Here is a 57,242-nt window from a genome sequence, read left to right as displayed (position 1 = left end):
CCACACCGCCTGCCACGGCAGCGATTTCTGCTCTTCCAGCAGCGCCAGACGTGCGGTGTAATCACCGCTCGCTTCCAGGCGACGCAGCTCGGCGGTTGGCTCCAGCAGGGCGCGCAGCAGGGCTTTTTTCATGTTGCGGGTGCCGATCACCCAGGCGGCGATGCGGTTGATAGACGCATCGAAGAAATCGAGGCCAATGTGTACGCGGTCAAACAGGTTATGACGGACGATCTCGCTGGCGATGGCCTGGGTTTCGTCGTCCAGCAGCACCACGTGGTCGCTGTCCCAGCGTACCGGGCGGCTGACGTGCAGCAGCAGGCGCGGTACGTAGAGCATGGCGGCGGAGATTTTGTCGGAGATCACTTCGGTCGGGTGGAAGTGACCGGCGTCCAGGCACAGCGCCGTCTGGCGGCTGGTGGCATAACCCATGTAAAACTCGTTAGAGCCGACGGTATAGCTCTCAGCACCGATGCCGAACAATTTGCTCTCCACTGCATCAATGTGATGCGTCAGGCTCAGCTTTTCGCTCAGCGCTTCATCCAGCGCGGCGACCAGACGCTGACGCGGCGCGAGGCGGTCAACGGTGACATCTTTCATGCCGTCCGGGATCCAGATGTTCATTACTGACGGCGTACCCAGTTGCTCGCCGAAATACGCCGATACGCGACGGCAGGCTTTCACGTGGTCGATCCAGAACTGGCGGATCTCGTCGTTAGCGTGGGACAGGGTAAAACCATCGGCTGACAGCGGATGCGAGAAACATGACGGGTTGAAATCCAGGCCCAGCTGGTTCTCTTTCGCCCAGCTCACCCAGTTTTTAAAGTGTTCAGGTTTGATGGCATCGCGCGCTACCGGCTCGTCGGATTCCAGATAAATGGCGTGCAGGTTCAGGCGCTTCGGCCCTGGAATGAGGCTCAGCGCCTGCTCCAGATCGGCCCGTAACTCTGTTGCGTTGCGCGCCTTGCCCGGATAGTTACCGGTCGCCTGAATGCCGCCCGTCAGGCCGCCCAGCGGGTTTTCAAACCCGGCGACGTCATCGCCCTGCCAGCAGTGCATGGACACCGGCAGGCGATCGAGCTGGCTCAGCGCCGCCTCGACATCAATGCCCACCGCGGCGAAGCGCTGTTTTGCCAGTTCCCAGGCCTGTTCAAGTTGAGTGGTCATGCGCAAAGCTCCTTTGTTGGTCGTTTTTGCTGAAACTGCGCAACATAGCGAGCAATTTCATTATCAGGATGAGGGGTGTAAGTGGTGAGGGCGTAACTGGACGCCACCACCTCACGGAAAGCGTCGACATTGCTCAGTTCGTCCAGCGTCATTAACTGCACGCCGATGTTGCCGAGCGTTGAGGCCTCAACGGGGCCAGCCACCACGGTGATGCCGCAGGCATCGGCGCACAGCTGGTTGAGCAACTGGTTCTGGCAGCCGCCGCCCACGATATGCAGCTGGCTGAAGGCTTTACCGCGAAGCTGCGCCAGTTCGTGCAGCACATCGGCATACAGCAGCGCCAGGCTGTCAAAAATGCAGCGCGCCAGTTCAGCGGCGGTGTGCGGTACGGGCTGGCCGTTTTCCCGGCAGGCGGCCTGCAATTCGCGGCTCATGTTTTCCGGATTAATAAAGCGCGCGTCGTTCGGGTTGATGACGAAACGGCAGGCGGGCAGGGCGGCGGTGCGGGCGATCAGATCCGCCAAATCCTGCACGTTCTGCTCTTTCAGCACCCGTTGCAGCAGCCACAGGCCCATGATGTTTTTCAGCACACGATAGCGGCCTTCCGCGCCCCCTTCGTTGGTGATGTTGGCGGCAAGCGCCTCATCGCTGGTGTAGGGCGTTTTGCTTTCAAAGCCCATCAGCGACCAGGTGCCGGAGGATAAATACGCGGCGTCTTTGCCGGCCAGCGGTGCGGCGATCACCGCGCTGGCGGTGTCATGGCTGGCGACGGCAACCACCGGCACGTCAGCCCAGTGACCGATCACATTGCCGGGATGGGTGGGGGTGCCAAGCCAGGAGGCGGGTACGCCCGCCCAGTCGAGCAGCGTCTCGTCCCAGCTGTCGGTGTGAATGTTCACCAGCTGCGTGGTGGTGGCGTTGGTGTATTCCCAGTTGAGCTGGCCGGTCAGCCGGAAGCTGAAATAGTCGGGGATGAGCAGCGCATGGGCGACGCGCGCCATCAGTTCCGGCTGCTGTTCGCTTAACGCTTTAAACTGGTAGAGCGTGTTGAAGGGTAAAAACTGAATGCCGCTGCGACGATAAATATCGGTTTTACCGGGCTGCGCTAATGCCCGCGCCATTACGCCATCGGTGCGGCTGTCGCGGTAGGAAACCGGCAGACCGACACGCTCGCCCTGCGCATCAATCAGCACGTAATCCACGCCCCAGGTATCTATGCCGATGCTGTCGATGGCGATGCCCTGCTGACGGACTTTATCCAGCCCGCAGCGGATTTCCGCTTCCAGGCTGTCGATATCCCAGCACTCGGTGCCGTCAATTTTTTGCAGACAGTTACTGAAGCGATGAATTTCGCGAAGCGTAAGGGTACGCGGCTCAACGTCGAAGCGGGCGAGCATTACGCGCCCGCTTGATGCGCCTAAATCGACTGCGACGCAATGGCGAAAAGTCATGGAGCGATCCTCTGGTGAGTCATTGCCGCCAGTCTAAAAAAGGGCCAGCAGGATCACCTTCTTGCCAGTGACAGGCCCAAACCGCCGCTGGCAAGAAACCAAAGATGAACGTGAGAGAGTTCACAGTTTCCGCTGATCAGCGGTTTTTCAGGCGCTGTGACCGCCGCCGCATTTCCTGAACTTTCCGACAGTTTCTTGAAAAATCGACAGGCTTTGCGCGCTTTGCTGTCAAAAATTCAAGGTGAGAACAGAGGGCGTTAATTACTATATTGAGAACGTTTCTCATCGACAGGGGTTGCTATGACCGTATTACACAGCGTGGACTTTTTTCCATCAGGTTATACGCCTGTTGCTATTGAACCCCGGCTGCCCCAGGCGGCATTCCCGGAACATCATCATGATTTTCATGAGATTGTGATCGTCGAGCACGGCACCGGTATTCACGTCTTCAATGGTCAGCCCTACACCATCAGCGGCGGTACCGTGTGCTTTGTACGCGATCATGACCGGCATCTCTATGAGCACACCGATAATCTCTGTCTGACCAATGTGCTGTACCGCTCCCCGGACGCGTTCCAGTTCTTATCCGGTTTAAACCAGCTGCTGCCGCAGGAGCAGGACGGGCACTATCCGTCTCACTGGCGCGTGAATCAGGGCGTATTGCAACAGATCCGCCAGATTGTCGGGCAGATGGAAACGGCGGATGAGGGCAAGGATACGGCGGCGCTGGCGAACCGTGAGATCCTCTTTATGCAGTTGCTGGTGCTGTTGCGTCGCAGCAGCCAGATGGAAGGGGCGGCGAATAACGATGCGCGCCTGAATCAGTTGATGTCATGGCTGGAAGATCATTTTGCGGAAGACGTGTGCTGGGAGTCGCTGGCGGATCAGTTCTCGCTGTCGCTGCGTACCCTGCACCGGCAGCTTAAGCAGTACACCGGCATGACGCCGCAACGTTATCTGAACCGTCTGCGGCTGATCAAAGCGCGTCATCTGTTGCGCCACAGCGACCATAGCGTCACTGACATCGCCTTTCGCTGCGGTTTTGGCGACAGTAACCACTTTTCGACGCTTTTTCGCCGGGAATTCGACTGGTCGCCGCGCGATATCCGCCAGGGACGCGACACCTTATTGCAGTAGCTGTGCGTAACGAGAGACCTGTCACCGTATTTTCGCCAGAAAACAGCTAATAATGAAAGGTTAATCGCTGTTGAGGTGACCCTGTGGCAGGCCAGTTAATTCTTCGCAAAGCCGATTTTTTTGCCCGTACCGGACAGGCGGTGGCGGTGGCGGATCGCTACCCGCAAAACGTCTTTGCGGAACATTCCCACGAGTTTAATGAACTGGTGCTGGTGTGGCGCGGCAACGGGCTGCACATTCTGAATGACCGGCCTTACCGCATCACCCGCGGCGATCTGTTCTATATTCGCGCCGAAGACCGCCATTCTTACGCCTCGGTTAACGACCTGGTGCTGCAAAATATCATCTACTGCCCGGAACGCCTGACGCTGGCGCTGGACTGGGCGGCGCATATTCCGGGGCTACAGGGCCGGGAGCCGTCGCCCCACTGGAGGCTTGGCAGTACCGGCATGACGCAGGCGCGGCAGGTGATTACCCAGCTGGAGCAGGAGAGCGCCAGAACGGACGAGCTGGCGAACCCGCTGGCGGAGGCGCTGTTCGCGCAGCTGATCCTGACGCTTAAACGGCATCGCTACGCCACGGATAACCTGTCGGCTACCGCCAGCGAGGCGCTGCTCGACAGGCTCATCACGGCGCTGGCAGGCAGCCTGAACCGGGCCTTTGCGCTGGAGGTGTTCTGCGAGCAAAACCAGTGCAGCGAACGCGCGCTGCGCCAGCAGTTCCGCACCCAGACCGGCATGACCATCAACAACTATCTGCGCCAGCTGCGCATCTGCCACGCGCAGTATTTGCTGCAACATACGGAACTGTTAATCGGCGAAATCGCCATGTGCTGCGGCTTCGAAGACAGCAACTATTTCTCGGTGGTGTTTACCCGTGAAACGGGCGCGACGCCAAGCCAGTGGCGGCAACGCTTAGCGCCAAAATTGACAGTGTCATAACGAAAAGTTATAACCACACAGAAACTACGGCATTGATAAACATTTTCAATACCAGTTAATTAACTATAATGAACCAACTGCTTACGCGGCGTTAACACTTCAGCCGCCCGACAATAATGGAGATGAATATGAGTTATACACTGCCATCCCTGCCATACGCATACGACGCTTTAGAACCGCATTTCGATAAGCAGACGATGGAAATCCATCACACCAAACACCACCAGACCTACGTAAACAACGCTAACGCAGCGCTGGAAAGTCTGCCTGAATTCGCTAACCTGCCGGTTGAAGAGCTGATCACCAAACTGGATCAGTTGCCGGCAGACAAAAAAACCGTACTGCGTAACAACGCGGGCGGTCACGCTAACCACAGCCTGTTCTGGAAAGGCCTGAAAACCGGTACCACCCTGCAGGGCGATCTGAAAGCGGCTATCGAACGTGATTTCGGCTCTGTTGAGAAATTCAAAGAAGAGTTCGAGAAAGCGGCTGCCACCCGTTTCGGCTCCGGCTGGGCGTGGCTGGTACTGAAAGGCGACAAACTGGCTGTAGTCTCTACTGCAAACCAGGACAGCCCGCTGATGGGTGAAGCAATTTCTGGCGCATCCGGCTTCCCGATCCTGGGTCTGGACGTGTGGGAACACGCTTACTACCTGAAATATCAGAACAAACGCCCGGATTACATCAAGGCGTTCTGGGAAGTGGTTAACTGGGACGAAGCAGCGGCACGTTTCGCGGCTAAAAAATAAGTCCTGATCACCTTCTGGTGAATCTGTCCAGCCCCTGTCGGTAAGCCGACAGGGGCTTTTTTTTACCCGTTACAGCCCGAAAACCTCGTCGATGGCACGCGTCTGCGCGTCGTTCAGCGTGCCGCCCGCGTTACGTGATGTCGTGCCGCAATAACCAAATTTGCGCGCCACCACGGTTTTAATGGTGATGACAAAATCATCGCCGATGGCGTAAATCGCCGACAGTTTGCCAATCTCCTGCTGAACCTGCTGTAAAGTTTGCAGATCGCCCCGGGCGAAGGCCTCACGCGCACGGACGAACAGCTCCGGCACAATGTTATTCAGCCCGGAAATCACCCCGGCGCCGCCCGCCAGCTTATTGGGAATAAAATACTCGTCGTAGCCGGAGAGTACGGTGAAATCATCCCGTACCGCCTGAGTGGCGAGGATCATATTGCGGGTGTGCGACTGGCAATCCACGGTGTCTTTAATCCCGGCAAAGTGGGGGAATTCAGCCGCCAGCGTGGCGATAAGCTCCGGCGTCAGATCACAGCCGGTACGCGCCGGAAAATTATAGGCGAACCATTTGCCGGTCAGCTGTTGACCGAGGGCGCGGTAGTAGCTGAGCAGCTGCGCAGATGTCTGTCCGTAGTAGTAGGGCGGCAGGATCATCACCGCGTCGTAGCCCGCGTCAAAGGATGCCTGCGCCATACGCAGTATATCGCTCACGCAGGTGGAGGAGACGTTCGCCACCATCGGCAGCGACGACATGGCCCGCGCTTCGCGGATCAGCGACAGCCGCTCTTCCAGCGTAAAGGAAGCGAATTCGCCGATGCTGCCCATCAGCAGAATGACGTCGATTCTGGCGTCGGTCAGGCGGGCGAGATGCTGGCGCAGGCCGTTAAAATCTATCTTGCCGTCGGTTTCCATTGGCGTAATGGACGGGCACCAGACGCCCGTAAAGCGTGCATCACTGGACATGTCGTTGACTCCTTGAATGTGAAATGGCGTTTCAGAAGTTAGCTAAGTGATAGCACGGCTTGCGGCATTTCACGCCAGTGGTGTACTTTTTTTGCGCGCTGACGCCGCAAAAATATTGTATTTGGCGGCGTTTCCGGCCAGCCTGAAGCGCAGTGGAATTATGACAAAGGGAGACGATATGCAATATCCGATGGAGGTATTTTCCGGCAAGGTGCGCGATTATCCGGGCAGCCGCCCGAGCGCCATTGCGAAAGTGCAGGTGGATGGCGAACTGACGCTTACGGAACGCGGCCTGAAAGATGACCAGCAGGCGGAGAAAAAGATCCACGGCGGACCCGACCGTGCGTTATGCCACTATCCGCGGGAACATTACGCCCAATGGGCGCGGGATTTCCCGGACCAGGCGGCGCTCTTTGTCGCCCCGGCCTTTGGCGAGAATCTGTCGACCGTCGGGCTGACGGAGAAGAACGTGTATATCGGCGATATTTTCCGCTGGGGCGAGGCGCTGATCCAGGTGACGCAGCCGCGCTCGCCGTGCTTTAAGCTCAATTTCCACTTCGGCATTCCCAATATGGCGACGCTGATGCAGGATCGCGGTCACACCGGCTGGCTGTACCGCATCGTGGCGGGCGGGAAGGTGTTCAGCGATGCGCCGCTGGAGCTGGTATCCCGTTGCAGCGAGATCAGCGTCCATGAGGCGGGTGTCATTGCCTGGCATACGCCGTTCGACGATGAGCAGTATCATCGCCTGCTATCAGCGGCAGGGCTGTCGGTGAGCTGGGCAAGAACCATGCAGAAACGGCGGATTAGCGGCAAAATCGAAGACAGTTCGCGGCGGTTGCGCGGGTAACCGGCGTTGCCCTCTCCCGGTGAAGGAGAGGGCGCTACATCAGGCGCGCTTGCTATACAACGGCAGCCAGAGGGTCAGGCGCAGGCCGCCTAACGGGCTGTCGTCGGCTTTCACCCAGCCGCGGTGCTGCTGGATGGCGGTTTCGACAATCGCCAGCCCCAGCCCTGTGCCGCCGGACTCGCGATCGCGGGCCTCGTCGGTACGGTAGAACGGCCGGAAAATCTGCTCGCGATCTGCCGGGCTGACGCCCGGACCGTCATCATCCACGTGAATGGTGATGCCGTCTTTATCCACCGCAAATCCCACTTCAATCTGCGTGTGTGAATAACGCAGCGCATTACGCACGATGTTTTCCAGCGCGCTTTCCAGCGCGTTCGGGTTGCCGTACAACGGCCATGGCCCTGGCGGGAAGGTCACCGTCAACGTCTTGCCCATTTGTTCGGCTTCAAAGGCGGCGTTGTCCAGTACCTCGCTCCACAGCTGATTCGCTTTCATGGTTTCGCTGACCAGCGCGTTTTTCTGCTGATTACGCGACATTACCAGCAGGTCGTTGATCATGCTGTCGAGCCGCTGCGCTTCGGTTTCGATGCGCTCCAGCTCTTTGCTTTCACCACTGCGACGGCGCAGCAGGGCGGTGCCCAGTTGCAGACGCGTCAGCGGGGTGCGCAGTTCATGCGAAATATCAGAAAGCAGGCGTTGCTGCGAGGTCATCATGCGTTCTAGGGCCGTCACCATCTGGTTAAAGCTGGCCCCGGCGGCGAGGAATTCCTGCGGCCCCGCTTCCAGTTCCGGATGCTGACGCAGGTTACCCTGCGCCACTTCATCGGCAGCATTTTTCAGCTTACGCGCCGGTTTGGCGAGACTCCACGCCAGCCATAACAGCAATGGCGAACTGACCAGCATGGTGACAATCAGCAGTAATAACGGGCGGTCAAAAAGCAGGTTGATAAAGTCTGACTGCGAGCTGCTGGCCGGACGAATGAGATAGAGCTGGTAATTATCTTCCCCATCCCTGATGGAAAATGGCCCTACCAGCTCTACCCGACCGTACTTTTTCTTCTGCGGATGGTCGGAGTTATCCGCCTGCCCGATGAAGTTACGAATGATCTGCATTTCGCTGCGTTCTGCGCCAATCACGCGCCCTTCGCTGGTCACCAGCAGCAGGCGTTGACCCGGCGGCGCCCATTTGTCGATCGCGCGGAATAATCTGCGCCACCACATCAGGTCGTTCGGCGGATCATTGGCCAGTTCCGCTTCGACATGCTGTTCGATCATCACGCCCTGGCGCTGTTCGCTGTCGAGCAACTCCGTCATCTGACGGGAGTCCAGCTTCGGCACCATCAGTACCAGCATCAGCACCAGTGCCAGCGTTAACCAGAAAATGGCAAAGATGCGCGCAGTCAAACTTCCAATCATGAAGCAGAAACCATCAGATAGCCGCGACCACGCAGGGTTTTAAACCACGGATGTCCGTCTTTGCGTTCCGGCAATTTACGGCGCAGGTTGGAAATGTGCATATCGATGGCGCGATCAAACGGCGTTAAGCGCTTACCCAGCACTTCCTGGCTCAGATGTTCACGGGAAACGACCTGGCCCAGATGCTGCGCCAGCAGATAAAGCAGCGTGAATTCGGTGCCGGTAAGTTCCAGCGACTGTCCATCAAAGCTGGCTTCCTGACGGCCTGGATTGAGGCTTAAGGCGTCGACTTCTAAAGTAGGGGAACCGTTATCGCTGTTTTGCTGCTGCTCGCTCCAGTGTGAACGGCGCAGGATGGCGCGGATGCGCGCAACCAGCTCACGGTCGTTGAAGGGTTTAGGCAGATAATCGTCCGCGCCCAGCTCAAGGCCGAGTACGCGATCCAGTTCGCTGCCGCGTGCAGTCAACATAATAACGGGCGTCTGGTGTGTCTGGCGAAGCTCTTTAAGTGTATCAATACCGTTTTTCTTCGGCATCATCACGTCGAGCAAAAGTAAATCGATACTGTCGTCAAGGAGGTCGAGCGCTTGTTCCCCATCATGGGCAACCAACACGTCAAAGCCTTCCATGTCGAGCAGTTCCTTTAACAGGGATGTAAGCTCTCGGTCATCATCAACTAACAGGATTTTATTCATTGTTTAAATACCTCCGAGGCAGAAATTACGTCATCAAGGCGCGCTAATCCATGACTTTACGTTGTTTTACACCCCCTGACGCTAGTTTTCAGCCTGAACCGTACACTGGCTCTCGTTGAATCGCGAAACAAAAGATTTTGGGAGTAAGTGATGCGCAATGTTACCGCTGCCGTCATGGCCTCAAGCCTGGCATTCAGTGCAGTCAGCCAGGCAACTGGAGACGTAACAGGCGATAACTGGCATCCAGCAGATGGACTTACTCAGCGTAGCAGCCAGAGCCACATGTTTGACGGTATTAGTTTAACCGAACATCAGCGACAGCAGTTACGCGATCTCATGCAGCGGGCACGGCACGACCAACCCCCTGTCAACGTGAGCGACGTGGAGACAATGCACAACCTTGTCACCGCACAAAAATTTGATGAAAGCGCTGTGCGCGCTCAGGCAGAAAAAATGTCACAAGAACAGGTTGTTCGCCAGGTCGAAATGGCCAGGGTTCGCAACCAGATGTACCACCTGCTAACGCCGGAGCAGCAAGCGGTTTTACATAAGAAACACGATCAGCGAATGAAACAACTGCGCGACGTCGCGCAAATGCAGCAAAGTTCATCGTTGAAGTTATCGAGTAGCAGCAGTACCGGTAGTAACCAGTAACACCCTGTTTTCCTTGCCATAGACACCATCCCTGTCTTCCCCCACATGATGTGGGGGTTTTTTTTGCCCGAAATTCGCCCCGGGATCCCTTAAATCCGCAATTTCACACCCTTCGATGTGTCTTTTCATCACAATGAGGCTTTTTTCATCCGTTATACTGGTTCCTGTGTTCTGGCAGGAGTCTCTATGAATCAATCTTATGGACGGCTGGTCAGCCGGGCGGCGGTTGCGGCGACAATCCTCGCAAGCGTATTACTGCTGATCAAAATCGTCGCATGGTGGTACACCGGGTCAGTCAGCATTCTGGCGGCGCTGGTGGATTCTCTGGTGGATATTGCCGCCTCGCTCACCAACCTGCTGGTGGTGCGTTACTCTTTACAGCCTGCGGATGACGAGCACACATTTGGTCACGGCAAGGCGGAATCGCTGGCGGCGCTGGCGCAAAGTATGTTTATTTCCGGCTCGGCGCTGTTCCTGTTTTTGACCGGGATACAACATCTGGCGCGCCCGGAACCGCTGAATGCGCCGGGGATCGGGGTGATTGTCACTGTGATTGCCCTGATAAGCACAGTGATCCTCGTAACCTTCCAGCGCTGGGTAGTAAGAAAAACCCAAAGCCAGGCGGTAAGGGCGGATATGCTTCATTATCAGTCTGATGTTATGATGAATGGCGCTATTCTCATCGCCCTTGGCCTGTCCTGGTATGGCTGGCACCGCGCTGATGCGTTATTTGCATTAGGTATCGGTGTTTATATATTGTACAGCGCGCTACGCATGGGTTATGAGGCGGTTCAGTCATTGCTGGATCGGGCGTTACCTGATATCGAACGTCAGGAAATATTCGAAATCGTCACTCGCTGGCCTGGGGTCAGCGGCGCGCACGACCTTCGCACGCGGCAGTCAGGGCCGACCCGCTTTATACAGATTCATTTGGAAATGGATGACAATCTTCCCCTTGTTCAGGCGCATCTGGTGGCTGAACAGGTTGAGCAGGCGATCCTGCAACGCTTTCCGGGGTCGGACGTCATCATCCATCAGGATCCTTGTTCGGTAGTACCTCAGGAAAAGGGTACGCCAATCAATGCTTTGTGATCGGTTGTAAAAGAGTGAGTCAGGCCACTTTTTTGTACAGAAATTAGCGCCATTTCGCCTGACCTGAATCAATTCAGCACAGAGATATTGATATACTATTCGCAACATCGTTGTTCACTCCTTCGGGGGAGTCGCTTCGGGCAACAGAATTCATTTTGCATTCCAAAGTTCAGAGGTAGTCATGATTAAGAAAATCGGTGTGTTGACAAGTGGCGGTGATGCGCCGGGCATGAACGCTGCAATTCGCGGCGTGGTGCGCGCGGCATTAACGGAAGGCCTGGAAGTTTGTGGTATTTATGACGGTTACTTAGGTCTTTACGAAGACCGTATGGTGCAGCTCGACCGTTACAGCGTGTCCGACATGATCAACCGTGGCGGTACTTTCCTTGGCTCCGCACGCTTCCCGGAATTCCGCGAAGAGCATATCCGCGCTGTGGCTATCGAAAACATGAAAAAACGCGGTATCGACGCGCTGGTGGTTATCGGCGGCGACGGCTCTTACATGGGTGCGAAGCGTCTGACTGAAATGGGCTTCCCGTGCATCGGTCTTCCAGGCACCATCGATAACGACGTGGCAGGTACTGACTACACCATCGGTTACTTCACCGCGCTGCACACGGTTGTTGAAGCCATTGACCGTCTGCGCGACACCTCTTCCTCTCACCAGCGTATCTCCATTGTTGAAGTGATGGGCCGTTACTGCGGCGACCTGACGCTGGCTGCGGCTATCGCGGGCGGCTGTGAGTTTATCGTACTGCCGGAAGTGGAATTCAGCCGCGAAGACCTGGTTAACGAAATCAAAGCCGGTATCGCGAAAGGTAAAAAACACGCCATCGTTGCCATCACCGAGCACATCTGCGACATCGACGAGCTGGCGAAATACATCGAAGAAGAAACGCAGCGTGAAACCCGCGCCACCGTGCTGGGTCACATCCAGCGTGGCGGTTCGCCGGTGCCTTACGACCGTATTCTCGCTTCCCGCATGGGCGCTTACGCCATTGAATTGCTGTTGCAGGGCCACGGCGGTCGTTGCGTCGGTATTCAGAACGAAAAAATGGTGCACCACGACATCATCGACGCTATCGAGAACATGAAGCGTCCGTTCAAAGGCGACTGGCTGGACTGCGCCAAAAAACTCTATTAATGCCTTATCATCCCTCTCCGCCCGGAGAGGGATGCTTTTCTTATTCCCCGCTGTTATAGCCAATCTTTTTTTATTCTTTAATCATTGGTTCGCTTTCTGGCACGCTGCTTTCATCACAACACAACAGCATATGAGAGCGAGCAATGAACAAATGGGGCGTGGGGTTAACTTTACTGCTGGCATCCGGCAGTGTTCTGGCGAAGGATATTCAGTTATTAAACGTGTCTTACGATCCAACGCGTGAGCTGTACGATCAGTACAACAAAGCGTTCAGTGCTCACTGGAAACAGGAAACCGGCGATAACGTCGTGATCCGCCAGTCACACGGCGGCTCGGGCAAACAGGCAACGTCTGTTATCAACGGTATTGAAGCCGATGTGGTGACGCTGGCGCTGGCCTATGATGTGGATGCGATTGCTGAGCGTGGCCGTATCGACAAAAACTGGATCAAACGCCTGCCGGATAACTCCGCGCCGTACACTTCCACCATCGTCTTCCTGGTGCGTAAAGGCAACCCGAAACAAATCCACGACTGGAATGATCTGATCAAACCGGGCGTCTCTGTGATCACGCCGAACCCGAAAAGCTCCGGCGGCGCGCGCTGGAACTATCTGGCGGCATGGGGCTACGCCCTCCATCACAACAACAACGATCAGGCTAAAGCGCAGGACTTCGTGAAGTCGCTGTTTAAAAACGTTGAAGTGCTGGATTCCGGCGCACGCGGCGCGACCAATACCTTCGTGGAACGCGGTATCGGCGACGTGCTGATCGCCTGGGAAAACGAAGCGCTGCTGGCGACCAACGAGCTGGGCAAAGACAAGTTTGAGATCGTCACGCCGAGCGAATCCATTCTGGCCGAGCCGACCGTTTCCGTGGTCGACAAAGTGGTCGAGAAGAAAGACACCAAAACCGTGGCCGAAGCCTATCTGAAGTATCTCTACTCACCGGAAGGTCAGGAGATCGCGGCGAAAAACTTCTACCGCCCGCGTAACGCGGAAGTGGCGAAAAAATACGAAGGCGCCTTCCCGAAACTGAAACTGTTCACCATTGATGAAGAGTTCGGCGGCTGGACGAAAGCCCAGAAAGAGCACTTCTCTAACGGCGGTACTTTCGACCAGATCAGTAAGCGTTAATTATCCTCTGCTGCCCGGCGACACGAGTGAGTCGGGCAGCGTTTTTATTTGGTCATTATTTTGCGTTACCCTTCCGGTAAAAGTTTTTTCCGGAACGTAAAATGAAACGACTTCTCTCTATCTTCATCCTGCTGATTATTCTTCTCCTCGCCGCCGTTGCGGGCGTCTGGCTGTGGCTTCAGTCCGGTAATCCGAATGCGCTGCGGCAGATTGTTTTCGAACAGTGTCTTCCCCATCAGCAACCCTGCGCCGAGGTTAACCTCAACAGCGGCTATGTGGTGTTCAAAGATCGTAATGGCCCGTTGCAGTACCTGTTGATGCCAACCTATAAAATCAACGGCACGGAAAGCCCGCTGCTGCTGGAGCCGCAAACGCCGAACTTTTTCTGGCAGGCGTGGAGCGCGCGACGTTTTATGAGCGAACGCCGGGGCGCGCCTGTGCCTGATGAGGCGGTATCGCTGACCATTAATTCCCGCAGCGGACGCACGCAAAATCATTTCCATATTCATATCTCCTGCCTGCGGCCCGATGTCCGCGCCGCGCTTGATGAACACAGCGCCGCGATCAGCAGCCGCTGGCTGCCGTTCCCCGGGGGGCTGCGCGGGCATGATTATCTGGCCCGTCGCGTCACTGAAAACGAACTGGTGAAGCGCAGCCCGTTTTTAATGCTGGCCGAAGAAGTGCCGGACGCGCGCGAGCATATGGGCCGCTATGCGCTGGCAATGGTGAAACAGGCGGATGGCGCCTTTGTTCTGCTGGCGACCAGCCGCAATCTGCTGATGCTTAACCGCGCCTCCGCCGAGGAAATCCAGGATCATGAGTGTGCGATCCTCAAATAACCTGCGAATAATTAGCGTTTACGGGGCGGAGTTGTCGCCGTAGACTTGCTGAAAATATCGTCAGGAGACAGGTATGTCGCTCTGGTTTTCACACCCGCTGTTCCTTCCGTCGCTGATTGTTGGCGTCACCATTGTGCTCTGGGCAACGTCACTGCTGCCGGAGTTTATTACCGCGCTGCTGTTTTTCGCGGCGGCGATGGTGGCAAAAATCGCCCCGCCGGACGTCATTTTCGGCGGCTTCGCTTCTTCAGCCTTCTGGCTGGTGTTCAGCGGATTTGTGCTCGGCGTGGCGATCCGCAAAACCGGGCTGGCAGACCGGGCGGCGAGGGCGCTGTCGGCGAGGCTCACCGACTCCTGGCCGCTGATGGTCGGCAGCGTGGTACTGCTGAGCTATGCGCTGGCATTTGTCATGCCGTCGAACATGGGACGTATAGCGCTGCTGATGCCGATTGTCGCGGCGATGGCGGCACGGGCCGGGATCAACGACGGCACGCGCGCCTGGTACGGGCTGGCGCTGGCGGTGGGCTTCGGCACTTTTCAGCTGTCGGCGACCATTCTGCCTGCTAACGTGCCGAATCTGGTAATGAGCGGGGCGGCGGAAGGCTCTTACGGCATTCATCTTAACTATCTGCCCTATCTGCTGCTGCACACGCCGGTGCTCGGCATTCTGAAAGGCCTGGTGCTGATCGGACTGATATGCTGGCTGTTTCCCGGTAAACCACATGCGCCGCGCGAGCTGGCTTCCGCCGGGCCGATGAGCCGGGAGGAAAAACGACTCGCCTGGCTGCTGGCGGTGGTGCTGATCATGTGGGTGAGCGAGAGCTGGCACGGTATCGGTCCGGCGTGGACCGGGCTGGCGGCGGCATGCGTCACCCTGTTGCCGCGCGTGGGTTTCATCACCGGCGACGAGTTTGCCAGCGGCGTGAATATGCGCACTTGTATTTATGTGGCGGGCATTTTAGGGCTTGCGATCACCGTGACTCAGACCGGCATTGGCAGCGCCGTAGGCGGCGCGCTGCTGCACGTGATGCCGCTCGATCCCGATAATCCCTTCACCAGTTTTCTTGCCCTGACCGGCATCACCACGGCGTTAAACTTTATTATGACCGCCAACGGCGTACCGGCGTTGTACACCACGCTGGCGCAGAGTTTCGCCGATGCGACGGGCTTTCCGCTGCTGTCGGTGATCATGATCCAGGTGCTGGGGTATTCGACGCCGCTGCTGCCGTATCAGGCATCGCCTATCGTGGTGGCGATGGCGCTGGGCAAAGTGCCGGCGCGGGCGGGAATGCTGTTGTGTCTGGCGCTGGCGGTGGCAACCTATCTGGTGCTGCTGCCGCTGGATTATCTGTGGTTCAGTATTCTGGGACGGCTGTAAAAAAGCCCGGTGGCGCTGGCGCTTACCGGGCCTGGAGAACCGCAGGGCGGGTTAGCGAAGCGCCACCCGCCGCAAAGGTTTTTTACGCTTGTTTAGCCGCTTCTGCCGCTTTCACGATCACCGCGAAGGCGTCAGCTTTCAGGGAAGCGCCGCCAACCAGCGCGCCGTCGATGTCCGGCTGGGCGAACAGTTCAGCTGCGTTACCGGCGTTTACAGAACCGCCGTACTGGATGATGACCTGCTCAGCCACGTTCGCGTCAACTTTAGCGATGTGGTCGCGGATGAATTTGTGTACTGCCTGCGCCTGCGCAGGGGTAGCGGATTTGCCGGTACCGATAGCCCAGACCGGTTCGTAGGCAATCACTGCGCCTTCAAAGGCGGCCGCGCCCTGGGTTTTCAGCACCGCGTCGATCTGACGTGCGCACACTTCTTCGGTTTTACCCGCTTCGTTTTCCGCTTCGGTTTCACCGATGCACAGCACCGGGATCAGACCCTGTTCTTTCAGCACAGCGAATTTTTTAGCGATGAACTCATCGGATTCCGCGTGGTAGGTACGACGCTCAGAGTGACCGATGATGATGTATTTTGCGCCGATGTCTTTCAGCATTTCTGCGGAGGTTTCACCGGTGAATGCGCCAGACAGGTTAACGTCGACGTTCTGCGCGCCGAGGATGATGTGGCTACCGTCTGCGGCACGTTTCGCCAGATCCAGGTACAGGTCCGGCGGCGCGATAGCAACGCCACAGCCAGATACGCCAGCCAGCTCGGTACGCAGGTTAGCAATCAGCTCATTTACCATGTGGCGGTTGCCGTTCAGTTTCCAGTTACCCATCACTAAAGGATGTCGCATTTTCATTCTCCACGCGTTAAGCGAATCAAGGAATATGGCTGCCGTTCAGGACAGCATGGTCTGTGAACAGTATAGAGATTCATCCCCTCAAAGGCTTTGCTTTTTGTCATTTATTGTTGCCTTCAGGTGTCTCAGATAGCGTCAGCTTAATCGGTTCAACAGCGAAGGTCAGCCCCTTTTCGCCGTTATCTGCCACTACATAACGCAATGCGCCCTCGGTTTCAGCGAAATAAACTTTGCCTTTACCGCCAGCGAGAATTTTTTGCAGCTTTTGCAGGCTTTGCGCGCTGGTCAACGTGGGAGTGAAAACGCGCAGGACGGCGGCCATATATTCCTGCGCTTTCGCCTTCGAGGCTTTCTGATCCGGCCCGCGGATCGGCAGCCAGGTGATCTGCATCGATTTAATCTTCAGCGTGCCCCGCTCCAGCGCGGTCGAGGCATAGAGATTATCGTTAATCTTGCTGGCGGCCCGCGTCAGGCTGGCGCGATCGGTACGCGAATCTATAGCGCGAAACTCGTTCAGCGTAAGCCCTGGGTTGGCGGTATTAAATTTTTCCCGGAACGCGCTGATAGAGAGATCAAAGGTGGGCGCGCCCGTCACCAGGTAAGGGGCCGTTGCCGCCAGCGGCGCGTCCACGGCGCGGCCTGCCAGGCTGGTAAGCAGCAGGGAAAGCAACAGGCAAACCCGTAAATCCCGTATCTTCATCAACATCGTCCTCTGTGCAATGTGTTGCCGATTAAAACGATAACCGTCCCGCTTGTCAAAAACGGCGCTGATCAGGGTAAACTACGCGGCATTACGATTATAAGGAACCTTACATGACCATACAGCAGTGGTTATTCTCATTTAAAGGACGTATTGGGCGTCGTGACTTCTGGATCTGGATCGCGCTCTGGGCGCTCTCCATGGTATTACTGTTCAGCCTCGCGGGTAATGGGTGGCTGGATCTGCAAATGGCCGCGTTTGCGCTGGTGTGCCTGATATGGCCGACGGCATGCGTAACCGTCAAGCGGCTGCACGATCGCAATAAATCCGGCCTGTGGGCGTTACTGATGGTGGTAGCGTGGATCTTACTGGCCGGGAACTGGGCGGTGCTGGGCGGCGTCTGGGTCTGGGCGGTCGGACGCTTCATTCCGACGCTGATCATGGTAATGCTCTTGATCGACCTGGGCGCGTTTGTGGGCACCCAGGGCGAAAATAAGTTCGGCAAAGACACGCTGGACGTGAAGTTCCGTTAATTACCAGTAATGCTCAGCGGTCATATGACCCGGACGGCGACGCAAATGTTTGGTCATCTGCCGGGTATCTTTCAGTAACTGCTGGGTATCACGCACCATCTGCGGATTACCGCACAGCATCACGTGGCTGGTCGCGGTATCCATCGGCAGTCCCACGGCTTTTTCCAGTTCTCCGCTTTCGATCAGCGCCGGTACGCGCCCATGCAGCGAGCCGGAAACCGTTTCACGGCTGACTACCGTCTGAATATGCAGTTTTCCTTCGTAGCGCTTTTGCAGCTCCAGCATTAGCGGCAGATAGCTGAGATCCGCGGCGTAACGCGCGGCGTGCACCAGCACCAGGTTTTTAAAGCGCTCCAGCCCTTTGCCTTCCTGCAACATCGACAGATAAGGCCCAATCGCCGTACCCGTCGCCAGCATCCACAGGGTGTCGCAGTCCGGCACTTCATCAAGCACAAAGAAACCGGCGGCTTCGGCCACGATGAGCACTTCATCACCGGGTTTCAGCGCCGCCAGCCGTGGGCTGAGCTTACCGTCCGGCACTGTGACCAGATAGAATTCCAGATCGGGATCGGAAGGGGCATTGACATAAGAGTAGGCGCGCTGAACGCGCTCGCCGTCAATCTCCAGCCCCAGCTTGGCAAACTGACCGGCAGTGAAGGGATTAACGGGGGCATGAAGGGTGAGACTAAACAGCGCATCGGTCCAGAATTCAACCTTTACGACTTTTCCTGTTACCCAATCCGCCATGATTATCTCCTGTTCTGATGCGATGCCTTATCTTCGTTTCTCAACCCTGACATTTCCAGCCCGCAGGGGCCGGAAAGCTCATTTGATCAAATGATTTCAGAGAATATGTCGCTGTACGTCCACGTCTTTACGATCCAGATAATGAATGGATTTGATGCGACGAATGGTGCGCGATTTGCCGCGGATCAGCAGCGTTTCGGTGGTCGCCATGTTGCCTTTGCGGGTGATGCCGTCCAGCAGATCGCCTTTGGTGATGCCGGTGGCCGAGAAAATCACGTTGTCGTTACGCGCCATATCATCCAGCTTAAGCACGGTGTCCGCCTGAATGCCCATCGCTTTGCAGCGCGCCAGCTCCTGCTCGCCGATACGACGATTTTCCTCGCTGTCGCCTTTGACGCTATGACGGGCCAGCAGACGGCCCTGCATATCGCCATCCAGCGCACGGATCACCGCGGCTGACACCACGCCCTCCGGCGCGCCGCCGATGCCGTACAGCACGTCCACTTCGCTGTCAGGCATACAGGTGAGAATGGACGCGGCGACATCGCCATCCGGAATGGCGAACACGCGCACGCCGAGCTTTTGCATTTCCGCGATCACGCCGTCGTGGCGCGGTTTCGCCAGAATTGTGACCGTCAGTTCAGAAAGCGGTTTTTGCAGCGCAGCAGCGACGTTACGCAGGTTTTGTTCCAGCGGCAGGTTGAGATCGATGGCGCCTTTCGCGCCAGGCCCGACAATCAGTTTTTCCATATACATGTCAGGCGCGTTCAGGAAGGTGCCTTTATCGCCCACTGCCAGCACTGCCAGCGCATTGGCCTGGCCCATCGCCGTCATGCGGGTACCTTCGATAGGATCCACGGCGATATCCACCGCATCGCCGTTGCCGGTACCGACTTTTTCACCGATGTAGAGCATCGGCGCTTCATCAATTTCACCTTCGCCAATCACGATGGTGCCGTCGATATTGACCTGATTCAGCATGATGCGCATGGCGTGTACCGCTGCGCCATCGGCAACGTTTTTGTCGCCGCGGCCCAGCCACTTATAGCCCGCCAGCGCGGCAGCTTCCGTTACGCGGGAAAATTCGATGGCAAGTTCTCGTTTCATTACAGACTCGTTTAAGAAAGAAATTGCCTGAAGTTTAACACAGAGAGGAATGACGGCGGCAAACTGGCCCCCTCCAGGCAGGAGAGGGCCGGGTGAGGGAATTACTCGTCGCGCTCTTCCCACGCCATGGCGCGTTTCACCGCTTTCTTCCAGCCGCTGTAGCGATAGTTACGTTCGGTGGTTTCGATGCCCGGACGGAATTCACGCTCAATGACCGCTTTTTCCTGTAGCTCATCCAGATTCTGCCAGAAGCCCACTGCCAGGCCCGCCAGATAAGCTGCGCCCAGCGCCGTCACTTCACGCACTTCAGGACGTTCCACGCGGGTGCCGAGAATATCGGACTGGAACTGCATCAGGAAGTTGTTAGCCACCGCGCCGCCGTCCACGCGCAGGGCGTGCAGACGAATACCGGAGTCGGCCTGCATCGCTTCCAGCACATCGCGGGTCTGATAGGCGATGGATTCCAGCGTCGCACGGATGATGTGGTTAGAGTTCACGCCACGGGTCAGGCCGAAGATCGCGCCGCGGGCATAGGGGTCCCAGTAAGGCGCGCCCAGACCGGTAAAGGCCGGCACGACGTACACGCCGTTGGTGTCCTTCACTTTGGTGGCGAAGTATTCGGAGTCGAACGCATCGCTGATCAGCTTCACTTCATCACGCAGCCACTGGATGGATGCGCCCGCCATAAACACTGCGCCTTCCAGCGCATAGTTCACTTCGCCGTGCGGACCGCAGGCGATGGTGGTCAGCAGACCGTGCTCGGACGCCACCGCCTTTTCGCCGGTGTTCATCAGCATAAAGCAGCCGGTGCCGTAGGTGTTTTTCGCCATCCCTTCTTTAACGCACAGCTGGCCGAACAGCGCCGCCTGCTGGTCACCGGCGATACCGGCGATAGGAATACGGGTGCCGCCTTTACCGCCGACGTTGGTCTGGCCATACACTTCTGAAGATTTGCGGACTTCCGGCAGCATTTCCCGCGGAATATCCAGCACTTCCAGCATTTTGGCGTCCCATTCCAGCGTGTGGATGTTGAACAGCATGGTACGGGAGGCGTTGGTGTAATCCGTAACGTGTACGCGCCCCTGGGTCATTTTCCAGATAAGCCAGGTATCGACGGTGCCGAACAGCAGTTCGCCGCGCTTAGCGCGCTCGCGGGAACCTTCCACGTGGTCAAGGATCCACTTCACTTTGGTCCCGGAGAAGTACGGGTCGATCACCAGACCGGTGGTTTTACGCACGTAATCTTCCAGGCCATCACGTTTTAAATGCTCACAGATGTCGGAAGTACGACGGCACTGCCAGACGATGGCGTTGTAAATCGGCTTGCCGGTCTCTTTATCCCATACGATAGCGGTTTCGCGCTGGTTGGTGATACCAATGGCAGCCACCTGATCGGCGTTGATGTCGGCTTTCGCCAGCACTTCCACCAGCGTTGAACTCTGGCTCGCCCAGATTTCCATCGGGTCATGTTCAACCCAGCCTGGCTTTGGGTAAATTTGTTCGAATTCGCGCTGCGCGACACTGATGATATTGGCGTCGTGATCCATTACAACGGCACGGGAGCTGGTGGTTCCCTGGTCAACCGCAACGATATATTTTTTGTCAGTCATAATTTTGTCCCGTAGTCACATTACAGCGAAGCTTTTTGTTGTGCAGTGGCGCTGGCCGGAGCCTTCTCATCTTCCACTACGCAGGTATCGCAGGGCAGGTGGCGGCCAATCAGCTTACGATAGCCAAACGCACCCAGAGACGCGCCCACGATCGGCCCAAACAGCGGCACCAGGAAGTAAGGAATATCTTTGCCGCCGGTGAAGGCAACGTCACCCCAGCCGGCAAGCCAGGCGAAGGTTTTTGGACCAAGATCACGCGCCGGGTTCATCGCAAAGCCGGTCAGCGGCCCCATGGATGCCCCAATCACCGCGATGAGCAGACCGATTAACAGCGGAGCCAGCGGGCCGCGCGGAATGCCGTTGCCATCGTCGCCCAGCGCCATAATCACGCCCATCAGAATAGCGGTAATCACCATTTCAACCGCGAAGGCCTGCACAAAATTGATATGCGGATTCGGATAAGTTGAGAAGATACCTGCCAGATCCAGACTTTCGACACTACCGCGCACCATCTGATGCGATTGCTCGAAGTCGATGAAAAGATTGTAATAAAGCCCGTAAACGATCGCCGCTGCGCAAAACGCGCCGGCAAATTGAGAAACGATAAATGGTACAACTTTACGCCCGTCGAAACAGGCAAATCGCCATAACGCAATGGTTACCGCCGGATTAAGATGTGCCCCGGAAACCCCTGCGGTCAGGTAGATGGCCATCGCCACGCCCAGACCCCAGATAATACTGATTTCCCATTGTCCAAAAGTGGCGCCTGCCACTTTCAGCGCTGCGACACATCCGACACCGAAGAAAATCAACAACCCGGTTCCGAGAAATTCGGCGATGCACTGGCCTTTCAAGGTTGATGTTTGACTCATAATCGGATCCTGAAGAGTGTAATGGTTATTGTTAGCGCGACTCAATGACAGTCACGATGCCCTGTAGACACGGTGTTAATTTATCGTTAACGAGCAAAAACGAGAAATATCGAAATCAAAATGTGTGTACTCCGTCAATAAAATGAGCGTTTTCGCGCTATAAAGCGCGTTTTACCAGCAGTACGAAAAGTGAGCTGAATCATTTCATTAACGAATGCGTTAACAATTTAGGGGTAGTTTCGGCAAACGCACCAGGTCTATGCTTAAAAGTGTTGCAAAGCGCGATCTGTAAGGGTTGTCGCTGGACACGCGCCGGGTCGCTCCATACAATCGGGGGGATAGAGTGCGCGTTGATACGGGCGTCGCCTTGCAAATCGGAATTCAGGAGAGGTATGACTATGTCATTAGAAGTGTTTGAGAAGCTGGAAGCGAAAGTTCAGCAGGCGATTGATACTATCACCCTGCTGCAGATGGAAATCGAAGAGCTGAAAGAAAAGAACAACTCGCTGTCACAGGAAATGCAGTCCGCCCAGCATTCCCGCGAGCAGCTGGAGCGTGAGAACCACGAACTGAGAGAACAGCAGTCCGGCTGGCAGGATCGTCTGCAGGCTTTATTAGGCCGCATGGAAGAAGTCTGATTACGCTTCATCTTTCGTGCCGTAGTAGCTTTGTAGGCCGGATAAGCGTAGCGCCATCCGGCATCACAAAAGCGCGGTATTAAAAAAGGCACCTCACAGGGTGCCTTTTTTATTTACTCGATATCCAGGGGATCTTCGGAAAGGATAATGCCGGTGTTATCGGCATAGAGATGGTCGCCGGAGAAGAAGGTCACGCCGCCAAAGTTAACGCGGATGTCGCTTTCGCCAATCCCTTCCGCAGTGGCACCTACCGGAATAGCGGCAATGGCCTGAATGCCGATGTCCAGCTCTTCGAGATCGTCCACCTGGCGTACTGCGCCGTAGACCACAATGCCTTCCCATTCGTTCTGCAGGGCCAGGCGTCCCAGTTCTGCATCGATTAATGCACGACGTACCGAACCGCCGCCATCGATCAGCAAAACGCGTCCACGACCATTCTGTTCGAGCAGATCATAGAGCAACCCGTTGTCCTCGAAACATTTGACCGTGATGATTTGTCCGCCAAAAGACGACCGTCCACCAAAGTTGGAGAACAGCGGTTCCACGACGTTGACATCTTCCTGGTAGATGTCACAAAGCTCAGAAGTATCATATTTCATAGGATTTACGTTCAGTTGCCGCGAGAGTTGTCAGTATATCGTGCATAACGCGTTGTTGGCAAAATCATCAAATGTTAATTGATATTTGTCAGTTAAACCGCCAGCTGACTCAGCACTATACCGACTACAAACAACAGGTTAGTTAAAAGCGCGGCTTTTACGGTGCGTTCCAGCATCGGCGGCATGGCGCTCGCTTCGGTTTCACGCAGCACATAGCGCGCCTGTTTTACCAGCACAGGCGTGGCGAGCACAAACAGCCAGCCCCACGGGCTTTGCAGCGAAATCAGGTTAAACAGGGCGAAGCACAGCCATGCGCCCGCCAGCAGGCAGGCGTGATAACGGCGGGCATTCACCGGCCCCAGACGCACCACCAGCGTGTCCTTACCATTGGCACGATCGCTGTTGATATCGCGTAGATTATTGATGTTCAGCACCGCGGTGGACAGCAGGCCGCAGGCCGTGGCGGGCAGGAACAGCGCCGGGATCAGCGTGTGCGCCTGTAAATACCAGCTTCCCATCACGCTCAGCCAGCCAAAGAACAGCAGCACGGAAATATCGCCCAGCCCAATGTAGCCATAGGGACGACGCCCGACGGTATAGGTGATGGCGGCGATAATCGACAGACCGCCCAGCACCAGGAAGCCGACAAAATCCGCCAGCGTCTGGTAGGCCACGGTGACCAGCGCCAGCCCGGACAGCGCGCTCAGGATAACCGTTACGATCAGTGCCCGCTTCATCTGCGCCTGGGTGATCGCGCCCTTTTGCATACCGCGCAGCGGCCCGATGCGGTCGGGCTTATCGCTGCCTTTTACCGCATCGCCGTAATCGTTCGCCAGATTGGAGAGGATTTGCAGCAGACCGGCGGTGATCAGCGCCAGCACGGCGACAAGGGGATCGAAATGCCCCTGCCACCAGGCCAGCGTTGTGCCGACCACAATCGCGGCGAAGGCCAGAGGGAGAGTTTTCGGACGCAGGCTTTCCAGCCAGGCCTGGGTGCGGCTTAAAGGGCGCGAGTCAGTCATAGTTTTTAGCCAATAAAAATGGGGCTATTCAGCCCCATCAACAGTGATGAAAGTGCAGTGCGCGCGATTATAAGATAAAACGGCTCAAATCTTCATCTGCAACCAGCTCATCCAGGTGTTTGCTCACATAAGCCGCATCAATAGTGATGGATTCACCATTGCGATCGCTGGCGTCGTAGGAAATATCTTCCATCAGACGCTCCAGCACGGTATGCAGGCGACGGGCACCGATGTTTTCCGTGGTTTCGTTCACCTGCCAGGCGGCCTGCGCGATGCGCTTGATACCATCTTCGGTGAAGTCGATGTTCACGCCTTCGGTGGCCATCAGCGCTTTGTACTGCACGGTAACGGACGCGTTTGGCTCAGTCAGGATACGTTCGAAATCTTCCGTGGTCAGCGCCTGGAGTTCCACGCGGATCGGCAGACGACCCTGCAGTTCCGGGATCAGATCCGACGGCTTCGCCACCTGGAACGCGCCAGAGGCGATAAACAGAATGTGGTCGGTCTTCACCATGCCGTGTTTCGTGGAGACGGTACAGCCTTCCACCAACGGCAGCAGATCGCGCTGCACGCCTTCGCGGGAAACGTCCGGACCGTTGGATTCGCCACGTTTACAGATTTTATCGATCTCATCGATAAACACGATGCCGTGCTGCTCAACAGCATCAATGGCGTCCTGCTTCAGCTCTTCCGGGTTCACCAGCTTCGCCGCTTCTTCTTCAATCAGCAGCTTCATCGCTTCTTTGATTTTCAGCTTACGCGGTTTCTGCTTCTGCCCGCCCAGGTTCTGGAACATGGATTGCAGCTGGCTGGTCATCTCTTCCATGCCCGGAGGGGCCATGATTTCAACGCCCATCGGCGCGGCAGAGAGATTGATTTCGATCTCTTTGTCGTCCAGCTCGCCTTCACGCAGCTTTTTGCGGAAGGACTGGCGCGCGGCGGACGGCTCCTGCTGCTGTTCAGGCTGGCCCCAGTTGTTTTTTGCTGGTGGGATCAGCACGTCCAGAATGCGCTCTTCCGCCATTTCTTCCGCGCGGTAGCGGTGTTTTTCAATGGAGTTGCTGCGCACCATCTTGATAGCGGCATCGGTCAGATCGCGGATGATAGAATCCACTTCTTTACCCACATAGCCCACTTCGGTGAATTTGGTCGCTTCCACTTTGATGAAAGGCGCGTTCGCCAGCTTCGCCAGACGACGGGCGATTTCGGTTTTACCGACGCCGGTCGGGCCAATCATCAGAATGTTTTTCGGGGTAACTTCATGGCGCAGCTCTTCATCAAGCTGCATACGACGCCAGCGGTTACGCAGGGCAATGGCCACGGAACGCTTGGCGTTATCCTGACCAATGATGTGTTTATTCAGTTCGCTGACAATTTCGCGTGGGGTCATTTCAGACATTAGAGATCCTTACGCCTTAGAGGACAATTCTTCGATGGTATGGAAGTGGTTGGTGTAGATGCAGATATCGCCTGCAATGCCCAACGCCTTCTCAGCAATGTCGCGCGCGCTGAGGTCGGTATTTTCCAGCAGTGCGCGGGCGGCGGCCTGGGCGTACGGCCCACCGGATCCGATAGCGATCAGATCGTTTTCCGGCTGCACCACATCGCCATTACCGGTGATGATCAGCGACGCATTTTCATCCGCCACGGCCAGCAAAGCCTCAAGCTTGCGCAGCATGCGGTCGGTGCGCCAGTCTTTTGCCAGCTCAACGGCGGCTTTCACCAGATGACCCTGGTGCATTTCCAGCTTGCGTTCAAACAGTTCAAACAGCGTGAAGGCATCGGCAGTACCGCCTGCAAAACCGGCGATTACTTTGTCGTTGTACAGACGACGCACTTTTTTCACGTTGCCTTTCATTACGGTGTTGCCCAGCGTGGCCTGGCCGTCGCCAGCAATTACCACCTGGCCGTTACGGCGTACACTTACGATTGTTGTCACGAGCAGACCCCTTGTTGCATAAACGGATTAGAAGCCCCGCACAGTGTACGGGGCTGAATGCAATTATAGATGGGGGGGATTTTGGGGGTTTCAACCCCCGGAGGCGAGACGAATACAGTTTGAGTGGCCCGCCATCTTCAGGCGGTTAAGAGTGCCGTCGGTATTATCTTTGCCTTTGATCGGCCCGATGACCACGCGATTCCAGCCGTTATTGGTGGTGATGCGGGAGTCGAAGCCTTCAAACGCCAGCTGCGCGCGCACGGTTTCCGCCTGCTCTGTGCCTTTAAAGGAACCGCACTGCACCATCCAGCGACGCTCATCTTTTTTCTCTGCCGTTTTCTTCGGCGCTTCCGGCTCGCGCGTGATCGGCGCGGCCTGCTGTTTTGGCGGCGCGGCATCGGTATGCGCAGGCGTTTGCAACAGATCCTGATAAGGCTGCTGGGAAGCGGTCTGTTTCGGCTGCTGCTGTACCGGCTTAGTCTGCGCGGGCGCGGTTTGCACCGTGCGCGGTTGCTGATACGGCTGCTCCGTTGCCCGGGGCTGCGTTCTCGGCTGCTGCACCGGCTGCGTGTATGTCTGCTGTTGCTGTTGCTGCTGGCGTAGCTGAACCTGCTGCTGCGCCTGACGCTGGCGTTGCAGGGTTTGCTGACGCTGTTCCGCCGTCTGTTCGTTCCACGGCACTTCATTAAGCTGAGTCGGCTGCTGACGCATATCCGCCTGCATCTGCTCCAGCAACTGGCGCTGCTCGTCCGTCAGCTGGCTCGGGTTCATCACCTCGCCACCGGCAGACGGTTCCGTCGGCGCGCGTACGCCAGGTTGACGGCTTTCCAGCTCTTTAATATAGCGCCAGCGCTCTTCCGGTTTCGGCGGCAGCCCGTTCCCTGCCACCTTCTGATTTTGCAGCGTCTCTGCATCTTCTTTTTTATGGTGCGTAATAAAGTACAGACCACCGATAAACGCCACCAGCACAGCGGCCGCAATGGCAACCATGGCGGGCGATACAACAGACGGGCTACGTTGTTTTTTCTTTGACGTGCTCTTTTTTCGCCGCGAAGGAGCCGACTGGCTGCGGCGTACATAATCTCGTTGTGCCACTATCGTTTCGCTGTATTTATTCGTTTGTCAGCCCGTCATGTTACTTAAGCGACGGGGCTTTGACCAGAAGCGGGAGTCTTAAAGCCAATTACTTCAGGTAACGGCTTGTGTCGTCCCACGGATGATTAACTCGCAGTCCAGCAGCCGCGAACCGCTGCTGACGTTTTGCCCGTGAAGCTGATCCAGTAAAAGCAGCATCGCTTCACGTCCGATTTTGAAGCGCGGTTGCGACACTGTGGTCAGCGGCGGATCGCAAAACTGGGAGAGCGAGATATTGTCGAAACCAATAATAGACAGATCGTCAGGAATTTTCAGGCCATGACGTTTCGCACAGGATAACGCGCCCAGCGCCATCACATCGCTGTGACAGAATACGGCGGTCGGCGGCTTCGGTAGCGCCAGCAGTTGCTCCATCGCCGCGCTGCCTGCGTCAAAGGTAAAATTGCCGCGGGCAATATAGTGCGGATCAACGGTGATCCCGGTGCGGCGCAGCGCCTGCACATAGCCCTGTAGCCGATAATGGCACAGTGGCATCTCCTCCGGCCCGGCGATACAGCCGATCAACTGATGGCCCTGTTCGCGCAGATAATTAACGGCATTAAAAGCGGCCGTCAGGTTATCGATGTGCACGGTAGGCAGTTCCAGTTCAGGGGCGAATTCGTTCGCCATCACCATCGGCGGTAAATTACGCTGTTCTTCGATGCTGGCGTCAAACGGCAGGCGCGAGCCGAGCAGCAGCATACCGTCGATCTGCTTGGTAATGATCAGGTCGATAAAGGTCTTTTCCTGCTGATTCTGATGGGCGCAGTCGCCGATCAGCACCAGATAACCTTGTTCCGCCGCTGTGACTTCAATACCGCGGATGATTTCGCTAAAAAATGGATCGCAGATGTCCGGCACGATCACCAGGATAGTGCGCGATTCATTGCGCTTCACGTTGCGCCCCATCGCCTGCGGATAATAGCCCACTTCAAGGGCCGCCTGTTCCACCCGGTTGCGGGTCGACTGCGAGACTTTATCCGGGTTCATTAACGCGCGGGACACCGTTGCCGTAGAGACCTTCGCTTTCTCGGCAACGTCTTTCATGGTCGCGGCAGCAACCTCTTTCTTAGCCTTCACCTCTTTCTCCTCGCATCCAGACGCAGGCGCAGCCACATCCTCTGTGTCTGACATCAGACACATTTTTATCAGATAGTTACCCGTTCCGGTTACAGTATTTTCATGAAAAGTGTGACGGATGTTGAATTATACGATCCGCCTCGCAACCTTAACCTTCGATAGGATCGACATCCAGCACCCACTTCACCTTGCGCGCTTCCGGAAGGGTATTGATGAGCACCAGCGCGCCGCTGATAAGATGTTGCAGGCGAACGCGTGACGGATGCTGCAACAGCAGTTGCCAGCGGTAGCGACCGCCGCGCTTTGGCGCAAGGGCGGGCACCGGCCCTAAAATCCAGGTGTTGTTGTCCAGCAGCGGGCTGGCGTGCAACAGATTGCGCAGCTGTTGCAGGAAAACCGGTGCCTGCTCGTTGTTATGATCTTCGGCGCGAATAATCACATGGCTGGTCCACGGCGGCAGTTGCAGCGTATGCCGCTCGGCCAGCGCCTGATCCGCAAAGGCGTCGTAGCCTTTATGCAGCAGCGTCTGTAATAAAGGATGTTCCGGATGGTGCGTTTGCAGCACCACTTCGCCCTGCTTGCCGGCGCGACCGGCACGGCCTGAAACCTGGGTATAGAGCTGGGCGAAGCGCTCGGCGGCGCGAAAATCGGCGGAAAACAGTGCGCCGTCAACGTCCAGCAAGGCCACCAGCGTCACGTCCGGGAAATGGTGGCCTTTCGCCAGCATCTGCGTGCCGATTAAAATCCGCGCGCCGCCGCGATGCACTTCCGCCAGCTGCTGCTCCAGCGCGCCTTTTCGGCTGGTGGTATCGCGGTCGATACGCGACAGGGGCACGCCGGGAAAGAAGGGGGCTAGAGCCTGCTCTAACTGCTCGGTGCCCAGACCCACCGGCACCATATGTGTGGAGCCGCATGACGGACACTGGCGCGGCACCGGGCGCTGACTGTCGCAGTGGTGGCAGCGCAAATGGCGCTGCGCCTGGTGCAGCGTGTAGTAGTGATCGCAGCGCGGGCACTCCGCCGTCCAGCCGCAATCATGGCACAGCAGCGCAGGCGCAAAGCCACGGCGGTTCAGGAACAGGATCACTTGATTATCCGCCTGTACGTGCTGGCGGATACGGGCGATCAGCGCCGGAGCCAGTCCCGCCTGAAGCGGCTGGCCTTTTAAATCCAGCACATGCTGCGTGGCCGGGCGCGCATTACCGGCCCGGCGCGTCAGGCGCAGCATACGGTATTTGCGCTGTCGTACATTATGTAATGTTTCCAGCGCCGGCGTGGCCGAGCCTAAAATAATCGGGATTTGCTCGCTGTGGGCGCGGTAGACCGCCAGGTCGCGGGCATGATAACGCCAGCCTTCCTGCTGTTTATAGGAGCTGTCGTGCTCCTCGTCGATAACAATCACGCCGAGATTTTTGAACGGAGTGAACAGCGACGAACGCGTGCCGATAACAATCGCCGCTTCGCCGTTTTTCGCTTTCAGCCAGGCGCTCAGGCGTTCGCTGTCGTTAAGGCCGGAGTGCAGCACTTCCACCGGCGCGTTAAAACGTTCGCGAAAGCGGGCAATGGTCTGCGGCGTCAGGCCGATTTCCGGCACCATCACCAGCGCTTGTTTTCCCTTAGCGAGAACATTTTCCAGCACGCTTAAATAGACTTCGGTTTTACCGGAGCCGGTGACGCCCGCCAGCAGCCAGGTGGAAAAGGTGTCAGATTCGCTGTGGATGGCGCCCACGGCGGTAGCCTGCTCGGTATTCAGACGCAGCCGCTCGCCGGGTACGGCGTACTTTTCCCGCCAGTCGGTCAGGGCCGGAGCTTCGCTGTTGAGATCGCACAGGCCTTTGGCGCGCAATGCCTGCAGGGCCGCATCGTTAAATTCCAGATCCTGAACCTGATGCCGCCAGATTTTCCCCTGGCGCAGCGCCGCCAGCGCCTGCTGCTGTTTTGGCGAGCGTTTCAGGCTGTTGATGTCCACCGCCTGGCCCTGTTCGGTGGCGAACCAGAACCACAGAGGCGCAACGCTGGCGGGTTTGCCCTGCCGCAGCAAAACCGGCAAAGCGTGAAACAGCACATCACCAAGCGGATGATGGTAATAATCAGCGGCCCACAGCAGTAATCGCCATACGGAGGGTGAAAATACCGGATCGTTATCCAGCACCTCGACGACGCTTTTCAATTCATCCAGCGGCAGTTCGCTTGTCTCGCTGACGGACACCACAATGCCGACCCGCTCCTGTTTACCAAAGGGCACGCGCACGCGACAGCCCGCGTTGACGGCAACGCCTTCCGGCAGGCGGTAGTCAAACGTACGGGGCAGCGGGACGGGCAGGGCTACGTGAGCGACGGGCATCGAATCATCCTGGCTTGAAAACTGGCGGGTTAGTATACACATTAGAAAGAGAAGGCGCGGATCAGTTTGCATGCGCTGGTTATTTTCTGTATGATTCGCCGCCTTTGATGTGTTTTGATCACGTCAAAGAGAACGTAACTACTTTAAACATCGCGTGGTGTCTGGCGTTAGGGCTGGAAGAGCGACGCGGCCTTAAACTGAGGTTTCTCCCATGAAAAAAGGTATTCACCCGAATTATGTTGAAATTACTGCAAACTGTTCTTGCGGTAATGTGATCAAAACCCGTTCTACCGTGGGTCACGATCTGAACCTGGACGTGTGCAGCAAATGCCACCCGTTCTATACTGGCAAGCAGCGTGACGTTGCTACCGGTGGCCGTGTTGACCGCTTCAACAAGCGCTTCAGCCTGCCAGGCAGCAGCAAATAAGTATTGGCTGCCAGAAAGAACCGCCTGCGGGCGGTTTTTTTATGCCTGAAATTCGGGCCAAAACAAAAGGGCAGAATATCTTCTGCCCTTTTTTATTGCTTAGTATTCCCACGTATCCGGGTCGATGCCCAGTTCACGCATGATGATCTTCGCCGCTTCCGGGATCTCATCGCTGCGCTCTTTACGCAGGTCTTCATCGTTCGGCAAAGGCTGACCGGTAAAGGCATGCAGGAACGCTTCACACAGCAGTTCACTGTTAGTGGCGTGACGCAGGTTGTTCACCTGACGACGAGTACGTTCATCGGTGAGGATTTTTAACACCTTCAGAGGAATGGAAACCGTAATTTTCTTTACTTGTTCACTCTTCTTACCGTGCTCAGCGTATGGGCTGATATATTCGCCGCTCCATTCAGCCATGAGATACCTTTAATCCTCTCAGTCATTAGTAAAAGGTCGAAACCTGATCAAACGCAGGTACCGCACCGTAATCTCGCGTAGTTTACCGTAGAGACGACACCGTGACACGGAGTATCGAATCGGCGGATATGCGCTAACGCATATAATTTTAACGGCTATTATGCATTTGCTCAATCTATACGCAAAGAAGTTTAGATGTCCAGATGTATTGACGTCCATATTCACAATGCTATTCTGATGGCTGACTTTTCATCCCTTAAGCCAGGAAGCCTTCACATGACGCGTAAACAGGCCACCATCGCAGTGCGTAGCGGATTGAATGATGACGAGCAGTACGGTTGCGTTGTCCCGCCGATTCATCTCTCCAGTACCTATAACTTCACCGGCTTCAACGAACCGCGTGCCCATGACTACTCCCGTCGCGGTAATCCGACGCGGGATGTGGTGCAGCGCGCGCTGGCGGAACTGGAAGGCGGCGCGGGCGCGGTGATGACCAATACCGGCATGTCGGCGATCCACCTGGTGACCACTGTCTTTCTGAAGCCCGGCGATCTGCTGGTCGCGCCGCACGATTGCTACGGCGGCAGCTACCGCCTGTTCGACAGCCTGGCAAAACGCGGCTGTTATCGCGTTTTATTTGTCGATCAGGGTGACGAGCAGGCATTAAAATCGGCGCTGGCCGAAAAACCGAAACTGGTGCTGGTGGAAAGTCCGAGCAACCCATTGTTGCGCGTAGTGGATATTGCGAAAATCTGTCAGCTTGCGCGTGAAGCCGGGGCCGTCAGCGTGGTGGATAACACCTTCTTAAGTCCGGCGTTGCAGAACCCGCTGGCGCTGGGTGCCGATCTGGTTTTACATTCATGCACTAAATATCTGAATGGCCATTCTGACGTGGTCGCAGGGGTGGTGATCGCCAAAGACGAGGCGACTGTCACTGAACTGGCATGGTGGGCGAATAATATCGGCGTCACCGGCAGCGCCTTTGACAGCTATCTGCTGCTGCGCGGGCTGCGTACGTTGTCGCCGCGCATGGAAGTGGCGCAACGCAATGCCCAGGGGATTGTGGATTTCCTTAAAACACAGCCGCTGGTGAAAAAACTGTATCACCCGTCGTTGCCGGAAAATCAGGGCCACGAGATTGCTGTTCGTCAGCAAAAAGGATTTGGCGCCATGCTCAGTTTCGAACTGGATGGCGATGAACAAACATTACGTCGTTTCTTAAGCGGGCTGTCACTGTTTACGCTGGCGGAGTCGTTAGGGGGAGTTGAAAGTTTGATCTCCCACGCCGCCACTATGACGCACGCAGGCATGGCGCCAGAAGCGCGCGCCGCGGCGGGTATTTCCGAGACGCTGCTGCGTATTTCCACCGGCATCGAAGATGGCGAAGATTTAATTGCCGACCTGGAAAATGGCTTCCGGGCAGCAAACAAGGGGTAAACATGAGTGTGATTGCGCAGGCAGGGGCGAAGGGTCGTCAACTGCATAAGTTTGGTGGGAGTAGTCTGGCTGACGTGAAATGTTACCTGCGCGTGGCGGGTATCATGGCGGAATATTCGCAGCCTGGCGACATGATGGTCGTCTCGGCGGCGGGCAGCACCACCAACCAGTTGATCAGCTGGCTGAAGTTAAGCCAGACCGACAGGCTCTCTGCGCATCAGGTTCAACAGGCGCTGCGTCGCTATCAAAGCGATCTGATCGGCGGTCTGCTGCCTGCGGATATGGCCGACACGCTCACCCTGGCGTTTATTCACGATCTGGAGCGACTGGCGGCGCTGCTTGACAGCGGCATCACCGACGCGGTGTATGCGGAAGTGGTGGGGCACGGTGAGATCTGGTCGGCGCGCCTGATGTCTGCGGTGCTCAATTTACAGGGTATGGAATCCGCCTGGCTGGATGCGCGCGACTTCCTGCGCGCCGAGCGCGGCCCGCAGCCGCAGGTCAATGAAGGCTTATCCTATCCGCTGTTGCAGCAACTGCTGGCGCAGCATCCCAATAAACGTACCGTGGTGACGGGCTTTATCTGCCGCAACGACGCGGGGGAAACCGTGCTGCTGGGCCGTAACGGCTCTGACTACTCGGCGACGCAAATCGGCGCGCTGGGCGGCGTGTCCCGGGTGACCATCTGGAGCGATGTGGCCGGGGTGTACAGCGCCGACCCGCGTAAAGTAAAAGATGCCTGCCTGCTGCCGCTACTGCGCCTTGATGAAGCCAGCGAACTGGCGCGTCTGGCTGCGCCGGTGCTGCACGCCCGTACCTTACAGCCGGTTTCCGCCAGCGACATCGATCTGCAACTGCGTTGCAGCTACAACCCGGAGCAGGGCTCCACGCGCATTGAACGCGTGCTGGCATCCGGCACCGGGGCGCGTATTGTCACCAGTCATGATGACGTCTGCCTGATTGAGTTCCAGGTGCCCGCCAGCCAGGATTTTGCACTGGCTCATAAAGAGGTGGATCTGATCCTCAAGCGCGCGCAGCTGCGTCCGCTGGCGGTCGGCATTCATAACGATCGCAACCTGCTGCAACTCTGCTACACCTCGGAAGTGGTCGACAGCGCGCTGAAGCTGTTGCAGGACGCCGGGCTGACCGGTGAACTGCGCCTGCGTCAGGGGCTGGCGCTGGTGGCGCTGGTCGGGGCGGGCGTCTGCCGTAATCCGCTGCACAGCCATCGTTTCTGGCAGCAACTGAAAGGCCAGCCGGTGGAGTTTATCTGGCAGTCCGACGACAGCATCAGCCTGGTGGCCGTGCTGCGCGCCGGGCCGACGGAGAGCCTGATCCAGGGGCTGCACCAGTCGCTGTTCCGCGCGGAAAAACGTATCGGTCTGATGCTGTTCGGCAAGGGCAATATCGGCTCGCGCTGGCTGGAGCTGTTCGCCCGCGAACAGGGCGCGCTATCGGCGCGGACCGGTTTTGAATTTGTGCTGGCGGGCGTGGTGGACAGCCGCCGCAGCCTGCTGAGCTATGAGGGGCTGGATGCCAGCCGCGCGCTGGCGTTCTTTAACGATGAAGCGGTCGAACAGGATGAAGAGTCGCTGTTCCTGTGGATGCGCGCCCATCCCTATGATGATTTAGTGGTGCTGGACGTGACTGCCAGCGAACAGCTGGCCGATCAGTATCTGGATTTCGCCAGCCACGGTTTTCACGTTATCAGCGCCAATAAACTGGCCGGAGCAAGCGACAGTCACAAATACCGCCAGATCCATGACGCCTTCGAAAAAACCGGCCGTCACTGGCTGTATAACGCCACCGTGGGCGCGGGCTTACCCGTGAACCATACCGTGCGCGATCTGATCGACAGCGGCGATGCCATTCTCGCCATCAGCGGTATTTTCTCCGGCACGCTCTCCTGGCTGTTCCTGCAGTTTGACGGCACCGTGCCCTTTACTGAGCTGGTGGATCAGGCCTGGCAGCAGGGGCTGACCGAGCCGGATCCGCGCGTCGATCTCTCCGGTAAAGACGTGATGCGCAAGCTGGTGATCCTCGCCCGTGAAGCGGGTTATGACATCGAACCGGATCAGGTGCGCGTCGAATCACTGGTGCCGAACGGCTGCGAAGAGGGGTCGGTGGATCACTTCTTCGAGAATGGCGATGAGCTGAACGACCAGATGGTGCAGCGACTGGAAGCGGCGCGGGAAATGGGCCTCGTGCTGCGTTACGTCGCGCGTTTCAACGCTAACGGCAAAGCGCGCGTCGGCGTGGAAGCGGTACGCCCTGAACATCCGCTGGCGGCGCTGCTGCCGTGCGATAACGTGTTCGCCATCGAAAGCCGCTGGTATCGCGATAATCCGCTGGTGATCCGCGGGCCTGGCGCAGGACGCGATGTGACCGCCGGGGCGATCCAGTCAGACATCAATCGCCTGGCGCAACTGTTGTAGTTTTTATCCCCCTCACTGCCAGAGTGAGGGGGGCTTTCCATCCTGAATCTTTTTCATCTTCCCTGAACAATCCTCACACAGTTTCACGATAATTCTGTTGACGCCATATCGCTTTTCCGTCATTTTTACATCTGGACGTCTAAACGTATAGAAGTTCACATTACAATAAACAACGACACGCGATTGATGAGGTAAGGTATGAGCTTTTTTCACGCCAACCAGCGGGAAGCCCTGAATCAGAGCCTGGCAGAAGTGCAGGGGCAGATTAATGTCTCTTTTGAGTTTTTCCCGCCGCGCACCAGTGAAATGGAACAGACTTTATGGCACTCCATCGATCGCCTGAGCAGCCTGAAGCCGAAATTTGTCTCTGTGACCTATGGCGCAAACTCCGGCGAGCGCGACCGTACGCACAGCATTATTAAAGGCATCAAAGATAAAACCGGTCTGGAAGCGGCGCCGCATCTCACCTGTATTGACGCCAGCCGTGACGAACTGCGCAGCATCGCCCGGGATTACTGGAACAACGGTATCCGTCATATCGTGGCGCTGCGCGGCGATCTGCCGCCGGGCGGCGGTAAGCCTGATATGTACGCCACCGACCTGGTCGCGCTGTTAAAAGAGGTTGCTGATTTTGATATTTCCGTTGCCGCCTATCCGGAAGTGCACCCGGAAGCGAAGAGCGCGCAGGCGGATCTGCTGAACCTGAAACGCAAAATCGACGCTGGCGCTAACCGTGCCATCACGCAGTTTTTCTTCGACGTGGAAAGCTATCTGCGATTCCGCGACCGCTGCGCCTCGACCGGCATCGACGTGGAAATCATTCCGGGCATTCTGCCGGTCTCGAACTTTAAACAGGCTAAAAAATTCGCCGACATGACCAACGTGCGTATTCCGGCATGGATGTCGCAGATGTTTAACGGTCTGGATGATGACCCCGAAACCCGTAAGCTGGTGGGCGCGAATATCGCCATGGACATGGTGAAGATTTTAAGCCGCGAAGGGGTGAAGGATTTCCACTTCTATACGCTGAACCGCGCCGAGATGAGCTATGCCATTTGTCATACGCTGGGCGTGCGCCCGTCGCTGTAACCAAAAACGCCGGGCATGACTGCCCGGCAACCGGTTTATTCCCACTCTTCCAGGAAACGCTGACCATACTGATCGGCGACGATCAGCGCCGCGTACACCTCATCAGGCGTGGCGCCGCCCGGCATATTGTGAATAGTTTCCCCTTCCGCGCAGGCCGCTTGCGCCACCTGGCGCAATTTCGCCGGAATATCGGCTTTAATATCCAGCTGGGCGAGGGTGATCGGCAGGCCGACGCTGTGACACAGCGACGCCACGGTTTCGATCTCCTCCACCGACGCGTTTTCTAACACCAGCTGCGTCAGCGTACCGAAGGCCACTTTTTCGCCGTGATAGTAATGGTGCGCGTCCGGGATCGCCGTCAGACCGTTGTGAATGGCATGCGCGGCCGCCAGCCCGCCGCTCTCAAAGCCGACGCCGCTGAGATAAGTATTGGCTTCCACGATGCGCTCCAGCGCGGCGGTGACCACATGCTGCTCCGCCGCCAGCATGGCTTTTTCACCCTGCTCCAGCAGCGTGTTGTAGCACAGCTCGGCCAGCGCCAGCGCCGCCTGGGTGCACTGTCCGCCCGCCATGGTGGTGGCCCCGCTGCGGGCGCAGGCGCGCGCTTCAAACCAGGTGGCCAGCGCATCGCCGATCCCGGCGGCTAACAGACGCGCAGGCGCGCCCGCCACCACTTTGGTATCGACAATCACCAGATCCGGGTTTTTCGGCAGCATCAGGTAACGTTCGAATTCACCGGTGTCGGTATAGATCACCGACAGCGCGCTGCACGGCGCATCGGTTGAGGCGATGGTCGGTGCGATCGCCACCGGCAGGTGCATGTAGTGGGCCAGCGCTTTGGCGGTATCCAGGGTTTTACCGCCGCCAATGCCCAGCACCGCCGTGCAGTCTGCCTCTTCAGCCAGCGCGCGCAGACGGTCGATTTCCGTTTGCGAACATTCGCCGCCAAAGGGCACGATATCGGCGCTCAGGTCGGCGTCATCAAAACTTTTTTGCAGCGTCTCCTGCGCGAAACCTAAAACGAATTTGTCACCGACCACCAGCCAGCTTTCCGCCAGCGGTTTCAGATAGTCTCCCAGACGGGTGAGCACATCCGCCCCCTGAATGTATTTACCCGGCGATTGAATAATGTGGTCCATAGTTGACTCCTTTTACAGCGTTAACGTGCCAAAGGCGGTTTGCCAGTCGTGCTCGAATTTCTCGATCGCCGCCTCTACTGCCGGCGTACCGAGCATTTGTTGCGCTACCTCTAAGGGTAGCGTAATCGCCTGACATCCGGTCAGCAGACAGTCGAGCGCCTGGCGCGGGGTCTTAAAGCTGGCTGCCAGCACCATGCTGTCCGGCGTATGAAGTTCGAGCAGACGTTGCAGTTCCTGCACCATACGGATACCGTCGCCGCCCTGCGCATCCACGCGGTTGACGTAGGGCGCGACGTATTTTGCCCCCGCCAGCGCCGCCAGCAGACCCTGTGCCGGGCTGTACACCGCCGTTCCCAGCGTCACGATGCCTTCTTTTTTTAACATTTTGATGGCCGCCAGCCCTTCGGCAGTCACCGGCACTTTGACAATGATGCCCGGCAGGATGTCATTCAGGTGTCGGGCGTCTGCCACCATGCCGTCCGCCGTACGGCTCATCACCTGCGCGAACAGCGTGCCGTCAGGCCCGATAGCCTGTTGCAGACGAGGTAATACCTCCCGCAGCGGCTGTTTACCGGCGGCGATTATGCTCGGGTTGGTGGTCACGCCCGCCAGCGGATAAATGCGCGCCAGGCGTTCGACTTCGGCAACGTTGGCCGTGTCCAGATAGAGTTCCATGCTTTACCTCGTCAGCTTTCTGAAGTTGCGATGGCGATCAGCATAAAAGCCGGGGCCGACAGGCCGCTATCTGTCAAATCTGCCAAACACTGGACAAATGTAAGCTGCGGTCAGAAATGCGAGCTGGCTCACAGGTTCGTTTTGGTCAGCTGGCTGTGATACTGGCGGCGGTATTCGGACGGGGTGCGCTCGGTGGCTTTGCGGAACAGGCGGCAGAAATAGTTACTGTCAACAAAGCCGCAGGCGTGGGCCACTTCGTTTATTTTCAGATCGTAATTTTTCAGCAACATGCGTGCATGTTCCAGCCGGATCTGGTTCAGATAAGCGTTAAATCCTGTCGCCCCGGTATTGGCAAACAGATGGGAGAGGTAGTTCGGGGAAATATAGAATGCCTGCGCGACGGACTCACGGGTGAGCGGCGCGGCATAATTTTCGTCGATATAATGGCGTATGGCTTCAAACAGCGCCTGGCTGCGGGAGGCGGTCTGGATCTGGCTGCCCAGCAGATCGGCGCAGTGGCTGAGCAGGCTTCTTACCGTGAGACGGGCGGTGCGCTGCTCGTGCGGCTGCATCTGTAATTCACTGAGCGTCTGCAATAATAAAGAGCCGGTACGCGGGCCGCGCCGCGCCACCTGGGCGTGACACAGATTGTGCAGATGGACGCCGTCCCGGCGTTGCACGCTGAAAACTAAATACTGTTTCTCAAAGTGGATGTTAAGCAGAGTGGCGGGCTGGCGGCACTGCGGCGCGTTCCAGTGACCGGCGGGGATAAAGAGCACGTCGTTTTCCGCCATGACTGCGGGTTCACTGCCGTCTGTTATTTCGCCGTCGAGCACGATTTCCAGCCGCGGAAAATCCGTCTGCAATGCCCCTGCCGGAACCGGCCCTGCGCCACGAGCAAACCAGACGCGCTGCAACAGGGCGGCGTCTTCGGCGAATCGGGTAAGGTGATGGCTGAGGTCGTATGACATGTTTTTCCCGGAGATCGCCCGGTGAACCTTGCGTCACCGGGCGGGGGAGGCCGTGCTGATTAGCCGGTGTTACGCATACCGGCAGCCACACCGGCGATGGTGACCATTAAGGCCTGTTCCACGCACGGATCTGCTTCTTTACCTTCTTCTTCCGCCTGACGCGAACGGTGTAGCAGTTCGGCCTGGAGAACGTTGAGCGGGTCGGTATAGATGTTACGCAACTGGATAGACTCGGCGATCCACGGCAGGTCGGCCATCAGGTGCGAGTCGTTGGCGATATCCAGCACCACTTTGATATCCGCTTCCAGCTGGTCGCGCAGCTCGCTGCCCAGCGCCCACAGCTCCGGTTTCACCAGACGCTGATCGTAGTATTCCGCCAGCCACAGGTCAGCTTTGGAGAACACCATTTCCAGCATCCCCAGACGGGTAGAGAAGAACGGCCAGTCGCGACACATGGCTTCCAGCTCGCTCTGCTTGCCGTCTTCCACCACTTTTTGCAGCGCCGCGCCTGCGCCCAGCCAGGCGGGCAGCATTAAGCGGTTTTGCGTCCAGGCGAAAATCCACGGAATGGCGCGCAGCGATTCGACGCCGCCGGTCGGGCGACGTTTGGCCGGACGTGAGCCCAGCGGCAGTTTGCCGAGTTCCTGCTCCGGCGTCGCCGAACGGAAATAGGGCACAAAGCTTTCGTTTTCGCGCACATAGCCACGGTACATGTCGCAGGAAATGTCAGACAGCTCGTCCATAATGTGGCACCAGGCGTCTTTCGGCTCCGGCGGCGGCAGCAGGTTGGCTTCGAGGATCGCGCCGGTGTAGAGGGACAGACTGCTGATGGTGATATCCGGCAGACCGTACTTAAAGCGGATCATCTCGCCCTGTTCGGTCACGCGCAGACCGCCTTTCAGGCTGCCCGGCGGTTGCGAGAGCAGCGCCGCGTGCGCCGGTGCGCCACCACGCCCAATAGAGCCGCCGCGTCCGTGGAACAGCGTCAGCGCGATGCCCGCTTTTTCGCAGGTTTTGATCAGCGCGTCCTGTGCCTGATATTGCGCCCAGGAGGCCGCCATCACGCCCGCATCTTTCGCGGAGTCGGAATAGCCAATCATCACCATCTGTTTGCCCTGAATGAAGCCGCGATACCAGTCGATATTCAGCAACTGGGTCATGACGTCATTGGCATTGTTGAGGTCATCGAGAGTTTCAAACAGCGGCGCGACCGGCAGGGCGAAGCCGATACCGGCCTCTTTCAGCAGCAAATGCACCGCCAGCACGTCGGACGGTGTTTTGGCCATGGAGATCACATAGGCGGCAACGGATCCTTGCGGCGCATCGACGATCGCTTTGCAGGTGTTAAACACTTCGCGGGTGTCGTCGCTTGGCTCCCAGTTGCGCGGCAGCAGCGGGCGTTTGGAATTCAGTTCGCGGATCAGGAACGCCTGTTTATCGGCCTCCGACCAGCTTTCGTAATCGCCAATGCCGAGGTAGCGGGTCAGTTCGCCCAGCGCTTCGGTATGACGCGTGCTTTCCTGACGCACATCAATACGCACCAGCGGCACGCCAAAGCATTTGACGCGGCGTAGGGTATCGAGCAGTTCGCCGTTAGCGATGATCGACATGCCGCAGGCCTGCAACGATTTATAGCAGGCGTATAGCGGATCCCACAGCTGTTCGTTGTTGGTCAGCAGGCCCGCGGGTTTCGGCAGGCGCTGGCCTTTCAGACGGGCTTCCAGCCAGGACTGGGTCGCCATCAGCTGGCTGCGCAGCCCTTTCAGCAGATAGCGGTACGGCTCCTGCGCGCCTTCGCTGCCGACCATTTCACGCAGTTCGTCGGTGCATTCCACCATCGACAGTTCAGAGATCAGCACCTGAATATCTTTCAGGAACAGATCGGTGGCTTTCCAGCGGCTCAGCAGCAGGACGTGGCGGGTGATCTCCGCGGTGACGTTCGGGTTGCCGTCGCGATCGCCGCCCATCCAGGAAGTGAAGCGCACCGGGACAAAATCCACCGGCAGCTTGTAGCCAAGGTTTTCTTCCAGCTGTTCGTTCAGCTCGCGCAGGTAATTCGGGACGCCTTCCCACAGGCTGTTTTCCACCACGGCAAAGCCCCATTTGGCTTCGTCCACCGGGCTTGGGCGATGTTTACGGATTTCATCCGTATGCCAGGACTGGGCAATCAGCTGGCGCAGGCGGCGCATCAGCTGGTTACGCTCGTAATCGGCAATGTCTTTGTTATCAAGCTGCTTTAAGCAGTTATTCACTTCCACCATTTTGTGGATCAGCGTGCGACGGGTGATTTCTGTCGGGTGGGCGGTCAGCACCAGCTCCAGCGACAGGGATTCCACGGCTTTTTTAATGGTGTCTTCGTTGAGATCGGGCTGGTCTTTCAGCTTTCTGAGGGTGCGGGCGATAATTTCCGGATTGCTGGCCCCTTCGCCTTTTGGCGATATGCTGTGGTATTGCTCGGCGGTATTCGCCAGATTCAGGAACTGGCTGAAGGCGCGAGCCACCGGTAACAGCTCATCGTTGGACAGGTTCTGCAAGGTGGTGAGCAGCGCCTGGCGGTCGGCTTCGTTACCTGCACGTGAGGATTTTGAGAGCTTACGGATCGTTTCGACACGGTCGAGAATGTTCTCTCCCAGCGCGTCCTTGATGGTATCTCCCAGCAGCTTGCCGAGCATACTGACATTACTACGCAAAGCGGAATATTGTTCGTTCATGTTAACCCAGACACCCCATCTCATTTTGTAAATGTCCTGTATCTTTCAAACCACAGCGGCGTTGGCTGCACTTACTCACCCAGGTCACTTACTTATGTAAGCTCCCTGGGATGTGTGCGTTTGCCGCCTTGCTGTGATTCGAAATCTTTCGGACATTGTTTTGTAGTCGTCTTTTATAAAGCCACGTAAAACCCCGTGCGTCAATTGCTGCGAAAACGGTTCAGCAAACGAATAAATGACGGCAATTTATGAAAGTTAACAGGCGCAGTTGCAGATAAGTAAAGCTTATGGAGATGTGACAAAAATCACCCCTCACCGGGAGGCGAGGGGGAAGAATTAATGCCAGCAGAAGTGATGCACCACCTGGGTGATCAGCTCCCGGGTCGGCTTAATAAAGCGCGTTTCCAGATATTCATCCGGCTGGTGCGCCTGATTAATTGAGCCGGGGCCTAACACCAGCGTCGGGCACAGGGTCTGAATAAAGGGCGCTTCGGTGCAGTAGTTCACCACTTCCGTTTGCGTGCCGAGCAGCTTTTCCACCACCTCGACCAGCTGGTGATCCGGCGGGCACTCGTAGCCCGGGATCGGCGGGTGCAGCTCGGCAATATTGACGCGACCCGGCCAGCGTTCGCTCACCGGCGCCAGCGCTTCATTGAGCAGCCCTTCCAGATCGTTAAGCGTCATGCCCGGCAGCGGGCGAATATCCATATGCAGTTCACAACAGGCGCAGATTCGGTTCGCCGCGTCGCCGCCGTGAATGTGACCGAGGTTCAGCGTCGGATAAGGCACGGTGAAGGCGTCAAAGTGATAGCGTTCTTTCAGCGTGTCGCGCAGTTGCAGAATATGACCGATGGATTCATGCATCAGTTCGATGGCGTTAACGCCGCGCGCCGGATCGCTGGAGTGGCCGGACTGACCAAGAATGCGGATGGCATTCGAGATGTGCCCTTTGTGGGCGCGTACCGGTTGCAGGGATGTCGGTTCGCCGATAATGGCGCAGTCCGGGCGGATTTCGGCGTGTTCGGCGAAATAGCGCGCGCCCGCCATGCTGGTCTCTTCATCGGCGGTGGCCAGTACGTAGAGCGGCTTTTTAAGTTGCGTCACATCCACGTCACGCAGCGCATCAAGAATGAAGGCAAAAAAGCCTTTCATATCGGCAGTGCCGAGGCCGTAAAGTTTGTTGTCATGCTCGGTGAGGGTAAAGGGATCGCGCGTCCAGCGACCATCGTCAAACGGCACGGTGTCGGTGTGGCCGGTAAGCAGCAAACCGCCAGCCCCCTGGCCCGCGCTGGCGAGCATATTGAATTTATTGCGCGTGCCGGGAACCGGCTGGATGTCCACTTTAAACCCGAGATCGCCAAACCAGCCGCCCAGCAGATTGATTAAAGCCGCATTACTCTGATCCAGCGCTTCTTCCGTTGCGCTGATAGACGGTGTGGCTATCAGAGCGCGGTAAATCTCGATAAATGGCGGTAGATTCATTTTCATTGTTGACACACCTTAGGTCGTGATAGTATCAATATTCATGCAGTAAATGTGAATAAAAATACACTAACGTTGATCGTAAAGGAACCCGATGTTGAATACGCTGATTGTGGGCGCTAGCGGTTATGCGGGCGCTGAGCTTGTAAGCTATGTGAATCGCCACCCTCATATGAACATAACCGCTTTGACCGTGTCAGCGCAAAGCAATGATGCGGGAAAGCGCATCTCCGATTTGCATCCGCAGCTGAAAGGCATTGTCGATCTGCCTTTACAGCCGATGTCCGACATCAGCGAATTTACCGACGGCGTGGACGTGGTGTTTCTGGCAACCGCCCATGAAGTCAGCCATGACCTCGCGCCGCAATTTCTGGCGGCGGGCTGCGTGGTGTTCGACCTCTCCGGGGCGTTCCGCGTTAACGATGCCGGGTTCTATGAAAAATATTATGGCTTCACCCATCAGCACCCGGATCTGCTGGAAAAAGCGGTCTATGGCCTGGCGGAGTGGAACGCCGATAAACTGAAAGAGGCGAATCTGATCGCCGTGCCGGGCTGCTACCCGACGGCGGCGCAGCTGTCGCTGAAGCCGTTGATCGACGCCGGGCTGCTGGATCTTTCCCAGTGGCCGGTGATCAACGCCACCAGCGGCGTCAGCGGCGCCGGGCGCAAAGCCGCTATCTCCAACAGTTTCTGCGAAGTGAGCCTGCAACCCTATGGCGTGTTTAATCACCGCCATCACCCGGAAATCACCACCCATCTGGGCGCAGAGGTGATCTTTACCCCGCACCTGGGCAACTTCCCGCGCGGCATTCTGGAAACCATCACCTGCCGCCTGAAAGCGGGCGTCGACAGCGCGCAGATCGCCCAGGCTTTCCGGCAGGCGTATGCGGATAAACCGCTGGTGCGTCTGTATGACAAAGGTGTTCCGGCGCTGAAAAACGTGGTTGGTTTACCCTTCTGCGATATTGGTTTCGCGGTGTCGGATCAGCATCTCATTGTGGTGGCGACCGAAGATAACCTGTTGAAAGGTGCGGCGGCGCAGGCGGTACAGTGTGCAAACATTCGTTTCGGCTATGCTGAAACGCAGTCTCTTATTTAAGGGTGCAATGATGAATCCATTAATTATCAAGCTGGGTGGCGTACTGCTGGATAGCGAAGAAGCGCTGGAGCGCCTGTTTACGGCGCTGGTGAATTATCGTGAGTCCCATCAGCGCCCGCTGGTTATTGTGCACGGCGGCGGCTGCGTGGTGGATGAGCTGATGAAGCAGCTTAACCTGCCGGTGACCAAGAAAAACGGCCTGCGCGTCACGCCAGCCGATCAGATCGACATCATCACCGGCGCGCTGGCGGGGACCGCCAACAAAACGCTGCTGGCATGGGCGAAGAAACATCATATCGCCTCCGTTGGTCTGTATCTGGGCGATGGCGACAGCGTGAGCGTGACACAGCTCGACGAAGAACTGGGTCACGTCGGCCATGCAAAACCTGGCTCGCCAAAGCTTATCAACACTCTGCTGGACGGCGGTTTCCTGCCGGTGGTCAGCTCCATTGGCGTGACCGACGACGGGCAGTTAATGAACGTCAACGCCGACCAGGCGGCCACGGCGCTGGCAGCGACCCTGGGCGCGGATTTGATCCTGCTCTCTGACGTCAGCGGCATTCTTGACGGTAAAGGTCAGCGCATTGCCGAAATGACGGCGGCGAAAGCTGAGCAGCTGATCGACCAGGGAATTATTACCGATGGCATGATCGTGAAAGTAAACGCCGCGCTGGATGCCGCCCGCACGCTGGGCCGTCCGGTAGACATCGCCTCATGGCGTCATGCGGAACAACTTCCGGCGTTGTTTAACGGCACGCCGATTGGCACCCGTATTCTGGCGTAAGATTTCATACATCGCTGGCGTAAGATTTAATGCCCGGCGGCGCGTTGCTTGCCGGGCCTACAGACCGTAGGCCGGATAAGCGTAGCGCCATCCGGCAGAATTCATAAAGAAAGGAAGAATGTTATGGCACTTTGGGGCGGGCGTTTTACTCAGGCAGCGGATCAACGGTTCAAACAGTTCAACGACTCTTTGCGCTTTGACTATCGCCTGGCGGAGCAGGATATTGTTGGCTCTGTGGCCTGGTCTAAGGCGCTGGTAACGGTAGGCGTGCTGACGACGCAGGAACAGCAACAGCTGGAAGATGCGCTCACTATTCTGCTGGAGGAAGTGCGTCTCGATCCGCAGCAAATTCTTACCAGCGACGCCGAAGATATTCACAGCTGGGTGGAAGGCAGACTCATCGACAAAGTGGGCGCGCTGGGCAAAAAATTGCATACCGGGCGTAGCCGTAACGACCAAGTCGCCACCGATCTGAAACTGTGGTGTAAAGAGCAGGTGAGTGAACTGCTTGGCGCGAATCGCCAGTTACAGTCGGCGCTGGTGGAAACCGCGCAGGCGAATCAGGATGCGGTGATGCCGGGCTATACGCACCTGCAACGTGCGCAACCGGTGACCTTTGCCCACTGGTGTCTGGCTTATGTCGAGATGCTCGCCCGTGATGAAAGCCGCCTGCAGGATGCGCTAAAGCGTCTGGACGTCAGTCCGTTAGGCTGCGGCGCGCTGGCGGGTACAGCTTATGAAATCGACCGTGAACAGCTGGCGGGCTGGCTGGGCTTTGCGTCGGCGACCCGTAACAGCCTCGACAGCGTATCGGATCGTGACCACGTGCTGGAGTTGCTGTCTGACGCGTCCATCGGCATGGTGCATCTGTCGCGTTTCGCCGAAGATCTGATCTTCTTCAACACCGGTGAAGCAGGTTTTGTGGAGTTGTCCGATCGCGTGACGTCCGGCTCCTCCTTAATGCCGCAGAAGAAAAACCCGGATGCGCTGGAGCTGATCCGCGGTAAATGCGGCCGTGTACAGGGCGCGCTGACCGGCATGATGATGACCCTGAAAGGTCTGCCGCTGGCGTATAACAAAGATATGCAGGAAGACAAAGAAGGGCTGTTCGATGCGCTGGATACCTGGCTGGACTGCCTGCACATGGCGACGCTGGTACTGGACGGTATTCAGGTGAAACGTCCGCGCTGCCAGGAGGCGGCGCAGCAGGGTTACGCGAATGCTACCGAGCTGGCGGATTATCTGGTCGCCAAAGGCGTTCCCTTCCGTGAGGCGCACCATATTGTCGGCGAAGCGGTAGTGGAAGCCATTGCTCAGGGTAAACCGCTGGAAGATCTGCCGCTGGCGGATTTGCAGAAATTCAGCAGCGTGATTGGCGAGGATGTCTATCCGATCCTGTCACTGCAATCCTGCCTCGATAAACGCGCGGCGAAAGGCGGTGTGTCACCGGCGCAGGTAGCGCAGGCGATTGCCGATGCCCGACAACGCCTGGGCTGAACAAAAAAGAACCCCGCCACCGGCGGGGTTCTGGTTTTAGCACAGCGGGTTATTTGAGCTTAATCATCTCTTCTGTAATGGTGAATTTCTTCAGTACAGTCACTTCACCTTTTACATCTTCCACCAGGGTAATGACATCGCCCACTTTTGGTGCGTAGTAGTAATGCAGCGTGACGATGGTGTCGTTGCCGCTGACGCGTTTACTGCCGTAGTACACCGAACCATTCTGGGTATGACCCATGTATTTATCGCCTTCACCTGCATTGTGGAAAGCGACAAATTTACGGCTCTTCTGCGCGGCGGTAGTGAGGTTGATTTCAACGCTACGCTGGCTTGCCGTGGTGACAGCTTCAAAAGAGTGTACGCCGTCAGCCAGCTCGTCAGAGACGCTGGTGAAAGGCGCGAATACCTGACTGTAAGCGTACTCGGGTGCCTGCGATGGCGTCATGCCGCTATGTTCCGGAGAAACCTGACCCGGTACGCCTGGCTTGTCGCGCGCCATTGACCAGATACCAATCATACCGAGCTTACGGTCAGTAGCATCCTTCATGACTTTTTGGGCATCCGACAGATAGAACACTTCGCCCTGCACGTCGTTGTAGCCAATCATTGGCGTGGTGCCCATCATGGCGTTGATCTCTTTATCAGATTTCGCCGGCCAGATTTTCTTCAGCTGATTAAACAGGTTGTCGATGGCGGAGGTGGCGCAGGTGCCGTGAATGTTCTGGCCTTCAGTGCCGTCGGACTGACAAATTGAGTTGCCGTAGTCCATGGTCATCACGTTGACGCCTGCCAGTTCCACGCCTGCATCACGCGCATTTTCCAGCACGTAGACACCGTCCGGCGTCAGACCGGTCGGCAGGATCGGCAGGGTATACCAGACGCCGACTTTACGGCCCTCTTTTTTCCATTGATCCTGGGTGGCTTTCACCACACGGTTACGACGCTGGATGGATTCGTGATCGGCGACCCAGGTGCCTTCAATGTCGAAGTCCAGCACGTTGAGGTTCAGGTTATCGACGATGTCGTAATAGTGTTTTTGCAGATCGGTGTCGTTCTTACAGGCTGCCGCCAGCGGGGAGTTGTTTGCGCCGCCAATAGACACCATCACATCGCCGCCTGCTTCACGCAGCGCTTTGATTTTGCTGTACTGAGCGTAGTCCTGCATGCTGTAGGCGGTGCCCCAGGTCGGGATACACTGCTCGCCGCTTTTCGCCACCACAAACGCCATGGTGTAATGGGTAATGTTTTGCTCTTTCGCCAGCTTCGCCAGATCCGGAATGGAATTCAGAGTGAAATCGACATAGGGGGCGTAAACATGGGCAGGCCACGGATTTTTCGGCGTGCCTACGCGCTCTTTGGTGCCGGTCCAGTCGGTGTAAATCGCCCAGGGGTTTTCATCAACCGGCGATACGGCTTTCACTTTCGCCTGCGATACATAGGGCTGGCCCTGGAACTGTACCAGCGTACCCGCTTCGTAAAGCGCAGTGGCGCTATATTGTGGCGCGGCGCTCAGTTCTGCTTCGCTATATTCGACGGTCGGGCCTAATGGCTTCCACGGACGGCCATTAGTACCGGTCGGGTTCTGGTTAGCGGGATTCGAGGGATTATCTCCCACGGTGTAAAACAGCGCTTCATAGGACTGGCCGTCAAGTTGCGCGACATCGCCTTTGTTATATACCTGAGTAGAACTCCACACCGGAACTGGGGTATATAATTGCCATGGATTATCTTCGCCTGGCGTAAAGGAATATGCCGGAACCGCGCTTTTCGCCTGATAATTCACATCGCCATAGCTGACAATATCGCCCGTGACGTAATTCTTTTCGGCGCTGAATGCGTCGTAATTGACCGGCGTGATACCGCCAGCGTCGCAGGTGGTCGGATTACCATATTCGTTTATTTCTGCGGGTGTGGCATCGCGGACATAAGTCCATGGATTTTCCCAGTTATCTGCGGATGCATCTTTCGGGCAATTATCAGCGTTAACATACCAGCGGTTGGTATACACTTTACTGTCAAAAATCACTTCAATAGTATCGCCGCCTTCCTGACCGCTCCATGCTTCCAGCGCAAAGGCGTTTCCGGCGCAGGCCAATAGACCTGCCGCGATAAAATATCGCGTCATAGTATTTAATTTCATTATTCACTATTCCTTCAGTTATTGGATGGACTACCGCGGCATTTTTATAGAGTTATAGGTATATTTCAAGAGAATAACGTTTTAACTTAAACTAAATATATATATTGGCAGGATAATATTTATCTAATTTATAATTAGAGGCGGGTTTTACGGATTATCCGTAGATTTATAAGTAAAGGACTCATTATTTGCTGCAAAAAAAAGCGGACCCATGGTCCGCTAAATAGTTCACGTTGGCTTTAGTATTTTCAAAACGAGGCGAGTGGCTTCAAGGGATTTTTGAGATGCCGCCTCGTTTCTGGTGCTAATTATTGTACAGAGTGCTTGATAGGGATAATCGTTCATTGCTATTCTATCTATCGCCATGGACTATCATGGCGTCGGAGGATGAAGAATGAATATTCGCGATCTTGAATACCTGGTTGCGTTAGCTGAACACCGCCACTTTCGCCGCGCGGCAGACGCCTGCCATGTCAGCCAGCCTACGCTGAGCGGCCAGATCCGTAAACTGGAAGATGAGCTTGGCGTCATGCTTCTGGAGCGCACCAGCCGCAAAGTACTCTTTACCCAGTCCGGTCTGCTGCTGGTGGATCAGGCGCGCACTGTGCTGCGTGAGGTAAAAGTGCTTAAAGAGATGGCCAGCCAGCAGGGCGAAACCATGTCCGGCCCGCTGCATATCGGCCTGATCCCGACCGTGGGGCCATATCTGCTGCCGCAGATTATCCCGCTGTTGCACCAGACCTTCCCGAAACTGGAAATGTATCTGCATGAAGCCCAGACGCATCAGCTGCTGACGCAACTGGACAGCGGTAAGCTTGATTGCGCGATCCTGGCGCTGGTAAAAGAGAGTGAAGCCTTTATTGAAGTGCCGCTCTTTGACGAGCCGATGATGCTGGCGATCTATGAGGATCACCCGTGGGCGAACCGCGATCGCGTACCGATGGGCGATCTCGCAGGCGAAAAACTGCTGATGCTGGAAGACGGGCACTGCCTGCGCGATCAGGCGATGGGCTTCTGCTTCGAAGCCGGGGCCGACGAAGATACGCACTTCCGTGCCACCAGTCTGGAAACGCTGCGTAATATGGTGGCGGCGGGAAGTGGTATTACGTTGCTGCCTGCGCTCTCTGTGCCGCCAGAGCGCAAGCGCGACGGCGTCATCTATCTGCCGTGCATTAAGCCGGAACCGCGTCGTACCATTGGCCTGGTCTACCGCCCTGGCTCACCGCTGCGCAGCCGCTATGAGCAACTGGCAGAGGCCATCCGTACCACTATGGATGGCCACTTTGACCGCCTGTTAAAACAGGCGGTTTAAGCCGTTCAGCGCCGCTACCCGATAGGCTTCCGCCATGGTCGGGTAGTTAAAGGTGGTGTTAACAAAGTACTCAATAGTGTTACCGCCACCTTTCTGCTCCATGATCGCCTGGCCGATGTGAATAATTTCGGCGGCGCGTTCGCCAAAGCAGTGGATCCCCAGAATTTCTTTGGTCTCGCGGTGGAACAGAATTTTCAGCGTGCCGACGCTCATGCCGACGATCTGCGCGCGCGCCAGGTGTTTAAACTGCGCACGCCCCACTTCGTAAGGCACTTTCATGGCGGTGAGCTGCTGTTCGGTTTTCCCGACCGAGCTGATTTCCGGAATGGTGTAGATGCCGGTAGGAATGTCTTCCACCAAATGCGCGCTGGCTTCGCCTTTTACCATCGCCTGCGCGGCGATACGGCCCTGATCGTAAGCGGCAGACGCCAGGCTCGGGTAGCCAATCACATCGCCGACGGCATACACGTGCGGCAGCGCCGTCTGGTACATGCTGTTCACTTTCAGCAGGCCACGTCCATCCGCCTGTAAACCGATGTTTTCCAGCGCCAGCGAGTCCACGTTACCGGTGCGGCCGTTCGCGTAGAGCAGGCAATCCGCTTTAAGCTTTTTGCCGGATTTAAGGTGCATAATCACCCCATCATCCGTGCCTTCGATGCGCTCGTATTCTTCATTGTGGCGAATAACCACGCCGTTATTCCAGAAGTGATAGGAGAGGGCATCTGACATCTCCTGATCGAGGAACGCCAGCAGACGATCGCGGGTGTTGATCAGATCAACTTTGACCTCCATTCCCCGGAAGATCGACGCGTATTCGCAGCCGATTACCCCGGCGCCATAGATGATCACATGGCGCGGTTCATGCTGAAGGCTGAGGATCGAGTCGCTGTCGTACACGCGTGGATGCGCAAAATCGACGTCTGCCGGATGGTACGGGCGCGAGCCGCAGGCAATGACGAATTTTTCGGCGGTCAGCGTTTCCACTGTGCCGTCCGGGCACTCCAGCGCCAGCGTATGATCGTCGACAAAATGCGCGTTGCCCTGCAGGATCTCGCAATGATTGCGTTCATAGAAGCCCTGACGCATGCGGGTCTGCTGGTTAATCACGCTGTCGGCATGATTGAGGATGTCGGCAAAGGAGGAACGAAGAAGGCGGGAATGGTCGCTGTACAGCGGGTTCTGGTTGAATTCAATGATACGGCTGACGGCATGGCGAAGCGCCTTGGAAGGGATGGTGCCCCAGTGCGTACAGCCGCCGCCCACGTTGTGGTAGCGTTCGATAACCGCGACCCGTGCTCCCTGTTTAACCAGACCCATTGCCGCGCCTTCGCCGCCTGGGCCGGAGCCTATCACTATTGCATCGTAATCCCAAGAATGTGACATGGTATTACTCACCTGTTTTTATACACAAAATAAACACAATGATAACATTTGCCCCGCTTTAACCCAATTATCGTTGTGCTTTTTTGCGAAGCCAAAGCACAAACTGCCCGTAAACAATCATTCACAAAGCAATGTAAACCGATTAGTTTTATTGTCTGGTATAGTGCCATCGGGCCTTTGGAAGGATTCAGACATCGTGATGGGCGTTAGAGCGCAACAAAAAGAACGCACCCGGCGTTCGCTGGTAGAAGCGGCATTTAGTCAATTAAGCGCTGAGCGTAGTTTTGCCAGCCTCAGCCTGCGCGAAGTGGCGCGTGAGGCGGGTATTGCGCCGACCTCTTTTTATCGCCATTTCCGCGATGTGGATGAACTCGGCCTGACCATGGTGGATGAAAGCGGGCTGATGCTGCGCCAGCTGATGCGCCAGGCGCGTCAGCGTATCGCCAAAGGCGGCAGCGTGATCCGCACGTCGGTGTCCACCTTTATGGAATTTATCGGCAATAACCCTAATGCTTTTCGTCTGCTGCTGCGGGAACGCTCCGGCACGTCGGCGGCGTTTCGTGCCGCGGTGGCGCGTGAAATTCAGCACTTTATTGCGGAACTTGCGGATTATCTCGAACTCGAAAATCATATGCCGCGGGCGTTCACCGAAGCGCAGGCCGAAGCGATGGTCACTATCGTCTTTAACGCAGGCGCTGAAGCATTAGATATTGGCGTGGAACAACGTCGGCAATTAGAAGAGCGACTGGTTTTACAGCTGCGGATGATTTCCAAAGGCGCGTATTACTGGTATCGCCGTGAACAAGAGAAAATTTCGCAACAACCCGATGAGTGAAGGATGAGTAATGAAACAGACAGTTCAAGATAAAGGTACGTTGCTGCTGGCGCTGATCGCTGGCCTGTCCATCAATGGCACCTTTACCGCCATTTTCAGTTCTGTTGTGCCGTTTTCCATCTTCCCGATTATTGCGCTGGTGCTGACGGTGTACTGTCTGCATCAGCGTTATCAGAACCGTACCATGCCGGTGGGTTTACCCGGTCTGGCGGCGGCGTGTTTCATCCTTGGCGTGCTGCTTTACAGCGCCGTGGTGCGCGCAGAGTATCCGGCTATCGGCTCTAACTTCGTGCCTGCGGTGCTCTCCGTGGCGCTGGTATTCTGGATCGGTTATCGCCTGCGTAACCGCAGGCATGAACTGCCGGAATAAGCCGCTTACTTACGGGTCAACAGTACGCCGCACTCCATATGGTGCGTGTACGGGAACTGATCGAACAGGGCCAGACGTTCAATATTGTGCGTCTGGCTCAGCGTCTCCAGGTTCCTGCATAAGGTTTCCGGGTTACAGGAAATGTACAGAATACGCGGGTACGCCTGCACCATCTTCTCGGTTTCGCTGTCCAGCCCGCTACGCGGCGGATCGACGAAAATCGTCTCGCACTGATAGCTTTTCAGATCGATCCCCTGCAGGCGGTTAAATTCCCGCACGCCGTTCATCGCCTGGGTAAACTCTTCTGCCGCCATGCGGATAATCTGCACGTTATCAATGTGGTTAGCGGCAATATTGTATTGCGCTGCCGCCACTGACGGCTTGGCGATTTCCGTCGCCAGTACCCGATCGAAGTTGCGCGCCAGCGCCAGCGAGAAGTTGCCGTTTCCGCAGTACAGCTCCAGCAAATCCCCCGTCGAATTTTTTGTGGCGTTCAGCGCCCATTCCAGCATCTGAATATTCATGGCCGCGTTAGGCTGCGTGAAGCTGTTCTCCACCTGACGATAGATCATCTCTTTACCGGCGACCGGCAGTCGCTCGTCGATATAATCCTGATCCAGCGCGATTTTGGTTTTCGTGGCGCGACCAATAATGTGCACGTTCAGGTTCTGCGCCCGCAGCGCATCGCGCAGGGCTTCGGCCTGTTCGCGCCAGGCATCATCCAGCTTCTTATGGTACAGCAGCGATACCACGGCCTGATTGCTGAGGGTGGTGAGGTAATCGATCTGGAACAGCTTATGACGCAAAACCGGGGAGTGACGTACGCCCTCCATCATGGCGCGCATCAGCTGGTTAATCAGCTCGCTGGCCGCCGGGAAGCTGTCGACGCGAATACGGTTTTTCGTCTGCTGGTCGAAGATGATGTGATACAGGTCGTCACCGTCATGCCAGATGCGGAATTCGGCACGCATACGGTAATGGCTGACCGGGGAACGGAACACCTCCGGAACCGGCGCGGCAAAAGGCGTCATCATACTTTGCAGTCGGACGACTTTTTCGGCCAGTTGCGCGTCGTACTGTTCTGTCGGGAGGTGTTCTGGGGTCATGGTGCGTCCTGAGTAAGATTGAATTACGCGGGGATTGTAGGGATTGTGTGCGTATTGTCCAGCCCTGCGGTTTTCGGATTTCTTAATTAGCAGTCTGGACATCTATATGTAACTAAATGTAGCATCCGCTTTCCGGTCTCCTGAGTTAAAAGGGAATCCAGTGCAAATCTGGAGCTGACGCGCAGCGGTAAGAAGTTAAGGGTGATAGCGAAAGCAGACACTGCCGTAAGGTGGGAAGTCATCATCTGTTGTACTTTCGAGCCCGAAGACCTGCCGGTTAACGTCGCATTTGGTTCACATCATCGCGTGCTATCGATGGGGCCTGCGGCATCCTTCTTATATTGTGGATGCTTTAACAATGATTAAAAAAACTTCGCTGCTGACGGCGCTCTCCGTCACGGCATTTTCTGGCTGGGCGCAGGATAGCAACCCGGACAACGTTGTCGTCACCGCAAATCGTTTTCAGCAGCCCGTTGGCACGGTACTGGCACCTACGGATGTCGTGACCCGTGAAGAGATTGACCGCTGGCAGGCAAAAACCCTCAATGATGTGATGCGTCGTTTACCGGGCGTGGATATTGCGCAGAACGGCGGGATGAAACAAAACTCCACGCTGTACGTTCGCGGTACCGAAGGGCGACAGGTGCTGGTGCTGGTGGATGGTATCCCGATGGGGCGACCAGGCATCACCAATAATCCCGATCTCAACCAAATTCCGGTGTCCCTGGTGCAGCGTATCGAATACATTCGCGGTCCGCGTTCGGCGATTTATGGTTCCGGCGCGATGGGGGGCGTGATTAACGTCATTACCCGCAGCGATGAAGAACAGTCGAAAATTACCGCCAGCGTAGGCTCGAAAGGCTATCAGCAGTACGATGGCGCGCTGCGTCAGCGTTTCGGCGATACCCTGGCGACGCTGGCAGGTTCTTACGAAAGTACCCGTGGCTTTAATGTGCAGCCTGGCTCCAGCTGGGATCACGACAATGACCGCGACGGCTACCACAACAAAACGTTCTGGGGCAGCGTCGAGCATAAGTTTAACGACAACTTCAACGGCTTCTTCCGTGGCCACAGCTATGCCAATAACGTCGATTACGATCTTGGCAGCCCGCCGTTCATGCCAGCTTACAGCGCCGATGAAAATCAGCTTTATAACCAGACCTGGGATACCGGGCTGGAATATCACTCCGGCATTTACTCTTCGCAGCTCATTGCCAGCTATCAGAAGATCAAAGATTACAACTACAGCAGCATTTATGGCCGTTATCAGGACGGCTCCTCGCTGGACCGTCTGGAGCAGCGTAATCTGCAATGGGGTAATAACCTTATCGTCGGCCATGGCTCGGTGAGCGGCGGCGTCGACTGGCAGCAGCAACGCCTGACGTCTTCCGATACCGCAACGTCAGATACCTATAAGCGTGATGATACCGGTCTGTATCTTACCGGGCAGCAGCAGTTTGGCGACGTGACGCTGGAAGCCTCTGGTCGTGAAGATCATGATGAGCAGTTTGGCTGGCACGGTACCTGGCAGACTGCCGCAGGCTGGGAGTTTGTTGAGGATTACCGCTTAACCCTTTCCTACGGTACAGGGTTCCTCGCGCCGTCGCTGGGGCAGCAGTTCGGCTCAACCCGTTTCGGTATTGATTCCAACCCGAATCTGAAGCCGGAAGAGTCAAAGCAGTGGGAGGCGGGGCTTGAAGGCCTGACCGGGCCGCTGGACTGGCGTCTGTCGGCCTATCGTTACGAAATCAGCAATCTGATCACCTACTATTCCGATCCTGTGACCTTTGCCGGCGCGTACGACAACATTAACTCTGCCACCATTAAAGGCGTGGAATGGACGGGGAGTTTCGATACCGGCATTTTCTACCATCGCGTGACGCTGCAATATGTCGATCCGCGTAATGATGAAAACGATGAAGTGCTGGCGCGCCGTTCCCGGCAGCAGGCGAAGTATCAGCTCGACTGGACGATGTTTGACGTAGGTATGGACGTTTCCTGGCAATATTTTGGCAAGCGTTATGACAACAATACCTCGGAGTACAATAACGTGCAGCAAAGGCTGCCGAGTTACAGCACCGTGGATGTCACAGCGTCATATCCTGTCACCTCTCATCTTACAGTTCGTGGTAAAATAGCTAACCTGTTCGATAAAGATTACGAGACAGCTTATGGCTACCAAACTGCAGGACGAGAATACAACTTGTCTGGCAGCTACACCTTCTGACCTCAAACCTACCGTGCTGGTGTTTGACTCCGGCGTCGGTGGGTTATCGGTCTATGATGAGATCCGGCAACTGCTGCCGGATCTGCATTACATTTATGCCTTCGATAATGTGGCTTTCCCTTACGGGGAAAAAAGCGAAGCCTTTATCGTGGAGCGGGTGCTGAACATTGTCACTGCTGTTCAGGCGCGCTATCCCCTGGCAATGGCCATCATTGCCTGCAACACCGCCAGCACCGTTTCCCTTCCTGCTCTGCGCGAAAAATTCCAGTTCCCGGTTGTGGGAGTGGTTCCCGCCATCAAACCTGCGGCGCGACTGACAGCTAACGGCATTGTCGGGCTACTGGCAACGCGCGGCACGGTAAAGCGTCCTTATACGCATGAACTCATCCAGCGTTTCGCGAATGAATGCCATATCGAAATGCTGGGTTCATCAGAGCTGGTTGAGCTGGCGGAAGCCAAGCTGCACGGTAAGCCTGTTCCGCTTGAAAACCTGAAGCGCATTCTGCGCCCGTGGCTGCGGATGCCGGAACCGCCGGATACCGTGGTGTTAGGCTGTACGCATTTCCCCCTGCTGCGTGAGGAGCTGCTACAGGTTTTACCTGACGGCACCCGGCTGGTGGATTCCGGTGCGGCCATTGCGCGCCGCACGGTCTGGCTATTAGAGCATGACGCGCCAGATGCGAAATCGGCGGATGAAAATATCGCGTTCTGTATGGAGGCCACGCCTGAAGCTGTACAATTACTGCCCGTTTTGCAGCGCTATGGCTTCAAAATGCTCGAAAAACTGGCGGTTCAGGACGTTTTTGAGCAAAAAAGAGACGGTTGATAAATTTTTTGAATTTAGGGGTTGTCAGCCCGGAATAACTCCCTATAATGCGCCACCACTGACACGGAACAACGGCTTACAGGCCGGCGGGTC

Annotated in this window: 51 protein-coding genes and 1 riboswitch (1 of these 52 running past the window's edge); of the genes, 24 read left to right on the top strand and 27 right to left on the bottom strand. The window is 56.6% G+C overall.

Features of this window, described 5'->3' with window-relative positions; genetic code table 11:
• Both rhaA and rhaB read right to left on the bottom strand, forming a co-directional pair.
• On the bottom strand, nt 1-1,164 hold the 5' portion of the coding sequence (gene rhaA, locus ACQUTD_RS18920) for an L-rhamnose isomerase (RefSeq protein ID WP_473277195.1). The gene continues 96 nt to the left of window position 1, outside the view; only the first 1,164 of its 1,260 coding nucleotides appear in the window; it begins with the start codon at nt 1,162-1,164; its stop codon lies beyond the left edge, outside the window.
• The gene (rhaB, locus tag ACQUTD_RS18915; protein ID WP_473277194.1) at nt 1,161-2,615 is read right to left on the bottom strand and encodes a rhamnulokinase; all 1,455 of its coding nucleotides are present in this window, start codon (nt 2,613-2,615) and stop codon (nt 1,161-1,163) included. Before rhaB ends, rhaA begins: the two co-directional genes overlap by 4 nt.
• Before the next feature lie 300 nt (nt 2,616-2,915).
• Here rhaB and rhaS point away from each other — a divergent pair, with 300 nt between their 5' ends.
• The 3 genes from rhaS (at nt 2,916) to sodA (ending at nt 5,442) form a co-directional block, all read left to right on the top strand.
• Nucleotides 2,916-3,752, top strand: coding sequence for an HTH-type transcriptional activator RhaS (rhaS, locus tag ACQUTD_RS18910; RefSeq protein WP_318364365.1), 837 nt, complete (start codon nt 2,916-2,918; stop codon nt 3,750-3,752).
• Between the two features lie 83 nt (nt 3,753-3,835).
• Nucleotides 3,836-4,693, top strand: coding sequence for an HTH-type transcriptional activator RhaR (rhaR, locus tag ACQUTD_RS18905; protein WP_473277192.1), 858 nt, complete (start codon nt 3,836-3,838; stop codon nt 4,691-4,693).
• A 128-nt stretch (nt 4,694-4,821) separates the two neighbouring features.
• Nucleotides 4,822-5,442 (top strand): superoxide dismutase [Mn], encoded by a 621-nt coding sequence (gene sodA, locus ACQUTD_RS18900; RefSeq protein WP_072571352.1) that lies wholly within the window; start codon nt 4,822-4,824, stop codon nt 5,440-5,442.
• A 69-nt stretch (nt 5,443-5,511) separates the two neighbouring features.
• On the opposite strand, the gene ACQUTD_RS18895 is transcribed toward sodA, so the two are convergent.
• On the bottom strand, nt 5,512-6,402 hold the full coding sequence (locus ACQUTD_RS18895) for a dihydrodipicolinate synthase family protein (RefSeq protein ID WP_473277191.1): 891 nt from the start codon (nt 6,400-6,402) through the stop codon (nt 5,512-5,514).
• Between the two features lie 178 nt (nt 6,403-6,580).
• Between ACQUTD_RS18895 and yiiM the strand changes: the two genes are divergently transcribed.
• A complete protein-coding gene (yiiM, locus tag ACQUTD_RS18890) occupies nt 6,581-7,252 on the top strand; it encodes a 6-hydroxyaminopurine reductase (RefSeq protein WP_072571350.1) in 672 nt (223 codons plus the stop codon).
• Nucleotides 7,253-7,291: 39 nt separating this feature from the next.
• On the opposite strand, the gene cpxA is transcribed toward yiiM, so the two are convergent.
• On the bottom strand, nt 7,292-8,668 hold the full coding sequence (gene cpxA, locus ACQUTD_RS18885; protein WP_072571349.1) for an envelope stress sensor histidine kinase CpxA: 1,377 nt from the start codon (nt 8,666-8,668) through the stop codon (nt 7,292-7,294).
• Entirely contained in the window at nt 8,665-9,363 is a 699-nt protein-coding gene (gene cpxR, locus ACQUTD_RS18880; protein WP_072571348.1) for an envelope stress response regulator transcription factor CpxR, read from the bottom strand. Before cpxR ends, cpxA begins: the two co-directional genes overlap by 4 nt.
• 150 nt (nt 9,364-9,513) lie before the next feature.
• Here cpxR and cpxP point away from each other — a divergent pair, with 150 nt between their 5' ends.
• The 6 genes from cpxP to ACQUTD_RS18850 all read left to right on the top strand — a co-directional run bounded on the left by cpxP (nt 9,514) and on the right by ACQUTD_RS18850 (nt 15,603).
• Nucleotides 9,514-10,017 (top strand): cell-envelope stress modulator CpxP, encoded by a 504-nt coding sequence (gene cpxP, locus ACQUTD_RS18875; protein WP_473277190.1) that lies wholly within the window; start codon nt 9,514-9,516, stop codon nt 10,015-10,017.
• Nucleotides 10,018-10,203: 186 nt separating this feature from the next.
• Nucleotides 10,204-11,109: a CDF family cation-efflux transporter FieF gene (gene fieF, locus ACQUTD_RS18870; protein WP_473277189.1), complete on the top strand. Its 906-nt coding sequence runs from the start codon at nt 10,204-10,206 to the stop codon at nt 11,107-11,109.
• A 181-nt stretch (nt 11,110-11,290) separates the two neighbouring features.
• Nucleotides 11,291-12,253, top strand: coding sequence for a 6-phosphofructokinase (gene pfkA, locus ACQUTD_RS18865; protein ID WP_072571345.1), 963 nt, complete (start codon nt 11,291-11,293; stop codon nt 12,251-12,253).
• A 143-nt stretch (nt 12,254-12,396) separates the two neighbouring features.
• Nucleotides 12,397-13,386, top strand: a complete 990-nt coding sequence (gene sbp / locus ACQUTD_RS18860; protein WP_072571344.1) for a sulfate/thiosulfate ABC transporter substrate-binding protein Sbp — start codon at nt 12,397-12,399, stop codon at nt 13,384-13,386.
• Between the two features lie 101 nt (nt 13,387-13,487).
• Nucleotides 13,488-14,225, top strand: coding sequence for a CDP-diacylglycerol diphosphatase (locus tag ACQUTD_RS18855; RefSeq protein ID WP_473277186.1), 738 nt, complete (start codon nt 13,488-13,490; stop codon nt 14,223-14,225).
• A 73-nt stretch (nt 14,226-14,298) separates the two neighbouring features.
• Nucleotides 14,299-15,603 carry an SLC13 family permease gene (locus ACQUTD_RS18850; RefSeq protein ID WP_318364375.1) on the top strand — a complete coding sequence of 435 codons (1,305 nt, stop codon included), beginning with the start codon at nt 14,299-14,301 and terminating at the stop codon, nt 15,601-15,603.
• An 82-nt stretch (nt 15,604-15,685) separates the two neighbouring features.
• On the opposite strand, the gene tpiA is transcribed toward ACQUTD_RS18850, so the two are convergent.
• Both tpiA and ACQUTD_RS18840 read right to left on the bottom strand, forming a co-directional pair.
• Entirely contained in the window at nt 15,686-16,453 is a 768-nt protein-coding gene (gene tpiA, locus ACQUTD_RS18845; RefSeq protein ID WP_072571341.1) for a triose-phosphate isomerase, read from the bottom strand.
• A 106-nt stretch (nt 16,454-16,559) separates the two neighbouring features.
• The gene (locus ACQUTD_RS18840; protein WP_072571340.1) at nt 16,560-17,159 is read right to left on the bottom strand and encodes a DUF1454 family protein; all 600 of its coding nucleotides are present in this window, start codon (nt 17,157-17,159) and stop codon (nt 16,560-16,562) included.
• A gap of 113 nt (nt 17,160-17,272) precedes the next feature.
• On the opposite strand from ACQUTD_RS18840, the gene ACQUTD_RS18835 reads away from it, so the two are divergent.
• Nucleotides 17,273-17,692 carry a DUF805 domain-containing protein gene (locus ACQUTD_RS18835; RefSeq protein ID WP_318364377.1) on the top strand — a complete coding sequence of 140 codons (420 nt, stop codon included), beginning with the start codon at nt 17,273-17,275 and terminating at the stop codon, nt 17,690-17,692.
• Here the strand turns inward: ACQUTD_RS18835 and fpr are convergent, their stop codons facing one another.
• From fpr to ACQUTD_RS18815, 4 genes are all read right to left on the bottom strand, one after another.
• Entirely contained in the window at nt 17,693-18,439 is a 747-nt protein-coding gene (fpr, locus tag ACQUTD_RS18830) for a ferredoxin--NADP(+) reductase (protein ID WP_473277183.1), read from the bottom strand. It lies immediately after the preceding gene.
• Nucleotides 18,440-18,535: 96 nt separating this feature from the next.
• A complete protein-coding gene (gene glpX, locus ACQUTD_RS18825) occupies nt 18,536-19,546 on the bottom strand; it encodes a class II fructose-bisphosphatase (protein ID WP_473277181.1) in 1,011 nt (336 codons plus the stop codon).
• Between the two features lie 101 nt (nt 19,547-19,647).
• Entirely contained in the window at nt 19,648-21,156 is a 1,509-nt protein-coding gene (gene glpK, locus ACQUTD_RS18820; protein ID WP_072571336.1) for a glycerol kinase GlpK, read from the bottom strand.
• Between the two features lie 20 nt (nt 21,157-21,176).
• Nucleotides 21,177-22,028 (bottom strand): MIP/aquaporin family protein, encoded by an 852-nt coding sequence (locus ACQUTD_RS18815; protein ID WP_072571335.1) that lies wholly within the window; start codon nt 22,026-22,028, stop codon nt 21,177-21,179.
• A 392-nt stretch (nt 22,029-22,420) separates the two neighbouring features.
• Between ACQUTD_RS18815 and zapB the strand changes: the two genes are divergently transcribed.
• A complete protein-coding gene (zapB, locus tag ACQUTD_RS18810) occupies nt 22,421-22,666 on the top strand; it encodes a septal ring assembly protein ZapB (RefSeq protein ID WP_088222135.1) in 246 nt (81 codons plus the stop codon).
• A gap of 113 nt (nt 22,667-22,779) precedes the next feature.
• Here zapB and rraA read toward each other — a convergent pair whose 3' ends face one another.
• From rraA to priA, 7 genes are all read right to left on the bottom strand, one after another.
• Nucleotides 22,780-23,265, bottom strand: a complete 486-nt coding sequence (gene rraA, locus ACQUTD_RS18805) for a ribonuclease E activity regulator RraA (protein WP_072571331.1) — start codon at nt 23,263-23,265, stop codon at nt 22,780-22,782.
• A gap of 92 nt (nt 23,266-23,357) precedes the next feature.
• A complete protein-coding gene (menA, locus tag ACQUTD_RS18800; protein WP_473277176.1) occupies nt 23,358-24,287 on the bottom strand; it encodes a 1,4-dihydroxy-2-naphthoate polyprenyltransferase in 930 nt (309 codons plus the stop codon).
• 67 nt (nt 24,288-24,354) lie between these two features.
• Entirely contained in the window at nt 24,355-25,686 is a 1,332-nt protein-coding gene (gene hslU, locus ACQUTD_RS18795) for an HslU--HslV peptidase ATPase subunit (RefSeq protein ID WP_072571329.1), read from the bottom strand.
• A gap of 9 nt (nt 25,687-25,695) precedes the next feature.
• A complete protein-coding gene (hslV, locus tag ACQUTD_RS18790) occupies nt 25,696-26,226 on the bottom strand; it encodes an ATP-dependent protease subunit HslV (protein WP_072571328.1) in 531 nt (176 codons plus the stop codon).
• Nucleotides 26,227-26,316: 90 nt separating this feature from the next.
• Nucleotides 26,317-27,321: a cell division protein FtsN gene (gene ftsN, locus ACQUTD_RS18785; protein WP_473277173.1), complete on the bottom strand. Its 1,005-nt coding sequence runs from the start codon at nt 27,319-27,321 to the stop codon at nt 26,317-26,319.
• A gap of 93 nt (nt 27,322-27,414) precedes the next feature.
• The gene (gene cytR, locus ACQUTD_RS18780) at nt 27,415-28,440 is read right to left on the bottom strand and encodes a DNA-binding transcriptional regulator CytR (protein WP_072571326.1); all 1,026 of its coding nucleotides are present in this window, start codon (nt 28,438-28,440) and stop codon (nt 27,415-27,417) included.
• 148 nt (nt 28,441-28,588) lie between these two features.
• Entirely contained in the window at nt 28,589-30,784 is a 2,196-nt protein-coding gene (priA, locus tag ACQUTD_RS18775; protein WP_318377457.1) for a primosomal protein N', read from the bottom strand.
• Between the two features lie 211 nt (nt 30,785-30,995).
• Here priA and rpmE point away from each other — a divergent pair, with 211 nt between their 5' ends.
• Nucleotides 30,996-31,211: a 50S ribosomal protein L31 gene (gene rpmE / locus ACQUTD_RS18770; RefSeq protein WP_072571324.1), complete on the top strand. Its 216-nt coding sequence runs from the start codon at nt 30,996-30,998 to the stop codon at nt 31,209-31,211.
• A 99-nt stretch (nt 31,212-31,310) separates the two neighbouring features.
• Here the strand turns inward: rpmE and metJ are convergent, their stop codons facing one another.
• The gene (gene metJ, locus ACQUTD_RS18765) at nt 31,311-31,628 is read right to left on the bottom strand and encodes a met regulon transcriptional regulator MetJ (protein WP_072571323.1); all 318 of its coding nucleotides are present in this window, start codon (nt 31,626-31,628) and stop codon (nt 31,311-31,313) included.
• Nucleotides 31,629-31,904: 276 nt separating this feature from the next.
• Between metJ and metB the strand changes: the two genes are divergently transcribed.
• The 3 genes from metB (at nt 31,905) to metF (ending at nt 36,589) form a co-directional block, all read left to right on the top strand.
• The gene (gene metB, locus ACQUTD_RS18760) at nt 31,905-33,065 is read left to right on the top strand and encodes a cystathionine gamma-synthase (RefSeq protein WP_318364381.1); all 1,161 of its coding nucleotides are present in this window, start codon (nt 31,905-31,907) and stop codon (nt 33,063-33,065) included.
• Nucleotides 33,066-33,067: 2 nt separating this feature from the next.
• Nucleotides 33,068-35,500 carry a bifunctional aspartate kinase/homoserine dehydrogenase II gene (locus ACQUTD_RS18755; RefSeq protein ID WP_473277169.1) on the top strand — a complete coding sequence of 811 codons (2,433 nt, stop codon included), beginning with the start codon at nt 33,068-33,070 and terminating at the stop codon, nt 35,498-35,500.
• 198 nt (nt 35,501-35,698) lie between these two features.
• On the top strand, nt 35,699-36,589 hold the full coding sequence (gene metF, locus ACQUTD_RS18750) for a methylenetetrahydrofolate reductase (protein ID WP_072571320.1): 891 nt from the start codon (nt 35,699-35,701) through the stop codon (nt 36,587-36,589).
• A 35-nt stretch (nt 36,590-36,624) separates the two neighbouring features.
• On the opposite strand, the gene gldA is transcribed toward metF, so the two are convergent.
• The 5 genes from gldA to argE form a co-directional block, all read right to left on the bottom strand.
• Nucleotides 36,625-37,728, bottom strand: coding sequence for a bifunctional L-1,2-propanediol dehydrogenase/glycerol dehydrogenase (gene gldA / locus ACQUTD_RS18745; protein ID WP_473277167.1), 1,104 nt, complete (start codon nt 37,726-37,728; stop codon nt 36,625-36,627).
• A 12-nt stretch (nt 37,729-37,740) separates the two neighbouring features.
• A complete protein-coding gene (gene fsa, locus ACQUTD_RS18740) occupies nt 37,741-38,403 on the bottom strand; it encodes a fructose-6-phosphate aldolase (RefSeq protein WP_473277165.1) in 663 nt (220 codons plus the stop codon).
• Nucleotides 38,404-38,531: 128 nt separating this feature from the next.
• Nucleotides 38,532-39,374 carry a helix-turn-helix transcriptional regulator gene (locus tag ACQUTD_RS18735; protein WP_318377309.1) on the bottom strand — a complete coding sequence of 281 codons (843 nt, stop codon included), beginning with the start codon at nt 39,372-39,374 and terminating at the stop codon, nt 38,532-38,534.
• Between the two features lie 59 nt (nt 39,375-39,433).
• Nucleotides 39,434-42,085, bottom strand: a complete 2,652-nt coding sequence (gene ppc / locus ACQUTD_RS18730; protein WP_318377310.1) for a phosphoenolpyruvate carboxylase — start codon at nt 42,083-42,085, stop codon at nt 39,434-39,436.
• Between the two features lie 336 nt (nt 42,086-42,421).
• Nucleotides 42,422-43,573 (bottom strand): acetylornithine deacetylase, encoded by a 1,152-nt coding sequence (argE, locus tag ACQUTD_RS18725; RefSeq protein WP_473277163.1) that lies wholly within the window; start codon nt 43,571-43,573, stop codon nt 42,422-42,424.
• 88 nt (nt 43,574-43,661) lie between these two features.
• On the opposite strand from argE, the gene argC reads away from it, so the two are divergent.
• From argC to argH, 3 genes are all read left to right on the top strand, one after another.
• Nucleotides 43,662-44,666, top strand: a complete 1,005-nt coding sequence (argC, locus tag ACQUTD_RS18720; protein WP_473277161.1) for an N-acetyl-gamma-glutamyl-phosphate reductase — start codon at nt 43,662-43,664, stop codon at nt 44,664-44,666.
• A gap of 7 nt (nt 44,667-44,673) precedes the next feature.
• Nucleotides 44,674-45,450, top strand: coding sequence for an acetylglutamate kinase (argB, locus tag ACQUTD_RS18715; protein WP_099458830.1), 777 nt, complete (start codon nt 44,674-44,676; stop codon nt 45,448-45,450).
• 123 nt (nt 45,451-45,573) lie between these two features.
• The gene (argH, locus tag ACQUTD_RS18710; protein WP_473277158.1) at nt 45,574-46,947 is read left to right on the top strand and encodes an argininosuccinate lyase; all 1,374 of its coding nucleotides are present in this window, start codon (nt 45,574-45,576) and stop codon (nt 46,945-46,947) included.
• A 49-nt stretch (nt 46,948-46,996) separates the two neighbouring features.
• Here argH and ACQUTD_RS18705 read toward each other — a convergent pair whose 3' ends face one another.
• A complete protein-coding gene (locus tag ACQUTD_RS18705; RefSeq protein WP_473277156.1) occupies nt 46,997-49,090 on the bottom strand; it encodes a glycosyl hydrolase family 18 protein in 2,094 nt (697 codons plus the stop codon).
• A 394-nt stretch (nt 49,091-49,484) separates the two neighbouring features.
• Between ACQUTD_RS18705 and oxyR the strand changes: the two genes are divergently transcribed.
• A complete protein-coding gene (gene oxyR, locus ACQUTD_RS18700; protein ID WP_072571310.1) occupies nt 49,485-50,402 on the top strand; it encodes a DNA-binding transcriptional regulator OxyR in 918 nt (305 codons plus the stop codon).
• On the opposite strand, the gene sthA is transcribed toward oxyR, so the two are convergent.
• A complete protein-coding gene (sthA, locus tag ACQUTD_RS18695; RefSeq protein ID WP_072571309.1) occupies nt 50,385-51,785 on the bottom strand; it encodes a Si-specific NAD(P)(+) transhydrogenase in 1,401 nt (466 codons plus the stop codon). The two genes, oxyR and sthA, sit on opposite strands and share 18 nt — an antisense overlap.
• A gap of 199 nt (nt 51,786-51,984) precedes the next feature.
• On the opposite strand from sthA, the gene fabR reads away from it, so the two are divergent.
• Together fabR and ACQUTD_RS18685 are read left to right on the top strand one after the other, a co-directional pair.
• Nucleotides 51,985-52,620, top strand: a complete 636-nt coding sequence (gene fabR / locus ACQUTD_RS18690; protein WP_072571308.1) for an HTH-type transcriptional repressor FabR — start codon at nt 51,985-51,987, stop codon at nt 52,618-52,620.
• A gap of 10 nt (nt 52,621-52,630) precedes the next feature.
• The gene (locus tag ACQUTD_RS18685) at nt 52,631-52,990 is read left to right on the top strand and encodes a YijD family membrane protein (protein ID WP_072571307.1); all 360 of its coding nucleotides are present in this window, start codon (nt 52,631-52,633) and stop codon (nt 52,988-52,990) included.
• 5 nt (nt 52,991-52,995) lie between these two features.
• Here the strand turns inward: ACQUTD_RS18685 and trmA are convergent, their stop codons facing one another.
• Nucleotides 52,996-54,096 carry a tRNA (uridine(54)-C5)-methyltransferase TrmA gene (trmA, locus tag ACQUTD_RS18680; protein WP_072571306.1) on the bottom strand — a complete coding sequence of 367 codons (1,101 nt, stop codon included), beginning with the start codon at nt 54,094-54,096 and terminating at the stop codon, nt 52,996-52,998.
• 116 nt (nt 54,097-54,212) lie between these two features.
• Nucleotides 54,213-54,388, top strand: a riboswitch (cobalamin riboswitch).
• Between the two features lie 66 nt (nt 54,389-54,454).
• Here trmA and btuB point away from each other — a divergent pair.
• Together btuB and murI are read left to right on the top strand one after the other, a co-directional pair.
• Complete coding sequence (gene btuB / locus ACQUTD_RS18675) at nt 54,455-56,323, top strand: TonB-dependent vitamin B12 receptor BtuB (RefSeq protein ID WP_473277151.1); 1,869 nt, start codon at nt 54,455-54,457, stop codon at nt 56,321-56,323.
• Nucleotides 56,268-57,149, top strand: a complete 882-nt coding sequence (murI, locus tag ACQUTD_RS18670) for a glutamate racemase (protein WP_072571304.1) — start codon at nt 56,268-56,270, stop codon at nt 57,147-57,149. The genes btuB and murI overlap by 56 nt, the downstream gene beginning before the upstream one ends.
• The last annotated feature ends 93 nt before the right edge of the window (nt 57,150-57,242 follow it).

It is taken from the genome of Enterobacter sp. K510 (genome assembly GCF_055804875.1).
Note: the sequence above shows the minus strand (reverse complement) of the source record. Positions and strands in the feature narration are given on the sequence as shown.

What these genes read in the sequence shown, in the direction of transcription:
- rhaB (WP_473277194.1), bottom strand. Translation starts at nt 2,615, where the DNA reads ATGACTTTTCGCCATTGCGTCGCAGTCGATTTAGGCGCATCAAGCGGG.
- rhaS (WP_318364365.1), top strand. Translation starts at nt 2,916, where the DNA reads ATGACCGTATTACACAGCGTGGACTTTTTTCCATCAGGTTATACGCCT.
- sodA (WP_072571352.1), top strand. Translation starts at nt 4,822, where the DNA reads ATGAGTTATACACTGCCATCCCTGCCATACGCATACGACGCTTTAGAA.
- ACQUTD_RS18895 (WP_473277191.1), bottom strand. Translation starts at nt 6,402, where the DNA reads ATGTCCAGTGATGCACGCTTTACGGGCGTCTGGTGCCCGTCCATTACG.
- yiiM (WP_072571350.1), top strand. Translation starts at nt 6,581, where the DNA reads ATGCAATATCCGATGGAGGTATTTTCCGGCAAGGTGCGCGATTATCCG.
- cpxA (WP_072571349.1), bottom strand. Translation starts at nt 8,668, where the DNA reads ATGATTGGAAGTTTGACTGCGCGCATCTTTGCCATTTTCTGGTTAACG.
- cpxR (WP_072571348.1), bottom strand. Translation starts at nt 9,363, where the DNA reads ATGAATAAAATCCTGTTAGTTGATGATGACCGAGAGCTTACATCCCTG.
- cpxP (WP_473277190.1), top strand. Translation starts at nt 9,514, where the DNA reads ATGCGCAATGTTACCGCTGCCGTCATGGCCTCAAGCCTGGCATTCAGT.
- fieF (WP_473277189.1), top strand. Translation starts at nt 10,204, where the DNA reads ATGAATCAATCTTATGGACGGCTGGTCAGCCGGGCGGCGGTTGCGGCG.
- pfkA (WP_072571345.1), top strand. Translation starts at nt 11,291, where the DNA reads ATGATTAAGAAAATCGGTGTGTTGACAAGTGGCGGTGATGCGCCGGGC.
- sbp (WP_072571344.1), top strand. Translation starts at nt 12,397, where the DNA reads ATGAACAAATGGGGCGTGGGGTTAACTTTACTGCTGGCATCCGGCAGT.
- ACQUTD_RS18855 (WP_473277186.1), top strand. Translation starts at nt 13,488, where the DNA reads ATGAAACGACTTCTCTCTATCTTCATCCTGCTGATTATTCTTCTCCTC.
- ACQUTD_RS18850 (WP_318364375.1), top strand. Translation starts at nt 14,299, where the DNA reads ATGTCGCTCTGGTTTTCACACCCGCTGTTCCTTCCGTCGCTGATTGTT.
- tpiA (WP_072571341.1), bottom strand. Translation starts at nt 16,453, where the DNA reads ATGCGACATCCTTTAGTGATGGGTAACTGGAAACTGAACGGCAACCGC.
- ACQUTD_RS18840 (WP_072571340.1), bottom strand. Translation starts at nt 17,159, where the DNA reads ATGAAGATACGGGATTTACGGGTTTGCCTGTTGCTTTCCCTGCTGCTT.
- ACQUTD_RS18835 (WP_318364377.1), top strand. Translation starts at nt 17,273, where the DNA reads ATGACCATACAGCAGTGGTTATTCTCATTTAAAGGACGTATTGGGCGT.
- fpr (WP_473277183.1), bottom strand. Translation starts at nt 18,439, where the DNA reads ATGGCGGATTGGGTAACAGGAAAAGTCGTAAAGGTTGAATTCTGGACC.
- glpX (WP_473277181.1), bottom strand. Translation starts at nt 19,546, where the DNA reads ATGAAACGAGAACTTGCCATCGAATTTTCCCGCGTAACGGAAGCTGCC.
- glpK (WP_072571336.1), bottom strand. Translation starts at nt 21,156, where the DNA reads ATGACTGACAAAAAATATATCGTTGCGGTTGACCAGGGAACCACCAGC.
- ACQUTD_RS18815 (WP_072571335.1), bottom strand. Translation starts at nt 22,028, where the DNA reads ATGAGTCAAACATCAACCTTGAAAGGCCAGTGCATCGCCGAATTTCTC.
- zapB (WP_088222135.1), top strand. Translation starts at nt 22,421, where the DNA reads ATGACTATGTCATTAGAAGTGTTTGAGAAGCTGGAAGCGAAAGTTCAG.
- rraA (WP_072571331.1), bottom strand. Translation starts at nt 23,265, where the DNA reads ATGAAATATGATACTTCTGAGCTTTGTGACATCTACCAGGAAGATGTC.
- menA (WP_473277176.1), bottom strand. Translation starts at nt 24,287, where the DNA reads ATGACTGACTCGCGCCCTTTAAGCCGCACCCAGGCCTGGCTGGAAAGC.
- hslU (WP_072571329.1), bottom strand. Translation starts at nt 25,686, where the DNA reads ATGTCTGAAATGACCCCACGCGAAATTGTCAGCGAACTGAATAAACAC.
- priA (WP_318377457.1), bottom strand. Translation starts at nt 30,784, where the DNA reads ATGCCCGTCGCTCACGTAGCCCTGCCCGTCCCGCTGCCCCGTACGTTT.
- rpmE (WP_072571324.1), top strand. Translation starts at nt 30,996, where the DNA reads ATGAAAAAAGGTATTCACCCGAATTATGTTGAAATTACTGCAAACTGT.
- metJ (WP_072571323.1), bottom strand. Translation starts at nt 31,628, where the DNA reads ATGGCTGAATGGAGCGGCGAATATATCAGCCCATACGCTGAGCACGGT.
- metB (WP_318364381.1), top strand. Translation starts at nt 31,905, where the DNA reads ATGACGCGTAAACAGGCCACCATCGCAGTGCGTAGCGGATTGAATGAT.
- ACQUTD_RS18755 (WP_473277169.1), top strand. Translation starts at nt 33,068, where the DNA reads ATGAGTGTGATTGCGCAGGCAGGGGCGAAGGGTCGTCAACTGCATAAG.
- metF (WP_072571320.1), top strand. Translation starts at nt 35,699, where the DNA reads ATGAGCTTTTTTCACGCCAACCAGCGGGAAGCCCTGAATCAGAGCCTG.
- gldA (WP_473277167.1), bottom strand. Translation starts at nt 37,728, where the DNA reads ATGGACCACATTATTCAATCGCCGGGTAAATACATTCAGGGGGCGGAT.
- fsa (WP_473277165.1), bottom strand. Translation starts at nt 38,403, where the DNA reads ATGGAACTCTATCTGGACACGGCCAACGTTGCCGAAGTCGAACGCCTG.
- ACQUTD_RS18735 (WP_318377309.1), bottom strand. Translation starts at nt 39,374, where the DNA reads ATGTCATACGACCTCAGCCATCACCTTACCCGATTCGCCGAAGACGCC.
- ppc (WP_318377310.1), bottom strand. Translation starts at nt 42,085, where the DNA reads ATGAACGAACAATATTCCGCTTTGCGTAGTAATGTCAGTATGCTCGGC.
- argE (WP_473277163.1), bottom strand. Translation starts at nt 43,573, where the DNA reads ATGAAAATGAATCTACCGCCATTTATCGAGATTTACCGCGCTCTGATA.
- argC (WP_473277161.1), top strand. Translation starts at nt 43,662, where the DNA reads ATGTTGAATACGCTGATTGTGGGCGCTAGCGGTTATGCGGGCGCTGAG.
- argB (WP_099458830.1), top strand. Translation starts at nt 44,674, where the DNA reads ATGATGAATCCATTAATTATCAAGCTGGGTGGCGTACTGCTGGATAGC.
- argH (WP_473277158.1), top strand. Translation starts at nt 45,574, where the DNA reads ATGGCACTTTGGGGCGGGCGTTTTACTCAGGCAGCGGATCAACGGTTC.
- ACQUTD_RS18705 (WP_473277156.1), bottom strand. Translation starts at nt 49,090, where the DNA reads ATGAAATTAAATACTATGACGCGATATTTTATCGCGGCAGGTCTATTG.
- oxyR (WP_072571310.1), top strand. Translation starts at nt 49,485, where the DNA reads ATGAATATTCGCGATCTTGAATACCTGGTTGCGTTAGCTGAACACCGC.
- sthA (WP_072571309.1), bottom strand. Translation starts at nt 51,785, where the DNA reads ATGTCACATTCTTGGGATTACGATGCAATAGTGATAGGCTCCGGCCCA.
- fabR (WP_072571308.1), top strand. Translation starts at nt 51,985, where the DNA reads ATGGGCGTTAGAGCGCAACAAAAAGAACGCACCCGGCGTTCGCTGGTA.
- ACQUTD_RS18685 (WP_072571307.1), top strand. Translation starts at nt 52,631, where the DNA reads ATGAAACAGACAGTTCAAGATAAAGGTACGTTGCTGCTGGCGCTGATC.
- trmA (WP_072571306.1), bottom strand. Translation starts at nt 54,096, where the DNA reads ATGACCCCAGAACACCTCCCGACAGAACAGTACGACGCGCAACTGGCC.
- btuB (WP_473277151.1), top strand. Translation starts at nt 54,455, where the DNA reads ATGATTAAAAAAACTTCGCTGCTGACGGCGCTCTCCGTCACGGCATTT.
- murI (WP_072571304.1), top strand. Translation starts at nt 56,268, where the DNA reads ATGGCTACCAAACTGCAGGACGAGAATACAACTTGTCTGGCAGCTACA.